Source organism: Mesorhizobium sp. WSM4887 (assembly GCF_029625865.1).
In the GTDB taxonomy this organism is placed as follows: domain Bacteria; phylum Pseudomonadota; class Alphaproteobacteria; order Rhizobiales; family Rhizobiaceae; genus Mesorhizobium.
Window position 1 is genome coordinate 592551 of the sequence record NZ_JARTVP010000003.1, and the last position, 56345, is coordinate 648895.

54 protein-coding genes and 1 tRNA gene (2 of these 55 cut by a window edge) are annotated in these 56345 nt (G+C 63.8%); 24 read left to right on the plus strand and 31 right to left on the minus strand.

Annotation, left to right across the window (positions count from 1 at the left end; translation table 11 throughout):
- The 7 genes from P9230_RS16475 to P9230_RS16505 form a co-directional block, all read right to left on the minus strand.
- Positions 1–423: the beginning of an ABC transporter permease gene (locus tag P9230_RS16475; protein WP_067003944.1), read on the minus strand. Its footprint begins 564 nt before the window's first position; 423 of the gene's 987 nt are visible here — the first part of the coding sequence; it begins with the start codon at positions 421–423; the stop codon falls past the left edge of the window.
- The gene (locus P9230_RS16480; RefSeq protein ID WP_127213968.1) at positions 420–1967 is read right to left on the minus strand and encodes a sugar ABC transporter ATP-binding protein; all 1548 of its coding nucleotides are present in this window, start codon (positions 1965–1967) and stop codon (positions 420–422) included. Before P9230_RS16480 ends, P9230_RS16475 begins: the two co-directional genes overlap by 4 nt.
- Before the next feature lie 152 nt (positions 1968–2119).
- Positions 2120–3154, minus strand: a complete 1035-nt coding sequence (locus P9230_RS16485) for an ABC transporter substrate-binding protein (RefSeq protein WP_067003942.1) — start codon at positions 3152–3154, stop codon at positions 2120–2122.
- A gap of 69 nt (positions 3155–3223) precedes the next feature.
- On the minus strand, positions 3224–4138 hold the full coding sequence (locus P9230_RS16490) for a sugar phosphate isomerase/epimerase (protein WP_278119942.1): 915 nt from the start codon (positions 4136–4138) through the stop codon (positions 3224–3226).
- 18 nt (positions 4139–4156) lie between these two features.
- Positions 4157–5692, minus strand: a complete 1536-nt coding sequence (locus P9230_RS16495) for a mannitol dehydrogenase family protein (protein WP_278119944.1) — start codon at positions 5690–5692, stop codon at positions 4157–4159.
- Entirely contained in the window at positions 5689–6471 is a 783-nt protein-coding gene (locus P9230_RS16500) for an SDR family oxidoreductase (RefSeq protein WP_278119947.1), read from the minus strand. The genes P9230_RS16495 and P9230_RS16500 overlap by 4 nt, the downstream gene beginning before the upstream one ends.
- A 71-nt stretch (positions 6472–6542) precedes the next feature.
- Positions 6543–7430, minus strand: coding sequence for a MurR/RpiR family transcriptional regulator (locus tag P9230_RS16505; RefSeq protein ID WP_127213970.1), 888 nt, complete (start codon positions 7428–7430; stop codon positions 6543–6545).
- A gap of 304 nt (positions 7431–7734) precedes the next feature.
- On the opposite strand from P9230_RS16505, the gene P9230_RS16510 reads away from it, so the two are divergent.
- Entirely contained in the window at positions 7735–8919 is a 1185-nt protein-coding gene (locus P9230_RS16510) for a Gfo/Idh/MocA family oxidoreductase (protein ID WP_127213971.1), read from the plus strand.
- A gap of 627 nt (positions 8920–9546) precedes the next feature.
- Complete coding sequence (locus P9230_RS16515) at positions 9547–9981, plus strand: hypothetical protein (protein WP_067003930.1); 435 nt, start codon at positions 9547–9549, stop codon at positions 9979–9981.
- Between the two features lie 225 nt (positions 9982–10206).
- On the opposite strand, the gene P9230_RS16520 is transcribed toward P9230_RS16515, so the two are convergent.
- From P9230_RS16520 to P9230_RS16550, 7 genes are all read right to left on the minus strand, one after another.
- Positions 10207–11397 (minus strand): NADH-quinone oxidoreductase subunit D, encoded by a 1191-nt coding sequence (locus P9230_RS16520; protein ID WP_278119950.1) that lies wholly within the window; start codon positions 11395–11397, stop codon positions 10207–10209.
- Between the two features lie 70 nt (positions 11398–11467).
- Positions 11468–11863: a hypothetical protein gene (locus P9230_RS16525; RefSeq protein ID WP_127247019.1), complete on the minus strand. Its 396-nt coding sequence runs from the start codon at positions 11861–11863 to the stop codon at positions 11468–11470.
- A 111-nt stretch (positions 11864–11974) separates the two neighbouring features.
- Entirely contained in the window at positions 11975–13582 is a 1608-nt protein-coding gene (locus tag P9230_RS16530; RefSeq protein WP_278119952.1) for an FGGY-family carbohydrate kinase, read from the minus strand.
- A 199-nt stretch (positions 13583–13781) separates the two neighbouring features.
- Positions 13782–14666, minus strand: a complete 885-nt coding sequence (locus P9230_RS16535) for an AraC family transcriptional regulator (RefSeq protein WP_067003926.1) — start codon at positions 14664–14666, stop codon at positions 13782–13784.
- Positions 14667–14837: 171 nt separating this feature from the next.
- Complete coding sequence (locus P9230_RS16540) at positions 14838–15788, minus strand: ABC transporter permease (RefSeq protein WP_164747628.1); 951 nt, start codon at positions 15786–15788, stop codon at positions 14838–14840.
- 17 nt (positions 15789–15805) lie between these two features.
- Positions 15806–17326: a sugar ABC transporter ATP-binding protein gene (locus P9230_RS16545; RefSeq protein ID WP_278119955.1), complete on the minus strand. Its 1521-nt coding sequence runs from the start codon at positions 17324–17326 to the stop codon at positions 15806–15808.
- Between the two features lie 74 nt (positions 17327–17400).
- On the minus strand, positions 17401–18513 hold the full coding sequence (locus tag P9230_RS16550) for a substrate-binding domain-containing protein (protein WP_278119957.1): 1113 nt from the start codon (positions 18511–18513) through the stop codon (positions 17401–17403).
- Between the two features lie 358 nt (positions 18514–18871).
- On the opposite strand from P9230_RS16550, the gene P9230_RS16555 reads away from it, so the two are divergent.
- From P9230_RS16555 to P9230_RS16570, 4 genes are all read left to right on the plus strand, one after another.
- Entirely contained in the window at positions 18872–20053 is a 1182-nt protein-coding gene (locus tag P9230_RS16555; RefSeq protein WP_278119959.1) for an SGNH/GDSL hydrolase family protein, read from the plus strand.
- Positions 20054–20598: 545 nt separating this feature from the next.
- Positions 20599–21075, plus strand: coding sequence for a hypothetical protein (locus P9230_RS16560; protein WP_127247014.1), 477 nt, complete (start codon positions 20599–20601; stop codon positions 21073–21075).
- Between the two features lie 73 nt (positions 21076–21148).
- The gene (locus P9230_RS16565) at positions 21149–22432 is read left to right on the plus strand and encodes an SDR family oxidoreductase (RefSeq protein ID WP_278119962.1); all 1284 of its coding nucleotides are present in this window, start codon (positions 21149–21151) and stop codon (positions 22430–22432) included.
- Entirely contained in the window at positions 22432–22917 is a 486-nt protein-coding gene (locus P9230_RS16570) for a DUF2269 family protein (protein WP_095823461.1), read from the plus strand. The genes P9230_RS16565 and P9230_RS16570 overlap by 1 nt, the downstream gene beginning before the upstream one ends.
- 83 nt (positions 22918–23000) lie before the next feature.
- On the opposite strand, the gene P9230_RS16575 is transcribed toward P9230_RS16570, so the two are convergent.
- The 4 genes from P9230_RS16575 to P9230_RS16590 form a co-directional block, all read right to left on the minus strand.
- Entirely contained in the window at positions 23001–23306 is a 306-nt protein-coding gene (locus P9230_RS16575) for a hypothetical protein (RefSeq protein ID WP_067318770.1), read from the minus strand.
- Between the two features lie 19 nt (positions 23307–23325).
- Positions 23326–24249, minus strand: coding sequence for an NAD(P)/FAD-dependent oxidoreductase (locus P9230_RS16580; RefSeq protein WP_278119965.1), 924 nt, complete (start codon positions 24247–24249; stop codon positions 23326–23328).
- Positions 24250–24891: 642 nt separating this feature from the next.
- Complete coding sequence (locus P9230_RS16585; protein ID WP_278053919.1) at positions 24892–25248, minus strand: hypothetical protein; 357 nt, start codon at positions 25246–25248, stop codon at positions 24892–24894.
- Positions 25249–25345: 97 nt separating this feature from the next.
- Positions 25346–25825, minus strand: a complete 480-nt coding sequence (locus tag P9230_RS16590) for an MgtC/SapB family protein (protein WP_067004189.1) — start codon at positions 25823–25825, stop codon at positions 25346–25348.
- A gap of 143 nt (positions 25826–25968) precedes the next feature.
- Between P9230_RS16590 and P9230_RS16595 the strand changes: the two genes are divergently transcribed.
- The gene (locus tag P9230_RS16595; RefSeq protein ID WP_164746634.1) at positions 25969–26136 is read left to right on the plus strand and encodes a hypothetical protein; all 168 of its coding nucleotides are present in this window, start codon (positions 25969–25971) and stop codon (positions 26134–26136) included.
- Positions 26137–26508: 372 nt separating this feature from the next.
- Here the strand turns inward: P9230_RS16595 and P9230_RS16600 are convergent, their stop codons facing one another.
- Complete coding sequence (locus P9230_RS16600) at positions 26509–31296, minus strand: winged helix-turn-helix domain-containing protein (protein WP_278119967.1); 4788 nt, start codon at positions 31294–31296, stop codon at positions 26509–26511.
- 193 nt (positions 31297–31489) lie between these two features.
- Here P9230_RS16600 and P9230_RS16605 point away from each other — a divergent pair, with 193 nt between their 5' ends.
- On the plus strand, positions 31490–32350 hold the full coding sequence (locus tag P9230_RS16605; RefSeq protein WP_127324211.1) for a DUF1194 domain-containing protein: 861 nt from the start codon (positions 31490–31492) through the stop codon (positions 32348–32350).
- Between the two features lie 144 nt (positions 32351–32494).
- Here the strand turns inward: P9230_RS16605 and P9230_RS16610 are convergent.
- Positions 32495–32584: transfer RNA gene (locus tag P9230_RS16610), tRNA-Ser, on the minus strand.
- Between the two features lie 403 nt (positions 32585–32987).
- On the opposite strand from P9230_RS16610, the gene P9230_RS16615 reads away from it, so the two are divergent.
- The 4 genes from P9230_RS16615 to P9230_RS16630 all read left to right on the plus strand — a co-directional run bounded on the left by P9230_RS16615 (position 32988) and on the right by P9230_RS16630 (position 35813).
- A complete protein-coding gene (locus P9230_RS16615; RefSeq protein ID WP_067325731.1) occupies positions 32988–33689 on the plus strand; it encodes a hypothetical protein in 702 nt (233 codons plus the stop codon).
- Between the two features lie 91 nt (positions 33690–33780).
- Entirely contained in the window at positions 33781–34101 is a 321-nt protein-coding gene (locus tag P9230_RS16620; RefSeq protein ID WP_067002648.1) for a hypothetical protein, read from the plus strand.
- A gap of 196 nt (positions 34102–34297) precedes the next feature.
- Positions 34298–35287: a BMP family ABC transporter substrate-binding protein gene (locus P9230_RS16625; RefSeq protein WP_067325733.1), complete on the plus strand. Its 990-nt coding sequence runs from the start codon at positions 34298–34300 to the stop codon at positions 35285–35287.
- Positions 35288–35357: 70 nt separating this feature from the next.
- Complete coding sequence (locus tag P9230_RS16630) at positions 35358–35813, plus strand: GNAT family N-acetyltransferase (protein ID WP_278119970.1); 456 nt, start codon at positions 35358–35360, stop codon at positions 35811–35813.
- Here the strand turns inward: P9230_RS16630 and P9230_RS16635 are convergent.
- Together P9230_RS16635 and P9230_RS16640 are read right to left on the minus strand one after the other, a co-directional pair.
- Positions 35808–36215 carry a hypothetical protein gene (locus P9230_RS16635; protein ID WP_278119972.1) on the minus strand — a complete coding sequence of 136 codons (408 nt, stop codon included), beginning with the start codon at positions 36213–36215 and terminating at the stop codon, positions 35808–35810. The two genes, P9230_RS16630 and P9230_RS16635, sit on opposite strands and share 6 nt — an antisense overlap.
- 38 nt (positions 36216–36253) lie before the next feature.
- Entirely contained in the window at positions 36254–36463 is a 210-nt protein-coding gene (locus P9230_RS16640) for a SlyX family protein (protein WP_067002641.1), read from the minus strand.
- A 163-nt stretch (positions 36464–36626) separates the two neighbouring features.
- Here P9230_RS16640 and P9230_RS16645 point away from each other — a divergent pair, with 163 nt between their 5' ends.
- From P9230_RS16645 to deoA, 6 genes are read left to right on the plus strand one after another with little or no spacing between them, the layout of a single operon-like run.
- Complete coding sequence (locus tag P9230_RS16645) at positions 36627–38159, plus strand: ABC transporter ATP-binding protein (RefSeq protein WP_278119974.1); 1533 nt, start codon at positions 36627–36629, stop codon at positions 38157–38159.
- Complete coding sequence (locus P9230_RS16650) at positions 38156–39295, plus strand: ABC transporter permease (RefSeq protein ID WP_278119976.1); 1140 nt, start codon at positions 38156–38158, stop codon at positions 39293–39295. Before P9230_RS16645 ends, P9230_RS16650 begins: the two co-directional genes overlap by 4 nt.
- A gap of 1 nt (position 39296) precedes the next feature.
- Positions 39297–40268, plus strand: a complete 972-nt coding sequence (locus P9230_RS16655; RefSeq protein WP_095778796.1) for an ABC transporter permease — start codon at positions 39297–39299, stop codon at positions 40266–40268.
- Positions 40269–40326: 58 nt separating this feature from the next.
- Positions 40327–40719: a cytidine deaminase gene (gene cdd, locus P9230_RS16660; protein WP_278119978.1), complete on the plus strand. Its 393-nt coding sequence runs from the start codon at positions 40327–40329 to the stop codon at positions 40717–40719.
- Positions 40716–41522, plus strand: coding sequence for a purine-nucleoside phosphorylase (locus tag P9230_RS16665; protein WP_095830797.1), 807 nt, complete (start codon positions 40716–40718; stop codon positions 41520–41522). The genes cdd and P9230_RS16665 overlap by 4 nt, the downstream gene beginning before the upstream one ends.
- Positions 41522–42838 (plus strand): thymidine phosphorylase, encoded by a 1317-nt coding sequence (gene deoA, locus P9230_RS16670; protein ID WP_278119980.1) that lies wholly within the window; start codon positions 41522–41524, stop codon positions 42836–42838. The genes P9230_RS16665 and deoA overlap by 1 nt, the downstream gene beginning before the upstream one ends.
- An 8-nt stretch (positions 42839–42846) precedes the next feature.
- On the opposite strand, the gene P9230_RS16675 is transcribed toward deoA, so the two are convergent.
- The 3 genes from P9230_RS16675 to P9230_RS16685 form a co-directional block, all read right to left on the minus strand.
- On the minus strand, positions 42847–43413 hold the full coding sequence (locus tag P9230_RS16675; RefSeq protein WP_095800516.1) for a TIGR02281 family clan AA aspartic protease: 567 nt from the start codon (positions 43411–43413) through the stop codon (positions 42847–42849).
- Between the two features lie 105 nt (positions 43414–43518).
- Complete coding sequence (upp, locus tag P9230_RS16680; RefSeq protein ID WP_278119982.1) at positions 43519–44148, minus strand: uracil phosphoribosyltransferase; 630 nt, start codon at positions 44146–44148, stop codon at positions 43519–43521.
- 107 nt (positions 44149–44255) lie between these two features.
- A complete protein-coding gene (locus P9230_RS16685) occupies positions 44256–45230 on the minus strand; it encodes an adenosine deaminase (protein ID WP_278119984.1) in 975 nt (324 codons plus the stop codon).
- Between the two features lie 171 nt (positions 45231–45401).
- On the opposite strand from P9230_RS16685, the gene ubiE reads away from it, so the two are divergent.
- From ubiE to coaBC, 3 genes are all read left to right on the plus strand, one after another.
- Positions 45402–46178, plus strand: a complete 777-nt coding sequence (gene ubiE, locus P9230_RS16690; protein ID WP_278119986.1) for a bifunctional demethylmenaquinone methyltransferase/2-methoxy-6-polyprenyl-1,4-benzoquinol methylase UbiE — start codon at positions 45402–45404, stop codon at positions 46176–46178.
- 13 nt (positions 46179–46191) lie between these two features.
- Complete coding sequence (ubiB, locus tag P9230_RS16695; protein ID WP_278119988.1) at positions 46192–47766, plus strand: 2-polyprenylphenol 6-hydroxylase; 1575 nt, start codon at positions 46192–46194, stop codon at positions 47764–47766.
- Positions 47767–47839: 73 nt separating this feature from the next.
- Positions 47840–49312 carry a bifunctional phosphopantothenoylcysteine decarboxylase/phosphopantothenate--cysteine ligase CoaBC gene (coaBC, locus tag P9230_RS16700; RefSeq protein WP_206522069.1) on the plus strand — a complete coding sequence of 491 codons (1473 nt, stop codon included), beginning with the start codon at positions 47840–47842 and terminating at the stop codon, positions 49310–49312.
- On the opposite strand, the gene P9230_RS16705 is transcribed toward coaBC, so the two are convergent.
- The 6 genes from P9230_RS16705 to P9230_RS16730 all read right to left on the minus strand — a co-directional run bounded on the left by P9230_RS16705 (position 49309) and on the right by P9230_RS16730 (position 54303).
- On the minus strand, positions 49309–50736 hold the full coding sequence (locus P9230_RS16705) for an MFS transporter (protein ID WP_127239444.1): 1428 nt from the start codon (positions 50734–50736) through the stop codon (positions 49309–49311). The genes coaBC and P9230_RS16705 overlap by 4 nt on opposite strands.
- A gap of 218 nt (positions 50737–50954) precedes the next feature.
- Complete coding sequence (locus P9230_RS16710) at positions 50955–51431, minus strand: DUF992 domain-containing protein (protein WP_278119991.1); 477 nt, start codon at positions 51429–51431, stop codon at positions 50955–50957.
- Between the two features lie 189 nt (positions 51432–51620).
- The gene (locus P9230_RS16715; protein WP_095826741.1) at positions 51621–52472 is read right to left on the minus strand and encodes a tetratricopeptide repeat protein; all 852 of its coding nucleotides are present in this window, start codon (positions 52470–52472) and stop codon (positions 51621–51623) included.
- Positions 52473–52608: 136 nt separating this feature from the next.
- Complete coding sequence (gene rpsU, locus P9230_RS16720; protein WP_040969057.1) at positions 52609–52872, minus strand: 30S ribosomal protein S21; 264 nt, start codon at positions 52870–52872, stop codon at positions 52609–52611.
- Between the two features lie 177 nt (positions 52873–53049).
- The gene (locus P9230_RS16725) at positions 53050–53436 is read right to left on the minus strand and encodes an SET domain-containing protein-lysine N-methyltransferase (protein WP_095781084.1); all 387 of its coding nucleotides are present in this window, start codon (positions 53434–53436) and stop codon (positions 53050–53052) included.
- A gap of 108 nt (positions 53437–53544) precedes the next feature.
- On the minus strand, positions 53545–54303 hold the full coding sequence (locus P9230_RS16730; RefSeq protein ID WP_127216681.1) for an SDR family oxidoreductase: 759 nt from the start codon (positions 54301–54303) through the stop codon (positions 53545–53547).
- Between the two features lie 253 nt (positions 54304–54556).
- Here P9230_RS16730 and P9230_RS16735 point away from each other — a divergent pair, with 253 nt between their 5' ends.
- The 3 genes from P9230_RS16735 to P9230_RS16745 all read left to right on the plus strand — a co-directional run.
- Entirely contained in the window at positions 54557–55810 is a 1254-nt protein-coding gene (locus P9230_RS16735; RefSeq protein WP_127239431.1) for a sarcosine oxidase subunit beta, read from the plus strand.
- A gap of 85 nt (positions 55811–55895) precedes the next feature.
- Complete coding sequence (locus tag P9230_RS16740) at positions 55896–56192, plus strand: sarcosine oxidase subunit delta (RefSeq protein ID WP_067325793.1); 297 nt, start codon at positions 55896–55898, stop codon at positions 56190–56192.
- Positions 56189–56345, plus strand: partial view of a sarcosine oxidase subunit alpha gene (locus P9230_RS16745; protein WP_278119995.1) — the beginning only. The gene runs 2852 nt beyond the window's last position; 157 of the gene's 3009 nt are visible here — the first part of the coding sequence; it begins with the start codon at positions 56189–56191; its stop codon lies off the right edge, out of view. The genes P9230_RS16740 and P9230_RS16745 overlap by 4 nt, the downstream gene beginning before the upstream one ends.

Sequence of the window (56345 nt, forward strand, 5' to 3'; positions counted from 1 at the left end):
GGGCGCGTCAAGCACCAGGAGCGCCGCGCCTTGCAGGACGAATAGCGTGGCCAAAGTAACCACGATATCCGGCACTCGGGTCACGACGATCAGGAGGCCGTTCAGCGCGCCGAGCACAAGGCCCATGGCCAGCACGAAGGGCACGACGAAGTACGCATATTCCTCGCTGGCGCCGTTCATCATCGAGGCGGCGGTGACGCTGGTCAGCGCCATCATGGCGGCAACCGAGAGGTCGATGCCGCCGGCGATGACCACCACAGTCTGCGCCGCGACGGCGAAGGCGTAGGGCAGAACCGCCCGCGCCAGCGAGCCGAAGTCGCCGCTGCCGTAGCCCGGCTGGATCAGCTTGGTGACGACGAACAGGAATACGAGCAGGGCGAGCAGGCCGGCGACCCAGCCCTGGCGGCGCAGAAAGCGCATCATGGCGTGGTCTCCGCGTCGGACGTTGGCCTGACATCGGCAAGGATGCCGACATCCGCCCTGGCGCCGCGCGGCAGGCCGTAGGCGGCCCGCATCAGAGCCGGCTCGTCGGCGAGCTCGACCGGGAAGGTGTCGACGACACGGCCGCCGAAGATGACGATGACGCGGTCGCAGACACGCTGCACTTCCTCCAGCTCGGATGTGTAGAAGAGGACCGATTTGCCGAGGCCGGCGAGCTCGCGCAGCAATTTGTAGATTTCCTGCTTGGTGCCGACATCGATGCCGCGCGTCGGGTCGAAGCAGAGGATGGTGCGGGCATCTGCCGCGATCCAGCGGGCAATCGTCACCTTCTGCTGGTTGCCGCCGGAAAGGCGCTGGACCTCGCCCTGCGCGCGGGTGTCGATCTGCAGCCGGGCGATAGCGCTTGAAACCACCATATGCTCCCGGCGCACCTTGATCGGTCCCCATTTGCGCAGCGCAGCGCTGAAAGGCAGCGCGATGTTCTCGCGCACGGAACGCTGCATGGCTAAAGCCTCCGTGCGGTCACCCGGCACGTAGGCGAGGCCGGCCTGGATGGCATCGCTCGGATGGAAGAACTTCACCGGCGCGCCATCGACGGCGATCGTGCCGCCGGCCGGGCGGATCGAGCCGGCAAGGGCGGCGAAGAGTTCGTCCTGGCCCTGACCCTCGAGCGCGACGACGCCGGCCACCTCGCCATTGGCGAGATCGAAAGAGACGTCATGCAGCTTGGTGCCGAGCTGCAGGTTGCGGACCGAAAGCCGAGGGTGGCTGTCCTTCACCACCGGCGCTTCGCTTGCCGTGCGCGCCGCGGCGACGCTGGTCTTCTCGATACGGGCGCCAAGCATCATCTCGACGATCTTTTCCTCGACGCCGGGCTCGATGTCGACCACGCCGACGGTTGCGCCGTCGCGCAGCACTGTGGCTCGGTCGCACAGCGCCGAGATCTCGACGAAACGGTGCGAGATGAAGATGACCGAGCGGCCGCTGTCGCCCTGGCGGCGCACGACTTCCAGCACTTTTTCGGCAAGGTTGGCGGGCAGCGCGGCCGTCATCTCGTCGAGCAGCAGAACGTCGGGCTCGGCGGCGAGCGCGCGCGCTAGGTCGAGCACACGCAGGACGGCCAGCGGAATGTCGCGCGCGGTCTCGCGCATGTCGAGGTTCGGAATGCCGAGCTCGCGCACCCAGGCGCGGAACGGCTCGACCGGCGTGCCGGTGAGCCTGAGATTGGAAAGCACATCGAGGTCAGGGATCAGCGCCGGTTCCTGGTAGACCGGCAGCAGGCCGGCGCGACGCGCGGCGGCCGGAGAGCGGACATCGCGAGCTTCGCCGCGGATCAGGATGCGGCCGGCATCCGCCGGGATCGCACCGGTCAGGATCTTAACAAGGGTCGACTTGCCGGCGCCGTTGGCGCCCATCAGCGCATGCACTTCGCCCGGCAGCACCGATAATGATGCGTCACGCAGCGCCGAAACCGCGCCGTAATTCTTCGCCACGCCGGTGGCGTCCAGCAATGTATTGTTCGGCAATTCGTTCGTCGTCAAAACCAGCGTTCTCGCATCAAGCACCGAGGACGGCAGGTTCGCACCTGCCGTCCCGGCGACCCTATCTGCCGCAGCTCCTTATCGCAAAACCGTAGGATGCTTTTGCGACATCTGCGGAGTTGAAGTCGCTCAGGCGACTATTCGCCCGGACCCTTGCAGGCGACGATCTGCTCCTTGGTGTAGGTGGTCCAGTCCGGAATCGAGATCGAGACCGGCCATTCGGGGCTGAGCGACGGGTCGGCGGCCGCCTTCAGCTTGGCCTTGCCCTCCTCCGTGACATTTTCCCAGAGCTGCGGCTCGACCAGAACGGTTTGCTGCGCCGGCTTCTTGCCGTCGAGGATCTGCAGTGCGAGCGTAACGCCGGCGCCGCCGATCGAGCCGGGATTGGTGACGGCAGCGCCGACCAGACCCTTAACCGTGTTCAACTGACCGACGAAGCCGGCATTGTCGGCGCCGACAACCGGCACCATCGGCGCCTGCTGCTCGACCAGAGCGTCGACGATGACGTTGTCGATGCCGGAGGTCCAAATGCCGTTGATCGGCGTTCCGGTGGCGAGGAAGGACAGGATCTGCTGCTTGGCCTGATCCTGCTGCCAGCCGGTGAAGACTTCCTGCGCGACCTTCACGTCGGGGAATTCGGCCAGCGCCTTCTTGAAGCCCTTGTCGCGGTCGCTGTCGGCGGAAGCACCGGCGGCGCCGCGCATGTACAGCACCTCGCCCTTGCCGCCCATCTGCTGGAACAGCCACTTGGCGCCGAGATAGGCATACTGTTCCTGGTTGTTGGAGATGATGTATGCGGACGGCTCGGTCACCGCCTGGTCGACAGCGACGACGACGATACCGGCCTTGGTGGCTTCCTCCAGACCGGCCTTGATGCCGGCCGGATCGGCCGGGTTGACGACGATGGCGTTTACCTTGGCGCTGATCAGATTGCGGATGTCCTCGAGCTGGCCGGCGGCGTCGGTGTTGCGGTGGGCGATGTTGAGCTTCGCCACTTCGCCGGAGGCGAGCGCCTGGGCCTTCATGGCGCAGATCATTTCCTCACGCCAGCCATTGCCCTGCACGGTGTTGGAGATGCCGATCGTGTATTTGCCTTCGGCGGACGACACGCCCACCGAGGCAAGCAAGGCAGCGCCGGCAAGCAGTGGGGCCATGGTCAAGTATTTCTTCATTTCAGTTCTCCTCCACATTGATTTCAGTTCCTGGGCTCCGAAGCGATCGAAGCCTAGCCGTTTGTCCCCTCATTTGACGAAGGGGCGCAGCACGTCGCGAGCCAGCAGAAAACCGCGCTTGACCTTCTCGTCGCTTCCCTCGAACCGGCGGTCCTCATGCTCGATGACCACCGGCCCGTCATATCCAGCCCGGTAAAGGCCCGAAAAGATGCTGCTCCAGTTGATGTCGCCAAGCCCCGGCATGCGTGGCACCTGCCAGCCTATGCCTGCGGAAAGGATCCCGCGCTCATACAAACCATCATGATCGATCATCAGGTCCTTGGCATGCACATGCAGCATGTGCGGGCCGAACTCGCGGATGAAGCGTTCCTTGTCGATCATCTGCCAGACGAGATGCGAGGGGTCGAAATTCATGCCGACGTCGCCGCCCCAGGCCTCGAGAATCCGGCGCCAGACATAGGGCGAATAGGCGATGTTGTGTCCGCCCGGCCATTCGTCATAGCTGAAGATCATCGGGCAGTTCTCGAAGGCGAGCTTGACGCCGTGCTCGCGCGCGTGGGCGATGATCGCGGGCCAGATTTTCTGCGCGGCCTGCCAGTTGTCGTCGACAGTCTTCGAGGCGTCGCCGCCGCAGAAGGTGTTGACGAGCGAGACACCCATTCGGCTTGCCAGCACGATCACCTTCTTCAGGTGATCGATCACCGCATCGCGATGCGCCTGATCGGGATGCAACGGATTGGGATAGAAACCGAGACCGGAGATCGTCAGGCCCTTGCCGGCGAGCTCGGCGGCAATGTCCTTGGCTTGCGCGGGGGAGGTGCCGGCGGCGTCGATATGGCTGGTGCCGGCATAGCGGCGGCTGTCGCCCGAAGTCTTCGGCCAGCAGGCGATCTCGAGCGCTTCGAAGCCGGCCGAGTTCGCCCAGTCGGCGACATCGCCGAGGGCAGTATCCGGAAATGGTGCCGTGAGCAGTCCAAGCTTCATGATGCCTCCTGCTTCGTACTATGCAGATCGTGCTGGTTGCTTCAACCGTGCATCTGTTGGATCAGCGCACACATGTCTGACAAAGGCCATCGGATCATCTGACAGCAAACCATCGAGGCTGGTGACGACATTTGCATGGAACATGTCGCTGGCGGCAAGTGACGGATGGAAGATGGCTTCGACGGCAAGGATTGCATTGGCAAGGGCCCTGCTGTCCGAACCAACGCGATCGGCGATGGCCCCAATCTTTTCGGCAAAAGGATCGGACACCTGCCAGGCGCGGCCGAAGCGCGACGATGCCTTGATCAGATAGGCCATCCAGCCCGCGACCGGAACCGACAGCAGCGCGATGCTTTGGCCCTTAGCCAGGCGATCACTGACCGGGTTGAGCAGGCGCTGGACGATCTTCTGCGAGCCGTCGGTAGCAATCTGGTGATTGCGGTGGCGGATCGCGGTGTTGGCGAGGCGCGAAAGGCTTTGCTCGACATAGGCCGACGGCGAGATGCCGGGCACGGGCATCAGCGTCGGCAGCGTCTCTTCCGTCAGCATGCGGCGGACGAAGGTGGCAAGCAACGGGTCGGCCATGGCGTCCGATGTGTGCTCGAAGCCGCCCAAAACGCCAAGATAGCTGAGCGTCGTCTGGGCGCCGTTCAGCACCCGCATCTTGAGATGCTCGAACGGCGTGACGTCGTCTACGAAAGCGGCGCCGATGCGGTCCCAGCGCGGCACGCGGCCGGCGAAGCGGTTCTCGATCACCCATTGCCGAAAGCGCTCGCCGACGACGACGGCGCTGTCGCGATAGCCGAAGCGCTGCTCGACCGTCTCGATATCGGCCTCGGTCGTTGCCGGCGCGATGCGGTCGACCATGGCCGAGGGGAAGGCGACATTGGCGGCGATCCAGTCCGCCAAGCCGTTGCCGCGCCGCTCGGCGAATGTCCCCACGACATTGCCGAGGATAGCGCCGTTGGCCGGGATGTTGTCGCAGGAAAGCAGCGTCACCGGGCGGCCATGCGAGCCCATGCGCAGCTCAAGCGCTCGTGCCAGGATGCCGGGCACGCTGCGCGGGGCCTCAGGGTTGGCGAGGTCGTGGACAATGTCGGGATGGTCTAGGTCGAGCGCGCCGCTCGACGGGATGTGGCAATAGCCCTTTTCGGTCACCGTCATCGTGATCATCTCGATTTCGGGTGAGGCGAGCACCTCGAGTGCGGGCGCGGCGCTGTGCTGGCTGTCGACCACACCGACGATGCTGCCGATGACGCGGGCCTCGACCTCGTTGTTCTGACGGATGAGCCGCGTATAGAGGCCGTCCTGCCGGCCGAGCGTCGCGGCGAGCACGGGAGGCCGTATGTTGATGCCGACGAGCCCCCAGCGATCGAAATCATCCGCCAGGAGGTCATCGGTGTATTCGGCCTGGTGGCAGCGGTGAAAGGCGCCGACGCCGATATGGGCAATGCCCGGCTGCAGCGCCGAGCGAGCGTAAGCCGGTTTGCGGACTTCAGGCGGCAGGCCGCCGAGCAGGGCGGGGCCGAGACTGGCGGAGGGTGAGATGCTCACCGGTTCGCTCCGATCACCCATTGCTCCTGGTCGATCAGCGCGCCGGTCATCGGCCCGGCCGCGTCGGAAAGCAGGAAGACGGCGAGGTTCGCTACGTCGGCAACGGAGAGTAGCCGGCCGAAGGGCTGCGCGGCATTGGCCGCGTCTAGCCAGCCCGGGCCGTGGCCGAGCGTTTCGGCCTGCATGACGCGTTCGGCGGGCGTGTCGGTCCAGCCGACATTGATTCCGTTGACGCGGATGCGATCGAAGCGGTGCGCGTTGGCGGCATTCTTGGTCAGCGTCGCCAGGGCGCCCTTGGTGGCGGAATAGACGGCGAGATCCGGCGCGCCGCAATGCGCATTGATCGACAGGATGTTGACGACGGCGCCGCCTTGTCCGCGCTTTTTCATGTCGGCGATCGCCGCCTGCATCAGGAAGAAAGGCGCACGCGCATTGACGGCGAACAATGATGTCCAGTCGTCGAGGCCGGCATCGACGAAGGAGGCCCGGTCGGTCAGAGCCCCTGCATTGACCAGCCCGTCGATGCGGCCGAAGCGCTCGGTGCACGCGGCGGCGAGCAGGGCCGGAGTCTCCGGGTCGCCGAGATCGGCTGCCAGGAAAGCGGACGGCGCCCCGATCGCCGACAGTTCCGCCGCGACTGCGTCGCCGCGCTGCCGGTTGCGGCCGGTGATCAGCAAACCTTCGGCGCCGGAACGGGCGGCCGTCCAGGCAATCGCGCGGCCGATGCCTTGGGTCGAACCGGTGATCAACAAGACCTTGCCGTCGAGCCGAACCTCCATTCCTCCTCCCGGAACAAAGTTTCTATTTTCTCGAATATGGAACGACAGTTCCTTGCAGTCAACTGCGCCGATCAACCTGTCCGCCGCGCGACGACGCCGTGGACCAAAGCCATGCCGACGGCGAGCGAAGCGGCGAGCGAGCGGAAGCCTGCGAAGTCCTGTTCCACCACTTCCAGCCAGGTGTCGGAGAGTTTCACCAGCGGTGAGAAGGTGCTGTCGGTGATGGCGACGATGCGTGCTCCGCGATCATGGGCGAGGGCGACCAGGTCTGGCGTAATCGAGTTGTAAGGGCTGAAGGAAACGGCGAGCACCGCGTCGCGCTGGCTTATGCAGCCGACCTGATCGAGCGCGGTCGAGCCGACATTGTCGACCAACACGTTGCGCACGCCCTGTTGCGACAGCGTCAGCGACAGATAGGTGGTGACCGGGAAAGCGCGCTTGCTGCCGATGACATAGATCAGCTCGGCTCCCGCCAGCAAGTCGGCCATCTTGTCGAGCCTGTCGGTGTCGAAGCCATTGCCGATGCGGTTGAGCGAAGCCTGCGAGGCGCCGACCATGCCGTTGAGGAAATGCAAGTCGGCGTGGGGTTCGGCTGCTGCCGGTCCCTTGTTGTCGCGCGTGCGTCCTTCCGGCCAGGAGCCTTTCATGTGGTCCTTGAACAGGCCTTGGAAGTCGGAAAAGCCGGCATAGCCGAAGATCTGCGCGAAGCGTACCAGCGTCGAGGGCTGCACGCCTGCCTGCGCCGCCACCTGGGCGATGGTGCCAAGCGCAACGTCGCTCGGATGCTGCCATAGGAAGATGGCGACCTGGCGCATCCTTTTCGGGAAATGCACGGTGCCGGAGGAGAGCACCGCGCGCAGCTCCTCATAGGTTTGTGGTTTCGTGTGGCCAAGTGCCGCCAGCGAACGGCCGCGTTTCCGGGTAACGCTCTCGCCGGGTGAGGTTCGTGCGCCGCTCATCAGATGGGCCGGATTCGAGCTGTTGTACCTGAGGCGCCCCGAACTTGCGATGAAGATCGCCAATTGTCGACGTTTGGAGAAAGGGGAGAATTCAAAACCTGAAGCGATTGTCTTGCTTCCATCGCCTGGACAAGCCGGCAGGTAGCCATGCGACGCTTCACCATTCGAACCCTCCTCCACCGGTCTCGCATAAGGCTAGTGCGGCACGATCGTTTTACAAAACAAAATTTGGAAAGGCTGTTCGAAATTGGCGAGGCGCCTCCTATAGTCCCTGTGCTGGACGGCATCCGGGAGGACTCGAACCATGGTCTACGCAACCGCTGACGGAACCTTCCGCAGGCGCCTGACGGTCGGCATGGTCGGCGGCGGTCGCAACGCCTTCATCGGCGCGGTTCATCGGTTGGCCATGCGGCTCGACGACCAGATCCTGCTGGTGGCGGGTGCGCTGTCCTCGGATGCCGAGAACGCTGCGGCATCCGCCGCTGAGATCGGCATCGCGCCGGAGCGCAGCTATGACGACTACCATGCGATGGCAAAGGCCGAAGCGGCGCGGACGGACGGCATCGAGGCGGTGGTCATCGTCACGCCCAACCATCTGCATGCGCCGATCGCCACTGCTTTCCTAGAAGCCGGCATCGACGTCATCTGCGACAAGCCGCTGTCGACAACGCTTGCCGAGGCTGAGGCGTTGGTGGCGCTGACGAAAGCCAAGAAGCGCCGCTTCCTCGTCACATTGAACAACACCGGTTACGCCATGGCGCGGCAGGCGCGCGAAATGGTGGCAGCGGGCGAACTCGGCCGCATCCTGTCCGTGCACGGTGCCTACATCCAGGACTGGCTGACGCAGCCGATCGACGCGCAAGGCCAGAAGCAGGCCGAATGGCGCACCGACCCTGCGCGCGCCGGGCAATCGGCGGTGCTTGCCGACATCGGCGTGCACGCCTTCAACCTGGCGAGCTTCATCTCCGGCTTCGAGGCTGACGCCGTATCGGCGGACCTTTTCACCGCCGTGCCAGGTCGTCGCCTCGACGACAACGCGCATGTCCTGGTGCGCTGGACCGGCGGGGCGCGCGGCACCATCCTCGCCAGCCAGACTTCGCCCGGCCACTACAACGATCTCTCGGTGCGCATCTATGGCGACCGGGCCGGGCTCGAATGGTCGGGCACGCGGCCGGAGGAACTGCGCTTCGCGCCGTATGGCGAGGAGGCACGCACGCTGGTGCGCGGCGGCCACGGCTCGACGACGGAAGCCCGGCGCGTCTCGCGCATGCCGGCGGCGCATCCCGAGGGCTATATCGAGGCCTTCGCCAATTTCTACCGCGATGCCGCCGACATCATCCGCGCGCATCGAGCGGGCGCTGCGGTCGATGTTGCGCGCGCGGCGCAGGTGCCGGACGTCGTCGACGGCGCTCGTGGTGTGAAGTTCCTGGCGGCGGCAGTGGAGTCGAACGCGGCCGGAGGAGCCTGGACGCCGGCGCGGTTTGAATAGACGCCGGCTTGGTGCTTTGAATCGTTCAATCCGCTTTACAATGCGGGGCGGCGCGACCGGCCGACGTGTGGCCAATCAGCCGAGCGGCCGAGGTCGGCCTCATCGATGATGTCCCGCACCGATATGGCCTCGTGGCCCTGCACCGAGCGCACCCGAGTGCTTGGGAGGCACGTCGTTCTCATCCGGATTGGGAACGGGTTCCTCGTCCGGCAGCCTCTCCGGATCCGGTTCGCGCATCGGTTTTGGGTCGGGAAACGGCGGCGGCGTGGGGACCGGCGTTGGCGTGGGGTCGGGAGTGGGGAGAATAGCCATAAGGTGGTCCCTCGTTGCGCTGGCGGAGCAGTCCGCGAGATGCGGTTTGGGCAACCGGTATCTGCCCGACCAGAACATGATGGGTAGAGCCGCCTCATCCGACGCTTCATCGACACCTGATCACCGGCGGCTGACGCATGGCAGAACGGCCTCGACCGGGGATGGTTCCACAGCGATCCCGCCGCGCTTCGGCGGGGTCGGACACGAATGACGATCAAATGATTTCCCGTCGCCCATTTCGCCCTTGCCGGCGCCATGCAGCGCCTTAGTTCCGTTTGCGGGGCGGGTGATCATCTGCCGACATAGGAGGCGGCCTTGAAGCACCAAACCGTAGACCAACTCAATGCCGTTGCCGACGTTCATGCTGAAGCAGCGGTTCTCATCGCCAGTCGTGGCCAACGCCTCGAACGCTGGGCGCAACTTCTGGAGCAGGATCCCGGCCGGCGCCTTATGGCGCTTGCGGGCACCGAATACGCCACACCCGACGTGCGCGAAAAGATGCGTTCCACCGGATCGCCGATTACTGTCGCCTTCGAAGACCCGATCTTTCGTGCTCAGGGCCTGAAGGACGACACCTACGGCGAAGCAAAGCGCTTCTTCGAACTCAGCGACTGGCAACTGCACGAGGTCGTCTGCCATTGCCATGTCGGCGCCAATCTGCCGGCACGCTGGGCGGCGTCCCGCGTTCGCGCGGCCATCTCTCCAGGCTCGGGAATTCTTGCCTGGCTGAGATCGGTGTTCATGCACTAAGACGACTGCCGCGGTTCGAAGAACCGCGGCAAGTTCAATCCTTATCGGAGACGGAGGGGAGTTGTCCCCAGCCGTCGGTAGCTAGAGCGATTCACCGTTTTGCGAGAACGTCGAACCGCTCTATCTTTTTGCTTTCGCTCATTCTGCTGTTGATGCAATTCCCCGCGCGAAGTTTGGGACTATGTCTGGAATTTGCTCTTAGGGCTGCCCGCGCCGCACCTCTACTCAGCGATCGATCTCTCCGAACACGATATCCAGCGATCCGATGATGGCCGCGACATCGGCGATCATGTGCCCGCGCGACAGGAAGTCCATCGCCTGAAGGTGGGCGAAAGACGGCGCACGTATCTTGCAGCGGTACGGAACATTGCTGCCGTCAGAGACAAGATAGACGCCGAATTCGCCTTTGGGCGCCTCCACCGCGGCGTAGACCTCGCCCTGCGGCACATGATGGCCTTCGGTGTAGAGCTTGAAATGGTGGATCGTCGCCTCCATGGAACGCTTCATGGTGGCGCGCGGCGGCGGCGTGATCTTCTGGTTCGGTACGGCGACCGGGCCGTGCCCGTCGGGCAAGCGCAGCTTCTCCAGACATTGCCTCATGATCCTAACCGACTGCCGCATCTCCTCCATGCGCACGAGATAGCGGTCGTAGCAGTCGCCGTGCTTGCCGACCGGAATGTCGAAATCCATTTCGGGATAGCATTCATAGGGTTGCGCCTTGCGCAAATCCCAGGCCGCGCCCGAGCCGCGCACCATCGGGCCGGAGAAACCCCAGGCCCAGGCATCGTCCTGTCCGATCACGCCGACGTCGACATTGCGCTGCTTGAATATACGGTTTTCGGTCAGGAGTTCATCGAGATTGCTCAATGTTCCCAGGAAGGGATCACAGAAATTCCAGATGTCGTCGAGCAACTCTCCCGGCAGATCCTGATGCACGCCGCCGATCCTGAAATAGTTGGCATGCATGCGCGCGCCCGACGCGCGCTCATAAAAAACCATCAGCTTCTCCCGCTCGGCGAAGCCCCAGAGCGGCGGCGTCAGCGCGCCAATATCCATCGCCTGCGTGGTGACGTTGAGCAGGTGCGACAACAGCCGGCCGATCTCGCAAAACAGGACGCGGATAAGCTGTCCGCGCCGGGGAACCGATATTTCGAGCAGCTTCTCGGCGGCGAGGCAGAAGGCATGCTCCTGGTTCATCGGCGCCACATAGTCGAGCCGGTCGAAATAGGGCAGGGCCTGCAGATAGTTCTTGTATTCGATCAGCTTCTCGGTGCCGCGGTGGAGTAGGCCGATATGCGGATCGGCGCGGTCGACGATCTCGCCGTCGAGTTCCAGCACCAGCCTGAGCACACCATGCGCCGACGGGTGCTGCGGTCCGAAGTTGAGCGTGAAGTTGCGAATTGCGGTTTCGGCCATGGCGGCCTCTTCGCGGACTCTCATTTTGTTTGGCCGCTGCAGTCGGGTCAACCGCCCGCGGCGCCGCTGATCATGTCGTGGTCTGGATGATCAGCGTCAGCGTGCCGTCGCCATCGATGTTGGCCGCGACGACCTGCGAGGAATTCAGCCCGTTCGCATGCAGCACCGATACCGCCTCGGGCGAGGCATCGATCGATTTCTGCAGCTTGGCCAGGTCCGTGGCGGTTGTCCTGGTGACCACGGCTTCGGCCTGGACCTTGATCTCCGCGGGCAGGTCCTCCATCGCCACCACCACGACGTTGGTAACGGTCTGGCCGGAACTTGGCGGATCGGGTTGCACCTGGTCGAGCCGAGGTTGTTCAGCCGGGGGCAGAACCTGGGGCGGTTGCGGATCGGCGTGTTGAGCCGAGACCGACTGCGCCAGGGCAAGGGTCGAAAGAGCGAGCATCATCGTCAATGTCCGCATCGTCTTTCCTTCCATGTATCGAAGTCTGACGACACAACCCCTCCGCCCGGCGATGGTTCCGGCCCAAGAGGGCAAGTGACGGTGAATGTTGGCGGGCGACGGCTGGATATCTCACACAGCCAAAACTGACAGCGCAGCAGCCTGCAGGCGTTCGAACGCGGCAAAGCGCCTGTCGTGACAGTCAGCGAGCGCGGCGTTCGGCGAATAGACCTCGCCCACCTCCGACATCGCCGCCATGGCCGCGCGAAGGTCGGAGTGGCGCCCGGCGGCCACCGCGCCGAGCATCGCTGAGCCGAGCAGCACCGGCTCGGGGGACGTTGGCGCGTAGACCACCTTGCCGGTGGAGTCGGCGATGAGCTGCCGCACGAGCGGGCTCTGCCCTGCGCCGCCGCTGATGGCGATCGTATCGATGTTGATGCCGCGGCCATGCATGGCGGCCAGGATCTGGCGGGCGCCATAGCCGAGGCCGCAGAGGCCGGCGACATAGAGCGCGACGAGACTGTCGGCCCCGGTCGCCATGTCCAAGCCGGCGACCAGTCCGCGCGCGTCGGGATTGGCCAAGGGGGCACGATTGCCTAGAAATTCGGGAACGACATGCAAGCCGCCGACCAGGCTGTCCGCCTTCGCCGCACCGCCATGCCGCTCCGCCTCCTGCGCCAGCCACTGGCTGAGGTTCTGGCCGCCTCGCGCCGCGATCCCGGCCAGCTCGACGGCGGCGGGGTGCATGCCGACCAGGCGATCGATGGCGGCGCCCGCGGCCGACTGGCCGCCTTCGTTCAGCCACAGCCCCGGCACCATCGCGGAGAAATAGGGCCCCCACACGCCCGGCACGAAAGCCGCCTGCTCGGTCGTCGTCATGGTGCAGGCCGAAGTGCCGAAGACATAGGCCATGCGCGTGGTCACATCGCCGGCGCCGCCGCGCGCGCCGACCGAGCCGATGCCGCCGGCATGCGCATCGATCATGCCGGCGGCGACCGGCGTTCCGGGCAAAAGGCCAAGCTCGGCCGCCGCCTTGCTCCTCAAGCCGTTGGGCAGCGCGCTCCCCGGCGCCACGACCTCGGTGCCGATCCGGGCAAATTCCTCATCCGCGAGCGCGCCGAGCCCGACCTTGCGAAAATAGCCATCATCCCAGCGTGCCTCGTGCGCGAGATAGGTCCATTTGCAAGTCACCGTGCAGGTCGAGCGCGCCAGGCTGCCGGTGGCGCGCCAGGTGAGGAAATCGGCGAGATCCATGAACTGCCATGCCGCGGCGAAGGTCCGCGGCATGTTCTCGGCGAGCCATAAGAGCTTCGGGGTTTCCATCTCGGGCGAGATTGTGCCGCCGACATAGCGCAGCACGTCCTCGCCGGTGCCGTTGATCCTGCGCGCCTGCTCGGTAGCGCGGTGGTCCATCCAGACGATGATGTTGCGCTCGGGATCCCCTGACGGGCTGACCGTCAGCGGCTCGCCACCCGGCCCCAGAACGACAAGCGAGCAGGTGGCGTCGAAGCCGACGCCATGCACCGACTGCGCCGGGATGCCGGCAAGCGACACCGCCTCGCGAACGGTCGTAGAAACGGCGCGCCAGATGTCATTGCTCGATTGCTCGACGATATGGCCTTCGGCATGCCAGGTGGCGATGTCGGCCTTGGCGGACGCAAGCATGGCGCCCGCTTCGTCGAAGACGCCCGCGCGGGCACTGCCGGTGCCGATGTCGATGCCGATGAAATGACTGCTCATGACTTCAGATCCTTCGCCCGATCCCGTTCGGTTGCTATAGGTCATTGCTTTGCGGCAGGATGACAAGGGTCGCGGATGGTGATGTCACCTTCGTTTCCTATCGGTGTTGCCGTTTCGGCCAGCGGCGCAGGCAAAGCTTTGCCTTGCCGGGCACGTTTGCCCATGCCAACTCGATGCCGCTGTTTGTCGAGCCGGCTGGCTAGGCCGCTTTCGCAAGGTTGATGTTGTGCAGTGTCAGCCGCCGGAAATGCGAGGGCGTCATGCCCTTTTCGGCGAGAAACTGCCGGTTGAAGTTGGAAAGGGTGTTGTAGCCGACCTCGAAGCAGATGCTGGTGATCGAAGCCTGCTCGTCGCTCATCAGCATCTGGCAGGCCAGGTTGATGCGCAGCCGCTTCACATACTGAACCAGCGTCATACCGGTGTGCTGGCGGAAGGAGCGGGAGAACACACTGGGCGACTGGCCGGCGATGGCGGCTAGGTCCGTCTCGCTGAAGGGCTGGGTCAGGTTCTCGCGCAGATAGGCAAGCGCCTTGTTGATGCCGGCCGACATATACCCCGACGGATCGGGCAGGTAGCTCGCGCTGGCCAGCATGCGCGCGCCTTCGGCGCGGCTGAGCAGACCCATTATCATCATGAACAGCTCGATGCGGCGCACGCCTTGCGAATTCATGATCTCTTCCATCAGCGGGCCAAGCTGCTTGCTGGTCTGGCGGCTGAACAGCACGCCGCGGCGCGAGGCTTCGAGCACCGGCGTCAGCGCCGCGAGCTCGGGGAAGGTATTGATGGCGCCGTCGATAAAGCCTTCATTGAACTGGATGATGCGGCAGCGCAGCGGCACCGTCGCGTCCTTCGGCACATCGCTCACCCAGTTGTGCGGCAGGTTGGGGCCGGTCAGCACCAGATTGCCCGGCTCGAACTCGCCGATGAAGTCGCCGACGAAATAGCGGCCGCGGGTGGCGACGATGAGATGCAGTTCGTATTCCGGATGGAAATGCCAGCGCACCGTGCGGAACGGGTAACCGTGCGACCAGGCAGTGAAAGACTCGCCCGGCCTGATCTGCACAACTTCAAGATCGGGTTTCATCGCTGCTCCTCCCGTATTGAAGCCAAGGCGCGTCCCCTCTACGACGCGCCGTCCGGTTTCGGCCTCATGTCAGCCAAGCTACCGAGCCGACAAGATCTTCGCCACCATGTTCGCGTCACTCCATTGGTACTTTTTTGACTATTCTGAGCCTCCACGCCGCTGAGCGGCGCCTCAAACGACGCCGCGTTCCTCGCTCCTTATGCGGAAGGCATCGACGGCGATCGCAAGCAGGATCATCGCGCCGCCGATCATCTGAATGTAATAGGCCGAGACGTTGATGAGCTGCAGGCCGGTCTGGATGACGGTGATGAGCAGCGTGCCGCCGAGCATGCCGATGACGCGGCCGCGGCCGCCGAACAGCGAAACGCCGCCGATGACGGGTGCTGCCACGGCATAGAGCAGCGTCGTGCTGCCGACGGTCACGCTGACGCCGCCGAGATAGGAGGTGTAGAGGAAGCCGGCCACTCCAGCGAGGAAGCCGGAAGCGCTGAAGGCGCCAAGCCTCGCGCGCTTGACGTTGATGCCTGCGGCATTCGCCGCCCGGCGGTTGCCGCCGGTGGCATAGAGGTTGCGACCCCAGGCCGAATAAGCAAGCACGACATGCGCCAGGAGATAGGCGACGAAGAGGGCGATCGGCATTACCGGCCAACTGCCGATGGTGGCGCTGCCTATGTAGCTGTAGCCTTCATCGGTCACCACCATGGTGCGGGCCTGGGTGGCGCCGAGCACCGCGCCTTGCAGAAAAAGCCCCATGGCCAGCGTCGCGATCAGCGAATTCATGCGCAAATAGGCGACGAAGTAGCCGTTGAGCAGACCGACGAGCACCCCGGCAACGATGGTGATGAGTACGGCCAGCGTCCAGTGGACGCCGAACTGCTGCATGGCATAGGCGCCGACCATGCTCGAGAAGACCAGATTGCCGACCACCGAGAGATCGATCTCGCCGATCAGAAGCGTGAAGGAGACCGCCAGCACCAGCACGCCCAGCGTGGTCGCCTGCACCAGCACGTTCTGCAGATTGCCTTCCGAAAGGAAGAAGGGATTGAGGAAGCCGGCGAGGATGCTGAACACGATGATCAGGATCCAGACCACATTGTCGAGAAGGAATTTCTTGCTGGTCATGTCTGATACTGCCCCTGTCATCGCGCCGCTCTCGCTTCGGCGATCGCATCGATGGTGATCTCGGCGCCGCGCAGCATTCGCGCGATTCGACCCTTGGAGAAGATCACCACACGGTCGACGAGGCGCTGCATCTCTTCCGGGTCCTGCGCGAGCAGAAGCACGCTAACGCCCTCCTTCGTCGCATCGTCGATCAGGCGGTGGATCTGCTCCTTGGCGGCGACATCGACGCCGACGGTCGGTTCGTCGAGCAGAAGCAATCTCGGCTTGCGTTCCAGCAGCCGGCCAAGCAGCACCTTCTGCTGGTTGCCGCCAGACAACTCGCCGATCTCCTGGGCGCCGCTGCCCATGACGATCTCCATGGCGCCGCGCGCCTCGCGCATGCGGCGGTTCATGCCGGCGCCGCTCACCAGCCAGCCGAGCGATAGCGGCCAATTGCCGAGGTTGAGGTTCTCGGTCACCGACATCGAGCCGACCAGGCCTTCGCCGATGCGGTCATGGGTGAGGTAGGCAATGCCCGAGCCGAGGCTCTGCCCCGGCGAGCCGAGACGCGCTTCCCGGCCATCGATCAGGACGGCACCGGCCTCGATGGGCCCCAGGCCGCCCAGCGCCCGCATCAATTCCTGCGGCCCTTCGCCGAGCAGGCCGACGAGGCCGACGATCTCGCCGTGGCCGATCGCAAGATCGACCGGGCCGCCGCCGGAAAAGGATAGCCCGCTGAGCTCGATGGCCGCGCCATGATCCTTGCGGGCGCGGTGGAATTCGGCGACGTCGGCGCCGGTGATGACGCGCGCCATGGCCTCGGCCGAAAGCTCCGCCGCTTTGCCGCTGGCGGTCACCTTGCCGTCGCGCAGCACCGTGTATTCCGAACAGAGCTGGCGCACCTCGTCGTTGTGGTGCGAGATGTAGATGAAAGACGTGCCGCGTTGGGTGAGGCTCTCGACCCATTCCAGCAGATGCAGCCGCTCGGCCGCCGCAAGGCCTGCGGTCGGCTCGTCGAGGATGATCAGCGAGGCTTCGGCCGCGACCGCCTTGATGATGGCGAGCCTGCGCCTGTCGCTGGCGCCGAGGTCGCCGGCGCGCCGCCTCGGATCGACCGGCATGCCGTGGCTTTCGAGCTGGCGCACCGCCAGGCGACGGAGCGCGGACCAGTCGGTCAGGCCGTAGCGTCTCGGCAGATCCGGCAGCAGAAGATTTTCGCCGATCGAGAGGTCTTCGAAGATCTCCGAATGCTGCGACAGAAGGTGGAGCCCGCGCTTCTTGCGCGCCGTCAACGGCAGAGCCGACACGTCCTCCCCATTCAACAGGATGGTGCCACTGTCGAGACGCAACAGCCCGGCGATGATGTTGGACAGCGTCGATTTGCCAGCGCCGTTCTTGCCGAGCAGGCCATGGATCGCGCCCCGCGACACGCTCAGCGAGACGCCGTCCAACACCGCAAGCGGGCCGAAGCGCTTGAAGACATTGTCGACGGTCAGAACAGCGTTGGCACCGTCCTGCGCAAGGCTAGCGGGCACGATTGTGCCGTCGGCGTTGACCATTGGGATAACCGGCAATCTCGAAATGAGGTGAGAACGCGATGGGCGCGTTCTCACCCGCCTCGTCGGCTGCGATCTCAGCCGGCGTTCTGCTGCATCTTCCACACCTGGGTCACGACATTGGCCCAGTGGCGCGGGTCGTCGGCATTTTCCTTGGTGAGGAAGTAGGGCGGGATGGTGAGCAGCGGGCCGGACGGGCTGTCGGCGATCGTGCCCTTCTCCCAAAAATACTTCTTGTTTTCGTAAGATCCGATCGGAACCGGCTTCCCTTTCAGCGTGTACTCTTCCAGCAGGTCGACGACGATCTCGACATAGGCGATCGGGTCCTGCGCGATGTCGGCGTCGATCTCACCCGCCTTCACCCATTCCAGCGCATTCGGCGAGGCATCGATGCTGGTCAGGATGATGTGCTTCTCATGGCCGACCGGGAACAGCCGTTTCTGCGTTTCGAGTGCCTTGCGGGCATCAACGACGAAGATGTCGGTCGGCATGTGGATGGCGTCGAGGTCCGGCCGCTCGCGCAGCGTCGCCGAGACCACGGCGAGCGCCTGCTCATGCTGGTTGTTCTGCGGCCGCGAGATGATCTCGATGTCGGGATATTTGCTCTTAAGCGTGTCCTCGAAACCGTCTTTGCGATCGCGCAGCGCCACGGCAGTCAGCGAGCCGTAATTGTTGAGCACGCTGCCCTTCGGCGAGCCGTGCTTCTTGGTGAGCAGCTCGGCGGTCTTCTCCGCCGCCATGACGCCCGACTGCTTGTTGTCGAAGGTCACCGAAGCGGCTACCTCTCCGCCGGTAAGCACGGTGTCGACCATGCCGAGCGGCACGCCGAGCGACTTCGCCTTCTTGCTCAGTGGGATGAGCAGCTCCGAATCCAGCGCGTCGGAAATGAGGTAGCGCGGCTTCTGCAAGAGCAGGCTGTTCCAGTCGTTGACCTGCGCGTTGGCATCGCCATTGGCGTCCTTGCCGACGAATTCCAGGCCGAGGCCTTCGACCTTGCGCTTCAGCGCCTCCTGCAGCACGACGAAGAAGAAGAAGCCGAGATAGCCGGTCTCCCAAGCCACAACCTTGGAGGTCGTGCCTTGCGCCGCGGCGCGCTCGCCGCCCGCCAGCAACAGGCCGCCGGCAGTGGCTGCCGCGCCCTGCAAAAGCGCGCGGCGGTTCAATGTTAAGCTCTTGGTCTCGCAACCCATGTCTCGCTCCCTGAAATGGTTAGAATCTTTGCCGGTAGAGCTTTCCACCAAGCCCGCCCGGCGGGGCACTCGGCCCCAAACATCCCCCGGAACATTTCCTCCCCCGGACGATCTGATCAGGCTAGGCGCGCGCTATCCGGCCAGCCACCACGTTCCGGGACGGGTGTTAGTACTTTTTTGATTCCGCTAGTGAAAGCCGAGGCCGCGATTACGACTGCGCTACAACATGCTCGACCTCCGGCGCGTTGCATTCGGAGTCAAAAATCTATGTGTCGCGGAAAGCGCAACCGGTAGCTCGCGCCGCAAGCCGCGGCTATCTGTGTGAGGGCCGCGGGCCGAAACCGAAGGGATGGAGAGAATGGAGCACTGGATCGGAACCTGGAGCGCAAGCCCGATGAACGTCTGGCCGGGAGACGCCGTGCTCTATGGCTTCCACCGGCAGACGGTACGCCAAGTCGTGCGCGTCAGCACCGGCGGTGAGAGGTTGCGATTGAGGCTGTCCAACGAATATGGCGGCTCGCCGATTCGGATAGGCGCCGCGACCGTCGCGCTTGCCGCGAAAGACGGCGCGGTCGACGCCGGCAGCATCCGGCAGGTGACGTTCGGCGGCGAACGGCAGACCGATCTAGCGCCCGGCGCGCCGCTGCTCAGCGATGTTGTGGACCTAGCGGTTCCCGATCTCGGGCAGATCGCGATCAGCCTCTATTTCCCCGATTTCGCTCCGATCGAGACCTATCACTACGAGGCGCAGCAGACCGCCTACATCTCCGAAATCGGCGACTTCGCCGGCGCAGCCGAACTGCCGGTGCAGCAGACCTCGACCAGCCGCTATTTCCTCAGCGCCGTGCTGGTCGAGAGCGGGCCGGACAGCGGCTCTCTGGTTTGTCTCGGCGATTCCATTACCGACGGCTTCGGCTCGACCGTCGACGGCAATGCGCGCTGGCCGGACCGGCTGGCGGAGCGGTTTGCGAAAAGCGGCCGGCTGTCATGCATCGGCGTCCTCAACCAGGGGATCGGCGGCAACCGCGTGCTTGCCAGCCGCGCCCGCGGCGCCAACGCGCTCGCCCGCTTCGACCGCGACGTTCTGGGCTTTCCCAACGTCCGATGGGTCTCGGTGCTGGAAGGCATCAACGACATCGGCTGGCCGGAAACCATGCTTGCCGGTCGCCAGGAGGCCGTCGCCGTCGAAAGCCTGATCGCGGCTTACCGGCAATTGATCGCACGCGCCCGCCTCAACGGCATCAAGGTGCTGCTTGGCACGCTGCCGCCCTTCAGCGGCGCCTTCGAAGGCCAGCCGCTCAGAACCTTCTACTCTCCGACCAAGGAGCGCGACCGTGAGGCGGTGAACGCCTGGATCAGGACATCGGGCGAAGCCGATGCCGTCGTCGATTTCGAGCGTGCGCTGGCCGATCCCGCCAACCCGTCGAGGCTGCTCGCCGCCTTCGATTGCGGCGACGGCCTGCATCCGTCCGACGACGGCTATGCCGAGATGGCCAGGCTGTTCGAGGAAGCTTTCGAGAGCTTGCTTCGCGGCCAATAGGATTACCTGGTTCTGCGAGTGGCGGCTGCTGCCCGCGCCGGCGCCTTCTGGATGTTGGCGGCGCCGCCCATGTCACCATTCTTGGTGCGACCCGCCCCGGTCGCGCTCCAATATCGGCGCCCGTCGTCGGGTGCAATTCGGCGAAAACACGGATGGCCAACCTCAGAACAGGACGACGAGCACTTAGCATGATGGACCTGACAGAAGAGCTCAGCTGTCCAGGAACAAACTGCAAGTCTTTCCGGTTTGGTGACCGAACCGATTGCGGTCACGAAAATGGTTGGACATAGAAGACATAATAATGAGCAGATTGCGCAGCTACTGAGGCGCCAGTTTTCCAGTGAGATAATGAGGCGCCATCTGCGTGCACTTCCGCTGTTTCGGACCGAGAGGTGGCTCCCTGACCGGCTTGCCGGGTTGATGGAGGTTTTAAAGCGAAGTGAGGGTCGAGGACGACGGCGTTGATTCTTGCTTCTGGCCTGAAGCGTCGACGTCAGGCTGGACGCAAAGGTCTTTCGATCCCAATGGAGAAGAGATGGTGAGCAATGCGGCCGCTCGATAAGGCGCTGCTTGGGGCTGTGGCAGGCGTCGCGGCGACCATGGCGATGACAGCAACGATGAGGCGCCTGCACGCAGTCCTGCCCGACGACGAGCGCTATCCGCTTCCGCCTCGCGGGATCGTCGACCGCACTTTTCCAGCTGTTGACGAGCGCGAAGCACGTTCAAGAACACTGCTTGCGCATTTCGGGTTTGGCGGTCTCACCGGTGCTTTGTTTGCCCTGCTGCCCACCACTCGAGGGAGCGGGATCGCCTATGGTTTATGCATCTGGGCGCTGAGCTATCTCGGTTGGATTCCCGCCGCACGCATTCTGACCCCGGCGCACCGTCACCCCATCAGGAGAAACATGCTGATGATTGCAGCTCATGTTGTTTGGGGCCTGACGCTTTCGAGATCACTGAGAGAAATGGAACGCGCCGCCATCGAGGCGTTCGACCAACAAGCCGAGAGGAGAAGCCGGTGACCGGGCGGCGCGTTCTGCGGAACGATCCGACCCTTCGGCCCGCCGCGCTGTCTTGTCCGGCGGGACATCGGCAATGAAGGTTCTCGTAACGGGATCGAACGGTCTCATCGGCACAGCCGTGTGCGCGCGTTTGGTCGCGTCAGGGCACGAGGTCGTGCGGGCCTCACGACGCCGATCAAGCCGGGCCGGGGAGGCGGGAACGGTCGCCATCGATATGGCGAAGGCGCTCGCCCCCGAGAACTGGGGCAGTGCTCTTCAAGGCGTTGACGTGGTGGTGAATTGTGCCGGTGTTCTGCAGGACAGCGCTAGCGAAGATACGACAGGGGTTCATGCATTGGGCGCAGCGGCGCTGTTTCGTGCCTGCCAGCAAGCCGGGGTGCGCCGGGTCATCCACTTTTCCGCCATCGGCGTCGATCGTGAGCAACCCTCGGCCTTCTCCGCCAGCAAATATGCCGGCGAGGAGGCCTTGATGACGCTCGACTTGGATTGGGTCGTGCTGAGACCCTCCGTCGTTCTGGGCCGCCCCGTTTTTGGAGCGAGCGCCCTGTTTCGCGGTCTTGCCGCGCTTCCTCTGCTGCCCTCCATGCCCGGCTCCGGCCGTCTGCAGGTGGTTCAACTTGAGGACGTGGTCGAAACGGTGGCGTTTTTCCTCAGCCCTGACAGCCCGTCACGGATCGCTCTCGACCTTGCTGGTCCGGACGCCTTCGCCATGGAGGAGGTAGTCGCGCATTACCGCAGGTGGCTTGGATGGGACGAGGCTCGCGTCCTGGCTCTCCCGAGATGGGCGGCGCGTCTACTTTATCGGCTGGGTGACGCCGTCAGTGTGCTGGGATGGCGCCCTCCCATGCGCACCAACGCCGCCCTTGAGATCAGCCGGGGAGCAACGGGTGATCCCGGACCCTGGAAGGCGACAACCGGGATCGAGCCGCGAGGTCTCCCGACAGCACTCGCCGCAAACCCAGCCACGGTGCAGGACAGATGGTTTGCCGGCCTTTACTTCATCAAACCCGCGATCTTCACGGTGCTGCCGTTCTTCTGGATCATCACCGGAATCATATCCCTGACAACCGGATGGCAGAGCGGTGTCCAACTCCTGATCGGTACCGCTGTGAGCGCGCTGGCGGCGCCGTTGGTCATCGCCGGCGCGCTGGCCGACCTGGTCATCGGCGTTCTCATCGCGCTTCGCAAAACCGCGCGCGTTGGGCTCTGGGGAGCGATCGGCGTATGCGTTTTTTATGCATTGGCCGGCACGCTCCTGCGGCCCGATCTGTGGAATGAACCGCTCGGCCCGCTGATGAAGATCCTGCCGATCGTTCTTCTGCACTTCGTCGCATTGGCGATCCTGGAGGAGCGCTGATGCTCTACTTCGGTCTCAAATATCTCCATATCGTGGGCGCGGCGGTTCTGCTGGGGACGGGCGCTGGCATCGCCTTCTTCATGCTGCTTGCACACCGGACCGGCAACCCGGCTACCGTGGCCGCGGTCGCGCGCATTGTCGTGATTGCCGATTTCCTGTTCACGGCAACGGCAGTTGTAGCGCAACCGATCACCGGCGTCGCGCTTGCCCGGCTCGTCGGCTATTCGCTCTGGGACGGCTGGATCGCGCTGTCGATCCTTCTCTACGTCGTGACCGGTGTTTTTTGGCTTCCCGTGGTCTGGATGCAGATGGAGATGCGCGATCTTGCCCTGGCGGCGGCGAAAGCCGGCCAGTTGCTTCCGCCGCGCTATCACCGGCTTTTCCGGCTCTGGTTCGTCTTCGGCTTTCCGGCCTTCGGCGCGGTCGCCGCTATCTTATGGCTGATGATCACCCGCCCGGCCATCGAATGGTTCGGGACCGGCTGATGCCGACGGGCCGAGCGAACTCATCTGAGCTACGCCGGGAGGAGAGGCGCCGGCTCTGATTTCCCGTGCATGGACAAGAACGACTACACCAGCGCGATCGGCATGTAGCGGATAACCACCTTCTCCTGTCGAAACCACCGCTCGAGTGCGATCCGGCGTTCACGCCAGTCGATGAGATCGACCTCGTTGGCCATGACTTCGAAGATCACAATCTTGTCGGCGTTGGACTCGGCACCCTTTTTCCACAAACCGTCGGCAGGCGCCTGAAGGTAAGCAGTAACGCCTTCGAAGCGACTCGCCAGTTCTTCCTTCACGCGGTCGAAATCTTCTTGAGCGAAAGGCTGGCCGTTGTTGTCCGAGCAGGGGAGCAGGATCTGAACAAGATGCATCACAATTCACCGGTGAAAACTAGCACTTGGTATCGTCAAGATAGTTATGCATGTCGGTGGCTGCGATCGAGGCGTGGCCGAATGCGACAGCAATCTGATTGATTTCGTTGACCACATCGCCAGCGGCATACAGGCCTGGCACGACCGTGCGCTGATGCGCATCCACGACAAGATTTCCAAGCTCGTTGCATGTCGCCCCGAGATCTAGGCCAAGTTGCGACCTTATCGTGCATCCCATGGCTGGATAGACGGTATCGAATGAGGATGCTGTTCCGTTGGAGAGTTGAATGGTGGCCTGCTCTCCCGAGGGTCGTAGCGAATGAGGGATGCAGGGCTCGAGCTGGATTCCAGCTTCGTGGATCAGTCGGCCGGCATCTGCATCAATTTCACTCGAAGCATCGGTCGTCAGCACGGTGACGTCGCGAGTGTAGGTCCGCATGAACAATGCCTTCTTCACCGCCTCTTCCGCCGGGCCCAGGACTGCGACGCGCTTATCGATCACCTCATAGCCGTCACAGATCGGACAGAGGCGCAAGGTGCCGGCTCTGATCATATCGTCTGCCGAAGGCGTCTCTGGAAGCTTATCGACAATGCCAGTAGCCAGGAGCGCCGCGCGGGAACGAATGGCTGTCGAACCGATCGCAATAAAATCCGTTCCGTCGCGGCCAATCTCGTGGATTATATCGTGCCTAAGATCGGCTCCGCTCTGCAAAGCCTGCTGCCGCAGCCGATTCAGCAGTTCGGCGCCGGCTATGCCGTCGGGGAAGCCGGGACAGTTGCGGGTAATCGGAATGAGCTTCGCGCGGCTTTGACCGCAATCGACAACGACGACCCGGCGGCGAAAGCGCCCGAGATACGTCGCTGCTGCCAGGCCGGCCGGACCGCCACCGATAACCAAGCAGTCAATTCGTTCCCACTGACAGACGCTATCGTCTTCGATCACCAAAGAACTCCCGGGAGGTGATGCAGAGCTATTGCAAGCGGCTCGTGCCCGGCAAACGAACTTGTCTGTTGGTGACTAAGACCAAGGGCGTGCGCGACTGCTTCCCGGTTCTCATAAGAATGAGGCCGACACAGATGTCGCTGGTGAGGATGGCCTCGTTTCCTTCCGAACAGACAGAAACGAGGGCGCAAAATCCGGCCTCGACCGCGTGCACCGGTAAGCGCGGGATCAGTTGTTTCGTTATAGGCGACCATCTGCCCCAACCGCGCCCTTGCCTATTGGTTCCGCCGTGCATTCGCGTTGCTCGCCGATCCGTTGTCTCGCGAGACGCTGACGACGTTCGGCTGCCTTCACGTGCCGCAGGCCGCCGTTCTCGCCACGCGGCGGACCGGACGGTGCAAAAGTTCGCTTTTGTGGATCAAAGTAGCCCGGCCTGCCGGGCGGGGTTGGGGGCTTGACATACAGGCCGGGCCCTTACCCCGCGCAGCGGGGCAGAGTTCCATTATGCGCCGCGCTTGCGGCAACCGACATTAACATTTTCTAAGACTTGAAAAGCCCGTCGCAGCTAATGAGCGTAAGCGACGGGGCTTTGTGCTGCCGAGACGGCTACGTCCCAACGGTAAACGACCGCTCCATAACAAGTCATGGCCGCGCAATCAGTTCCAATCTTGGACAGCCCACCCGAGGAACGTCACGACACCAGCGACGTTCCGGTAAATGGCAATCGACGATGATATCGAAAAGGCCAGGCGGCATGTTCACGAAGGCGAGCGGCACCTTCGCCTTCAGCACGAGTTGGTTGCCGACCTCAGCGATCAGGGATTGCCGACCGATGACGCCCTGCGCTTCCTCCAACTGCTTGAAGACATGCAGGCGATGCATCGGCAGCACTTGTCGCGGCTGCTGCGCAGAGCCGAAAATGGCTAGGAGGATTCCTGCCTTGTCGGGCCGGACCATGGGTGTCTGCACTTGATCTGGTGACAGGTCATGATCTGCCATGAGTGCGCCGGCCGAGACGATCGGAATCTGCAATTCAGCAAAACACTGTAACGCCGACAAGCGCAGGGACTGGACGCCCTGCCTCCAAATGCTCCGACTATTGCTTGTCCTTTGGGGCAACCTGCACCAGCTGCAAAAGCCCTAGCACGATCAGCGCCAAGACTGTGCCAAGAATTGCGATCTGCCAGAACCCGAGACCCACTGCCAATCCAATGGCACCGGCCAGCCACATTCCCGCGCCGGTCGTCAGCCCCTGAACTTCCCCTTTGGAGAAGAATATTAGCCCTGCAGCCAGGAATGCGACGCCGGCAGTTGTGGCTTCAATCAGGCGGATGGGGTCAATGGCTATCTCCTGGCCATCGAAGACGGGGAGATGGGTGATTTCGATGGCCAGGATGGCGATCAAGGCGGTTGCTAGACAGATCAGGATATGCGTCCTCAGCCCGGCCGGCCGGTTACGCCATTCACGCTCCATGCCGACGAGTGAGCCAAGAACCGCAGCCAGTAAAAGCCTGGCTGAAATTACGGAAAATGGCAGCCAGGTTTGCTGCCCGAAACGTTCAACAAGCTCATCCATGAGCGCCAGAACGTATCTGTGGGCTGCCCGGTTCCTTCCGCAGGACGCCGGGATGTCCTTGCAATGCATATCGCCGGCAAAGCGCCGGAACATTCGAGCTCAGCCCACGTTGGGTTCTGTTCGACTGACAGGGACACACCTCAATGGAACCCAAATCATCGCGCGATCTGCCCGGTCCTAAGCCCCGCAAGGACAAGGAACGGGAAAACCAAAAAGCTGCCGCGAAAACGCCTGACAAGACCAACGATTGGGACCGGAACCAGGTGCATGGCGAGGGCGAGAGCATCGGGATCGACAAGGACGAACCATAGGCCGATCCACACCCCAGAGCGCGCAATCTGAGCCGCCCACGATGCGGCTTGCCGCCATCCCGACCGTTGGAGTGCTGGCGAAGAGAGCGTCTTTCGAGTTCGCATCTAAATAATTGAAAAAATTTGGCTTTCGCGCCGGCTCGTTGCGCTGTTTGCTTCACGGTTGCCTTGGATGGCGACCGGCAAGCCTACCTGTCTGAGGTACAGACACGTCTCCATCCCAGTTTCTTATGAATTCGATCAGAATGCCCAACCCAGACCCGGAATGGCTGCTACGCACCCTCCACAGCGGACGAAGAAGATCGAAAACATGCTGCGGTATCGGCCTGGCATCGCAGATTGATCACAAGGGCTCTGACCCCGTTGTCGACCTCAGCCCGGACAAGTGCCAATTGCAGGGTCTTCAGGAAGGAAGAAGCTTCGCCGCTCGCAAGCGGTGAGTTCGCGAGGGACGGTGCGCCGGGCGAAGTCAATGAGGTCCCGGGACGTTTGGAAGACGCGAAGGATGCGGACATCTTTTTCGCCGGAAACAATTGCAACGCGGGTGCCGTCGGAACTGAAAGCTGCGCGTGTAAAGCCCAGTAGAATGGTTGCTTCGTCGTGGCTGCCAAGGACGGCAATCTGGCGTCCCGATTGCGTCGCCCAGAGCCGGACCGTGCGATCCTTCGAGGACGCGGTCACGACATACAAACCGTTGGGACTGAACTGGGCGCTGTCCACCGCGCCGCTGTGGCCCCTTAGAACGGCCCTTTCCAGTCCGCCAGCGACGCTCCAGATCCGGATGGTTCCATCGCGCGAGCCGGTCAGCAGCAACTGACCGTCGGGGCTGAAGGCGACGACCGTTACCGCGCCGGTGTGTCCCACTAGCGTTCTGACGTTTGCTCCGTCCGTGGTCGACCAAATGCGAGCCGTGTGGTCGAGTGAGCCCGTGGCGACGAGTTGACCGTCCGGGCTGAAGGCCGCTGCCGTGATGCGATCCTGATGCCCCACAAGAACCCTGAGCTCGGCTCCGCCCGTCGTCAAGAGGTGGCCCGCATTGTCTTCCCTGGCCGAGAGGATCAGATTTCCGTCAGGGCTAAGAATGGCCTGCGGTAGGTTGCTGCTCGTGTTGATGGCGGCTAGCTCGGTGCCGGTCGCCGCGTCCCACAGCTGCGCGGTGCCGTTCATCGATGCGCAGAGAAGCGATTTGCCGTCGCGACCAAACTGGATCTGGATCAGGCCGCGATGTGATCGGAACTGGGCGGTCTCGTGTCCCGTGGCCACATCCCAAACACGGACCTGCCCCCCAAGAGATGCCGTCGCGACGCGCCTTCCATCTGGGCTGAACGTCGCGCTTTGAACGATCTCATGTGTATCGAGCCGGATTGTCTCGCGCCCGCTCACGACATCCCACAAGTGCGCCGCGCTGTCGCCGCCGCCGGTCAGCAGGTGGACATTGTCGGGACTGAAGACCGCGAAAGTCGGCCGATATTCATGTGAGAGCGCAGTCGTCAGCGCGCCGTCGACATCCCACAGCCGAGCGGTGCCATCGTGTGAAGCAGTGAGAAGAATGTTGCTGTCGACCGGGCTGAATTCCATATGCTCGACCAAGGATTCATGACCGGCGATCGTCGTCACCAACGAGGCGCGTTCAGCGTCCCAGATGCGGATCGGCCCATTGACCGAGGCAGTCGCCAGGAAGCGGTCGTCCGGAGTGAAAGCACCGTTCATCTCCACATCGCGTTCATCCGTATCGATGTCTGCCTTCAACCCCGACACCTCTTGGCCTAGCACATCATCCAGCGTTCCCAACGCTCCATCCCAAATTCGGGCAGTGCCATCGATGGATACCGTGGCGATTCGCTGACCCCCATGACTGAAAATGACGCCGTTCAATTGCGTGTCGCTCTTGCTGCCGGCCAGCTTTGCGATCTCCGTTCCTTTCGACAAATCGAAAAGGCTGGAAGTGTCTCGGTGTGAATGCCAACCCCACGGGCCGGCCAGCATCCGGCTTCCGTCCGGGCTGAACGCCAGGCTGTAGGGCCAGGAGGTCACTCGCATTGACCGCGTCAGCGCGCCGTCTGCGCTATTCCAGATCGAAACAAAATGCTTGCCTGCCGTCGCGAAGCTGCGGCCGTCTGAACTGAAAACAGCACGCGTATATGCGTCGCTTTTTACACCTAGAACTTTCTTTCCGGTCCGAGCATCCCAGAGCGTTGCATCGCTGTTCTCCCCCGCCGTCAGCACCCGGGTGCCATCCGGGCTGAAGATTGCCGTCGGATAATTGCCTACCGGGCGCATGATAAAGAGCTGCTCTCCCGAGACAGCGTCCCAGAGACGTGCAGTGCCATCCCTCGCCGCCGTCAGGATACGGCTCCCGTCCGGGCTGAATTCAGCCCTCTCCAAGGCCGCTTCATGACCCATTAGAACTGCAGTTTCGGCACCGCTGGAGATGTCCCAGACGGCTGCAGTCTTGTCGTAGGATGCGGTGACGATGCGATCGCCGCTCGGATTGAATGCCGTATCCGTCACGCCGGCGCCATGCCGGAAGATTTTGATCTGGTGGTGCGCCAGCAGAGCCTTGTAGAGGGCTGCCTCCGCCTCGAACAGATATTGCCGCTCGGATTGGTCTTTTGAGGGCAGTGCTTCAAGCGCCAAGAGGATCGCAGCCTCGGTGCTGCCTGCCGCGGTGGACTGCTCCGAAAGGAACGAGAGCGAAAGGAACTGATTGCGCATCGCCTGGTCGCGTTGCGACCTCGCTTCCTCCTGCGCCCTGAAGGCGACCAGCGCGCCTGCGCCCGCGATGAGAGCGAGCATTATCGCCACAATCGCTGCGTTGCGGGTACGTCGGGAAAGCCGGTTTGCTGCGGCCGCCGCCAGGCTCCGGCGCTCGGCTTCGCGCTCCAGGCGCTCGTGTTTTGCCTCTTCGGCGGCCTCGATCAGCGCTAGCGCTGCGTGCCGGTCCTTCTCCTCTTTCTGCCGATGGGCACGCAAAGACTCCTCGATGTACTCAAGGACATAATCGTCGATCTCCTCCCGTCTCGACAACATTAGTTCTTCGCCCTCCGCCAGACGTTTGCCGGAGGGAAGGAGAAGCTCTCGATTCCTGCTTTCCAGGTGCCATCGGTGGGCATCAGCCCTGAGGCGTTCGCGCGTCTCGAGAAAATTCCGGTTTGCATTCACAATGTCACTTGCGCGCGGCCAGCGCCTCAACAGTGCTTCATGTGCAACGCGCACGAAGACACGCCCTGCGGCGTTCTCGTCGCTGACGAGGAGCCGCGCGTCGATCAGGGCCCTGACCAGCGCCGATCGCGCGGGAGTGCCTGCAACTTCGGTGAGCAGGGCTGGACGTGCCGTCACGGTGTCATCGCTCAGACTTGCAGTTGTGAGGGCGCCCAGTACCGTCGGTAAGGCCTCCTGGATCTCGGGCGCCAGTAAATCCACGACTTCATCGGCGCGGCGCGCGATTGCGCCTTCGAGCCCGCCGAGCGCGCGATAATCCGCAAAGGTGAGAACGCGGCGCTGGCGGCCGGCCTGGGACAACGCGTCGAGCACAAACTCCAGAAGCGGCAATGATCCGGGATCGGCAGCTGCTGCCTCCTGCAGCACGTCATCGAGTCGCCCCAACTCGGCATTCTCCTCAAAGCGGAGTCCGGCAACGCCCGCCGGCTCACGGATGATCTGACCGATCTCCGGGCCAGTCGGCGGCAGGAGTTCGTAGCTGGAGAGGCCATCCTTGAGCGCCGAGAACCCCGGGACCTCACCGCAACGGTGAAAAAAATCCGAACGGATCGCCGCGATCACCCAGGCCAGTCCGCTCGCGGCGAGCAGCGTCATGAGCCGCACGAGAGCCTCGCGCGTCGCCGGCTGCTTCTCCGTCGTGAACAGCTCCTCCAGCTGATCGATGGCGACAACCAATCTGATCTGCGAGCGGGCCGACCCAGCGGCTTTGCCAAGTGCCTGTCGAACCATCGCCAGCGCCCGATCCGGCGCGCTCCTGCAAAGCCGAGCGAGCTCCGCGGCTGTTACTTCGCAGGCCAGTTCCGGCACAGCAGCTTCGCTAAGCAGCGCCGCAGCCAGCACAGCGAATGCATCCGGTCCTTCGGAGAGGCGGATCAGGCAGCGGCGCCACAACGATATGCCCGCCACGGTTCCGGGCCGGATCAATGACGGCAGCAGGCCAGCGCGCAGGAGGGAAGACTTGCCGCAACCGCTCATGCCGTAGATTAGCAGGAATGCGGTGCCGCTTGCTGCCAGCTGCTCCAGTCTTGAAGTGCAGGCAGCAATCGCCCGCGCTCTGCCGAAGAAGAGATCGGCATCTTCGAATTCGAAGGCATCGAGACCGCGAAATGGCGACCTGACCGGTTCCTCTGAAGCAAGAGGTACGCGGTAGATGCGCAGGGCACGTGCGACGTCCTTCAGCTTCTGCTCGCCAAGCTCGATGAATTCCAGCGGGAGCCGGTCTCGAGCCTGGGCATGAACCGCTTCCGTGATGCAAATCCCGCCCGGTCGTGACAATGATTGAAGATGGGCTGCGACCTCGACCGCCTCGCCCCCGAGGTGGTCGCCCTCGTCGACGACATAACCGAGGTGAAGCCCGATGCGGAAGCGCACGCGCTTTGTCTTGGGAACTTGGCAATTCCGTCTATCGACCTCATGCTGGATGTCGCTCGCACACCGCAAGGCCTCGACAGGGCCTGCGAATTCGGCGACCACGCTCTCTTCGGCGCTCGAGAACACGCGACCGGCATGTTGCACCAGCAGCCGATCGATGATCTGCCTGTACGGCCCGATAGGTACAGCAGCGCCCCGCTCAGCCTCACCTGGCGGCCGACCGTCAGCAGCCAGTTCGGCAGCCAGGATAGTGGCCATTCTTGGGCCGGCGCTTGAAGGACGGACCAGCCTGTAACCGCGCCGAGGCACCGTCTCCACAACAGCCTGCCGACCGTCATTGAGCGCCGCACGGATCTCGTGAATGCATTGCACAAGGCTGTCGTCGGTGACCGCGATCCCGTTCCAGACCGCCCTCATCAGCTCGTCCTTGGTGACGACGCGATCAGCGTTCTCCAGAAGGTGACGAAGCACCGCGAAGGTTTGGTGACGAAGTGCGATTGTGCTGTTGGATTTGTCGCGCAAGGTCTCGCTGCTCACGTCGACGGTAACGCCGTTGAGCACGAACATCGTGGGCGGCGAGCTACTCAAGCCGTTTCCCTCAAGACGAAGCCGCAGTCCAATGTTTCGATCCTAGCACGGTTTCGCTTGCCATCATCATTCACATCGGGCGGGGAGCGCCGATTTCGGCAAATGATCGGAAGCCGTTCGTGACCCCGAGATGCCTCGGACCGACAATCGCAGCGTCAGCGAGAGGCTCACCATGGACGACGAAGTGCAGATTGCTCGAAGTGTGGGCGCAAGGCCGGTGCTCCGGCTCACAGGCGTGTGCCTGATGAGCCTGTTCTTGGCAATGGCGCCCCAGGCTCACTCAACCGACCGTTCCCAGGACGGCCTGGTCGACGTCGATCTGCAATTGATCCTTGCAGTGGACGTTTCGCCGTCGATGAGCAAAGTTGAGCAAAGAGTGCAGCGCGACGGCTACGTCGATGCTTTCCGCCACGCGGACATTGCGGGGGCAGTCAAGTCGGGAGAGCGTGGAAGAATTGCAGTGCTCTATCTGGAGTGGGCAGGGCCAAATCAGCAAACCGTCATCGTGCCGTGGACAATCGTCCAAAGTCGCGAGGACGCTCTCACTTTGGCAGACAGGCTCGCGGCTTTGTCGTTGACTGAAGGCCGCGGAACGTCGATTTCCGGCGCATTGTCTGCCGCGAATGATCTGTTCGCGAATAGTGGCTTGCGCAGCCCGCGCAGGGTTGTTGATATATCCGGCGACGGACCCAATAATGCGGGAGCACTCCTTGACCCCATCCGGCAGGTTCTTCTCGCGGAAGGCGTGACGATCAACGGGCTGCCTATCGCACTGCCCCGGATTGGCGGGGCCGACGGGTTCGCGAGGTATGGCCGTTCCAACCTGCAGTCCTATTTCGAGCGCTGCGTCATTGGCGGACCAGACGCGTTTGCGATCGGTGTCACAGAGCCCGCCATGTTCGCCACCGCAGTCCGTCGAAAGCTGGTGCGTGAAATCGCCATGAACACGGATCTGGTGATCTACGCCACCTATACGGCGCGTTCAGACAGCACGACCGATTGCAACCTGATCGGTCAGCTGCCAGGGCGATAACGATCGGCGATAGCATGAGGGCTTGTGGGCGGGCCGCACGAAACGTCTTTCCGGCCACCTGCCTAACAGCCAATTGCGGATGGCTTTGAGGTGTCTTCCCTCTTCGCTAACAGCTTGAAAATATCATAGTATTAGGAAAATTGATGGCGGAGAGAGCGGGATTCGAACCCGCGTTACGGTTTCCCGTAAACACACTTTCCAGGCGTGCGCCTTCAACCACTCGGCCACCTCTCCGTCTTGCATGTCGCGTCGGCCGGTTTCGCCGCACGGGTTGGGGAGATGCATCTCCCTCGGGAAGGCCTCTCGGCCTAAATTTGGGGTGCCTTCAACCGGCAGGCAACCCTTTCCCGGCACCTCTAGCCGTCTAGGCAAAACAGGCGCGGGGCTCATCTAGTCGATCCGAAAGCGAATGCCAAGTCATTCCGTGGCTTTTGCCGTGGATGACACGGAAGCTGCCTCGGTGGCCTGCCATGCAGCCGAATGCTGTGCACAGGCCGGCCGGCGGAGTTTCCCGCGCTTGACTTCGGCTCTGGCCGCCTGTCGACTGCCTGAGGCGTTTGTTTTGTGCACTTCCGGACGGAAAACCACGACGCAGTTCCCGGAACTGCTTGGGCTTTGCGAGGGGCATCGTCCTGACATGGCATCGATCAACCAGCAGCCCGCGGGCCGGCCCGACAGCGGGCTCTCCTTCATCCCGGTGGCGTGGCTGATCATCGTGATGGCGCTTTCGGCCTATGGCCTGATCTCGAGCTGGCGGCTGATCGGCGACTTCAATCTGCCGGAAAGCGTGCTCTTCCTGATCTACGGCGGGCTGACCGGCGGCGTCGTGACCATTCTGTGGGGGCTTTACCTGCTCGGCCTCGCCTTCAACCGGTCGGCGCGTTTCCCGCGTCACTATACGATCGGGCAGGTCGCCATCATCCTTTGGCTCGTCGTGCGTCAGGCCTACACGCTTCTTGTCCCCGATTTCGTCTTCTCGGCCGAAGGGCTGGGCTTCACGGTGGCCGAGATCGCCATCGGCCTGCTCTGCATCTACCTCCTGCGGCGCGGCGCCGGCGCCGACACGGTGTATGCCAATCCCGAGGCCGTACGCCCGCCGCTCCTGGTCTCGCTCGTCGCCGCGTTGCTCGGCATCATTCTTGGTGGCGCCATCGGCGCCTGCATCGGATTTTTCGCGGGGTCGCTAATCGCCGACGCCACCCATATGAGCTGCTTCGAGGGCGCCTGCGGGTTTTTTGCTGTCTTCATCGGCTTGGGCGGCCTGATCATCGGAGCCGTCGGCGGCGGGATTTTCGCCATCTGGCGCGTCAACCGGCGCAAAGCGGCGCGGAGGGCCTAACTCAAAATCACGTGTCGCGATTGCGTGGCGGTTGTGCACGCTCTATGTCGTTTGGCGGGGCAGACGGGAGTGTTCCCGGGGAGTGCGTTGGATGCTGCGTTTCATCTTTCGGCTGGCGGCCATGGTTGCGTTGTCGATTTCTGTCATCATGGCGGTGATCGACACCACGCGCTCTGTCGCGGCGTCGGCGCTGGTCATGACGCCGCTCAACGCAAGCTGGCTGGCGGTATCGCCCGACACGCGCGCCGCGTTCGAGACCTATGTGCGCGCCAAGGCCAGTCCGCTGGTCTGGGACGGGATCATCGCCTGGGTGCTCGGCCAGCCGGGATTCGCCGTGTTCGCGGTATTGGCGTTCCTGCTCTACGCCCTCGGCTACCGCCGGCGGCGCCACGAATTCGCCCCGACCAACTGACGCGGACTCCGCCCGAAACGGTCGGCCTTCACGCTTTTTCCAACAGGTCAAAATTCCACGTGAATTTTGTTTCGGGCCGTGCCAGATTGGCCGCGAGCGGGAGGGGCATACACTTCCTGCCTGACGTCGCATGCCTGCCGGAGAACCGGGCAGGGTGTGCGGTGCAACGGAAAATAACCGACAGGGTGTGGATCACATGAAACGTATCGTTCTCGGCCTCCTGGCCGCAACCGCAATGGTTCTCCCGGCCTTCGCCGCGGATGTCCAGCCGGCCATCCTCTACGATCTCGGCGGCAAGTTCGACAAATCCTTCAACGAGGCTGCCTATAACGGCGCCGAGAAATTCAAGAAGGAAACCGGCGTCGCTTATGTCGAATTCGAAGTCTCCAACGCTTCGCAGCGCGAGCAGGCGCTGCGCCGCTTCGCCGAGGACGGCCGCAACCCGATCGTGATGGCCGGCTTTGCCTGGGAAGATGCGCTGAAGAAGGTCGCGGCCGAATATACCGACCTCAACTTCGCCATCATCGACGATGCCGTCGACCTGCCCAATGTCCGCTCGCTGGTGTTCAAGGAGAACGAAGGCTCCTACCTCGTCGGCATTCTGGCTGCGATGGCGTCAAAGTCGAAGAAGGTCGGCTTCGTCGGCGGCATGGACATCCCGCTGATCCGCAAGTTCGAATGTGGTTATGTCGGCGGCGCCAAGTCTGCCGGGGCCACCGAGGTCATCCAGAACATGACCGGCGATACCCCGGCCGCCTGGAACGACCCCGCCAAGGGCGGCGAGATCGCCAAGACCCAGATCGATCAGGGCGCGGACGTCGTCTATGCCGCGGCCGGCGGCACCGGCGTCGGCGTGCTGCAGGCGGCCGCGGATGCCGGCAAGCTCGGCATCGGCGTCGACTCCAACCAGAACGGCCTGCAGCCCGGCAAGGTGCTGACCTCGATGCTGAAGCGCGTGGACGTTGCCGTCTACACGGCTTTCATGGACGGCAAGAACGGGACCTTCAAGGGCGGCGTCGAAAATCTCGGCCTGAAGGAAGGCGGTGTCGACTACGCCATGGACGACAACAACAAGGCGCTGGTGACGGACGAGATGAAGGCGGCGGTCGAAAAGGCCAAGGCCGACATTATCGCCGGCAAGGTCCAGGTGCACGATTACACCACCGACAACAACTGCCCATATTGATCGGCAACTGAACGAGGCTTCTTAGACCGCCGGGCTTTTTGCCCGGCGGTTTGTTTTTGGGACCAGCATCATGCAACCGATTATCGAAGCCATGAGGGAGCGCGATGTCGAGACGATCGCCAAGCTGCGCCTGGCCGCCTTCTTTGAAGGCACCGGGCGGACGCTCGCAGAGGATATGGCGGGACTTCGCGGGCTGATCGCAGGCGACGGGTTCGAGGCGGCTGTCGTCGCCCGCCTCGGCGGCTCGCCGATCGGAAGTTGCCTCTTCGTCCGCAACGAGATCGACCCGGCGCATGATCTGACGCCGTGGCTCGCCGGGCTTGTTGTTGACGAGGCGTATCGAGGGCAGGGCGTTGGCACGGCGCTGGTCAGGGCCATAGAAGGCCACGCCGCGTCGGCCGGCGTTAACCGGCTCTATCTCTACACCTGGCAGGCACGATCTTTCTACGAAGCGCTTGGCTGGACTGCCACGGAAGCTTTCGAGCAGGAGGGCGAGCCGATGCTTTTGATGTTGTGCGCCCTATAGCGTGCCGGCGAGATAGCCCAGCGCGAAGGCGGCCGCCAGGGCGAGCGCGATAGCTAGGCCGAGCCGGCCGCCAAGGGAATGCAGGCCGACGCCATAAGGCTTGCGCTCGATCTTGTTGATCACGATCGGCTGCGGCTTCGCATCGCCCTTGTCCAGCCCGGCAAACCGCATTTGCGGCAATTCGCCAAGCCGGCGCTGCACAAGCTGCCAGCGCTCATCCGAAGCCGTGGCCGACGCTCCCTGCAGCTCCAAAGCACGCATGCGCTCGGCAAGCCGCAGCACCGCGTCGCGAAAGGCGGGATCGATCTCTAGGTCGCGCTCGGCGCGAGCACGCTCCCGTTCGTCCATCAGGCCGAAGACATAGTCGCCGGCCCTTGCGATGCGGTCTCCTTCACCGGCCATGACCGTTCTCCTCGAACTCGCTCGCTCCCCCTGCAGGCTCAGTAGTGCGGCGGCTTGGTCACCGGCACGTCGGGAGCGGCCTGCTCCTCCAGTGCCAGGAATCGGTCGGCAAGGGCGGCCAGCTTGCGTTCCATGCGCTCGATCACCGTCCACTGCTCGGCGATCTGGCCGGACAGTTCCTCGATCGTCTTTTCCTGCTCGGCGGCGCGGATTTCCAGCGTCGTCAGCCGATCGTCAGGCATCGTCATCATCTCGGTCTCTGTGAATGTGAAGCTCCCGGCCACCTTCGAAATTGACAAGCGCGGGGGGATTTGTCGAGAGTGAATGGCGTTCCGGCCAATTGGCACGGGCGGGGCATCATGCTAGGCATTTTGACCAAGTGATAAAAAAATAACGAGTGGGACAGGCTGCATGGCGCAAGCCGCAATCGAGCTCATAGGCATCAACAAGAGTTTTGGCGCCGTGCGCGCCAACCGCGACATCAACCTGGAAGTCACGCGCGGCACCATCCATGGCATTGTCGGGGAGAACGGCGCAGGCAAATCGACGCTGATGTCGATCCTCTATGGCTTCTACCAGGCCGACAGCGGCGAAATCCGCGTGGCGGGCAAGACGGTGTCGATCAACACCCCAAACGACGCGATAGCGCTCGGCATCGGCATGGTGCACCAACATTTCATGCTGGTCGACAATTTCACGGTGCTGGAGAACGTCATCCTCGGCGCCGAGACCGACGCGCTGTTGAAGAGCAGCATCGCCAAGGCGCGCTCCGAACTCGAACGACTGGAGCGCGAATACGGCCTCGAGGTCGATCCCGACGCCATCATCGAGGAACTGCCGGTCGGCCTGCAGCAGCGCGTCGAAATCCTCAAGGCGCTCTATCGCGGCGCCGAGATCCTCATCCTCGACGAGCCGACCGGGGTTTTGACGCCGGCGGAGGCCGACCATCTGTTCCGCATCCTCAAGCAGCTGAAGGAACAGGGAAAAACGGTGGTGCTGATCACCCACAAGCTGCGCGAGATCATGGCCGTTACCGACACGGTCTCGGTCATGCGCCAGGGAACCATGGTGGCGACCAGGGTGACCAAGGAAACGACGGTCGGCGAGTTGGCCGAACTGATGGTCGGCCGGCGCGTGCTGTTGCGGGTGCAGAAGGGCCAGTCGGAGGCCGGTGCGACAAAACTCTCGGTCAAGAACCTGACGGTCAAGGATTCACGCGGCGTCACCATGGTCGACGACGTCTCCTTCGACGTGCGCGGCGGCGAGATCGTCGGCATCGCCGGCGTGGCCGGGAACGGCCAGTCGGAGCTGCTCGAGGCGATCTCCGGCATCCGGCACGCCGTCTCGGGCGAGGTCATGCTCGAAGGCAAGCCAATCGACCTGACCGGCAAGGCCGATCCCGGCGAATTGCGCGACCGCGGTCTCGCCCATGTGCCGGAAGACCGCCACCATGTCGGGCTGGTGCTCGCCTTTGAGGAGAACGAGAATTCGATCCTCGGCTATCACGACGACGAGCGCTATCTCAAGGGACCGTTCCTGAACGTCGATGCCATCATGGCCGACGCGAAGGACAAGATCGAGAAATACGACATCCGTCCCGGCAATCCGCGGCTGAAGACCGCAAATTTCTCCGGCGGCAACCAGCAGAAGATCGTGCTGGCCAGGGAGATGGAGCAGGATCCCGGCGTGCTGATCGTCGGCCAGCCGACGCGCGGCGTCGACGTCGGCGCCATCGAATTCATCCACAAGCGGCTGATCGCCATGCGCGATCAGGGCAAGGCGGTGCTGGTCGTGTCGGTCGAGCTCGACGAGATCCGCTCGCTGTCCGACCGCATCCTGGTGATGTTCGCCGGCCGCATCGTCGGCGAACGCGGACCGGAAGCGACGGAAGGCGAGCTTGGCCTCTTGATGGCCGGTGTCGAGCACCAGGAGGCCGCCGAATGAGCACGCCTTACGCCAAGTTGCCGGCCTGGGCCGATTATGGGTTGATTCCGTTGATCAACCTGTCGGTTGCCTTCATCGTCGCGGGCTTCGTCGTCATGCTGGTCGGCGAAAATCCGTTCCGCGCCGCCGTTATCCTGGTCGAAGGCGCTTTCGGCAAGGGCACAGGCATCGCCTTCACCTTGTTCTATGCCACGACCTTCATCTTCACCGGGCTGTCGGTGGCGGTGGCGGCGCATTGCAGCCTGTTCAACATCGGCACCGAAGGCCAGGCCTATATCGGCGGCCTCGGCATCGCGCTCGTCTGCCTGAGATTCGACAGCGTCCTGCCCTGGTGGCTGATATTTCCGATGGCGATCGTCGCCGCGGCGGCGTTCGGCGCGCTCTGGGGTTTCATCCCAGCCTACCTGCAGGCCAAGCGTGGCTCGCACATCGTCATCACCACCATCATGTTCAACTTCATTGCCGCCTCGGTGATGGTGTATCTACTGGTCGGTCCGCTGAAGCCGGTCGGATCGCAGGCCCCGCAGACACGCAATTTCCTGGCCGGCGCGGAATTGCCGAAGCTCAACTGGATGATCGAATTGTTCGGCGCCAAGATCCGCTCGGCGCCGCTCAACATCTGCTTCCTGCTGGCGCTGGCGATGGCGTTCCTGGTCTGGCTGCTGATCTGGCGCACCAAGCTCGGCTACGAGATGCGCACCTACGGCCATAGTCCGAAAGCGGCGCGCTATGCCGGCATTTCGGAAACCCGCATCATCCTCACCGCGATGATGATCTCGGGTGCGTTGGCCGGCATGATGGCGCTCAACCCCGTGATGGGCGACCAGCACAATGTGGCGATCGATTTCGTCTCGGGCGCAGGCTATGTCGGCATCGCGGTCGCGCTGATGGGCAGGCTGCATCCGGTCGGCATCGTGCTGGCGGCGATCTTGTTCGGCATGCTCTACCAGGGCGGCGCCGAGCTAGCCTTCGAGATGCCGGCGATCAGCCGCGACATGATCGTCATCATTCAAGGGTTGGTCATCCTCTTCGCCGGCGCGCTGGAGCATATGTTCAGGCCCTATATCCAGGCGCTGTTCGCATCGGTCAGCCCGAAATCGGTCGGCATGCAGGCGGTCAAGGGGAAGGGGGCCTGAGATGGACAGTTTCAACGCGATCGTCCAGGTCCTGGATTCCACCATCCGCCTGTCGGTGCCGCTGCTGCTTGCCTGTCTTGCCGGCCTCTATTCAGAGCGGGCCGGCATCTTCGATATCGGTCTCGAAGGCAAGATGCTGGTCGGCGCCTTCGCCGGCGCTGCAGCGGCATCGGTCTTCCATTCGGCCTTTATCGGTCTCGGCACCGCCGTCCTGATCTCGGTCGCCTTCGCCATGGTGCATGGTTTCGCCTCGATCACGCATCGCGGCAACCAGATCGTCTCCGGCGTCGCCATCAACTTCGTCGCCGCCGGCTCGACCATCATCCTCGGCCAGGCCTGGTTCGAGCAGGGCGGCCGCACGCCGGCGCTGCAGCCGGGCGAGCGCTTCGAGGCGATCGTGTGGCCCGGCGCCGAAGCCGTTCGCAACGTGCCGATCCTCGGGCCCGTTTATGCCGAGCTGATCTCCGGCCATTCGATCCTGGTCTACTTCGCCTTCGCGATGGTGCCGTTCACCTGGTGGGTGCTGTTCCGCACCCGCTTCGGTCTCAGGATGCGCGCCGTGGGCGAAAACCCGGCCGCCGTCGACACCGCCGGCATTTCGGTCGCCTGGCTGCGCTACCGGGCGCTGATCTGCACCGGTATCCTTACCGGCGTCGCCGGCGCGTATCTCTCCATGGTCCAGAATGGCGGCTTCGTGAAGGACATGACCGCGGGCAAGGGCTATATCGCGCTTGCCGCGCTGATCTTCGCCAAATGGAAGCCGGTCAACGCGATGTTCGCCTGCCTGCTGTTCGGCTTCCTCGACGCGGCATCGATCCGCTTGCAGGGCTCGCCGCTGCCGATCCTCGGGAAAGTGCCAGTGCAGTTCATGCAGGCGCTGCCCTATGTACTCACCGTCATCCTGCTCGCCGGCTTCATCGGCAAGGCGATCCCGCCGCGCGCCGGCGGCGTGCCCTATGTCAAGGAACGCTGAGGCTCGGGCAGTCTTGGCAACCGGCAATTTGAACAAGATCGTGGGAGAGAAAAAGGAAATGTCGCATGATCTGTTCGAAGCGGCCAGGACGGCGATGGCCAAGGCCTATGCGCCCTATTCCAAGTTTCCCGTAGGCGCCGCGCTGCGCACCGAGGACGGACGCGTCTTCACCGGCGCCAACATCGAGGTGGCGTCCTATCCGGAGGGCTGGTGTGCGGAGACCACCGCGCTCGGCCACTACATCATGGGCGGCGGCTGCAAGATCACCGAGATCGCTGTGATCGCCGAGCGCATGGCCAAATGCTCGCCCTGCGGCGGCTGCCGGCAGCGGCTGGCGGAATTCTGCCGGCCGGAGACGAAGCTCTATCTCTGCGACAATACCGGCGTGGTCGAGACGGTCACCATGGGCGACATGCTGCCATACGGATTTAGGGGCGATATCCTGAAATGAAGGAAGCGCTGGATCATCTGGTCGAGAAACTGGACGGGCTGGCCCCGACCGCGGCGCTTGTGCTGGGCTCCGGCCTCGGTGGGCTGGTCGACCAGGTGGAGGACGCAAGGCGCATCCCCTATGCCGAACTGCCGGGCTTCCCGCGCAGCGGCGTCTCCGGCCACGCCGGCGAGGTGGTGGCAGGGCGTTTCGCCGGCACGCCGGTGCTGATGCTTTCCGGGCGCGCGCACTATTACGAGCACGGCAATGCCGCCGCGATGCGCCCGGCGCTCGAGGTGCTTGCCGGCATCGGCATCTCGCATCTCATCCTCACCAACGCCGCCGGCTCGGTCGATTCCGAGATGGGACCGGGCTCGGTGATGATGATCACCGATCACATCAACTTTTCCGGCTCCAATCCGCTGATCGGCGAGCCGAGCGACCGCCGCTTCGTCGGCCTTACCGAGGCCTATGATGCGGGGTTGCGCAAGGCGATCGAGACGGCGGCCAAGGAGACCGGCACCGCGCTCCACCAGGGCGTCTACATGTGGTTTTCCGGACCATGTTTCGAGACGCCGGCCGAAATCCGCATGGCGCGCGTCATGGGCGCCAACGCGGTCGGCATGTCGACCGTGCCCGAAGTGATCCTGGCCCGCTTCCTCGGCCTCAAGGTCGCCGCCTGCTCGGTCATCACCAACCTTGCGGCAGGCATGACCGGGGCGGAACTCTCGCACCAGGAAACCAAGGACATGGCGCCGGTCGGCGGCGCGCGGCTGGCGACGATCCTGCGGCGCGTCTTCGAGGAAGATTTGCCGGAAAGCTGATGCTGCCCCAGGAAATCATTCGGCGCAAGCGTGACGGCCACAAGCTCTCGATGCCCGAGATTGCGACCTTCATCGAGGGGATCACGGCCGGCACGCTCTCGGAAGGCCAGATCGGCGCCTTTGCCATGGCGGTGTTCCTCAAAGGCATGAGTCGCGAGGAAGCAGTGGCGCTGACGCTCGCGATGCGCGATTCCGGTGACGTGCTCGACTGGTCCGATTTGCCGGGCCCGGTCACCGACAAACATTCCACCGGGGGCGTCGGCGACAATGTCTCGCTGATGCTGGCGCCGATCGTCGCGGCCTGCGGCGCTTATGTGCCGATGATCTCCGGCCGCGGGCTTGGCCATACCGGCGGCACACTGGACAAGATGGATGCCATTCCCGGTTACGTCAGCCAGCCGGATTTGGCGCGGTTCCGCAGGACGGTGCTCGAGACGGGCTGCGCCATCATCGGCCAGACCGCCGACCTGGCGCCGGCCGATCGCCGGCTCTACGCGATCCGCGACGTGACGGGCACAGTGGAATCGGTGCCGCTGATAACGGCTTCGATCCTGTCAAAGAAGCTTGCCGCCGGGCTCGGCTCGCTTGTGCTCGACGTCAAGGTCGGCAACGGCGCCTTCATGGAGAAGTCGCGCGATGCGGCCGCACTTGCGAACAGCCTGGTCGAGGTCGCCAATGGCGCCGGTCTGAAGGCTTCGGCACTGGTGACCGGCATGAACGAGCCGCTGGCCTCGGCAGCGGGCAATGCGGTCGAGGTGAAGAACGCGGTAGACTTTCTCACCGGCCGCTTCCGCGACCGCCGGCTGGAGGACGTCACGCTGGCGCTTGCCGCCGAGATGCTGCAATCGGCGGGAATTGTCTCGTCCAACCAGGACGGGATCAGGCGCGCGGCCGAGACGCTTGCCGGCGGCCGCGCGGCGGCGGTGTTCGCACGCATGGTGACGGCGCTCGGCGGCCCCGCCGACTTCGTCGAGAATCCGGAGAAATATCTGCCGAAGGCGGCAGTGGAATCGGCGGTCAAAGCGGCCGAGGACGGCTTCGTCACCGGGATCGCGACGCGCGAAATCGGGCTCGCCGTCGTTGCGCTGGGCGGCGGGCGCGTCCGTCCGGATGACAAGATCGATCATTCCGTCGGCCTCACCCGGCTGCTGCCTGTGGGCGCGGAGGTGCATGCGGGCGAGGCGCTGGCGCTAATCCATGCGCGGAACGAGGCCGACGCCGAGGCTGCCGCCGTCGCGGTGCGCGCCGCCTATACGGTCGGTCACTCGAAGCCGACCGCAGAAAAGACGGTGCTCAGGCGGATACTGCCTCTGTAAAATCGCGCCTATTGAACGAGCAACAGCGCGCCGTCCTGCACTTCGTATTTCTGCAGCCGCTGCAGGAAGCTCATGCCGATCAGGTTGGTTTGCAGCGCTCGATCGTCGAGCACCACCGCCTGGACGTTGTCGAGGGAAATCTTGCCGATCTGCAGCCGGTCGACGGTGACCACGGCGGCCTTGATGGCGCCGTTCGCCGTGTTCACCTGTTGAGTGAAATCCGACTGGTTGAGCGAGATGCCGATCCGGCGCGCCGTCGATATGTTGATCGCGACCAGCGTCGCGCCGGTGTCGATCATGCCGTCTATCTGACGGCCGTTGAACTTGAAGGCGGAAGTGAAATGGCCGCGCTGGTCGGCATTGACCAGCACCTGGCGGCCGAGCGGCATCGGCGTCGCCGGCCTGGCTGGAACCGAAGCGAGATTGACGTCCGGCTGAGCCTCAGGCGGCGCCGGCTTCGAAGCAAACGCCGATCTCAGCAGGGTTTCCACCATCTGCGGGTTCGACTGATAGACGATCGGAATCGATGCCGAGCTTCCGACAAAGACGCCAAGGAGAAGAAGCTTGCGCAGCATGGATCGACCTTCGTGAAGGGTCGATCCTTAAGCCGACATGGTGTTTTCGGCTTTAACGCGCGCCGGAACCACGGCGTTTCGTAAACGAGCGGTTAAGAAAAGATCTCACTTGGTTCCGTACATGCGGTCGCCGGCGTCGCCGAGGCCAGGCATGATGTAACCCTTGTCGTTCAACTGGCGGTCGATCGAAGCGGTGAAGATCGGGACATCCGGATGCGCTTTGGTGAAGCGCCCGATGCCTTCGGGTGCCGCCAGCAGGCAAAGGAAGCGGATGTTGGTGGCGCCGCGCCCCTTCAGCTTGTCGATCGCCGCGATCGCGGAATTGGCGGTCGCAAGCATCGGATCGACCACGATCACCAGACGGTCGGCAAGGTCGCTCGGCGCCTTGAAGAAATATTCGATCGCCTCGAGCGTCTCATGGTCGCGGTAAAGGCCGATATGGGCAACGCGCGCCGCCGGCACCAGATCGAGCAGGCCTTCGAGCAGGCCATTGCCGGCCCGCAGCACGGAGGCGAAAACCAGCTTCTTGCCCTCCAGCGTCGGCGCTTCCATCTCCTCGATCGGGGTCTCGATCGTGGTGGTCGTCAGTTCGAGGTTGCGGGTCACCTCGTAGCCGAGAAGCAGGGAGATCTCGCGCAGCAGCCGCCTGAAGCCTGCCGTCGAGGTCTCCTTCTTGCGCATGATGGTCAACTTGTGCTGGACAAGGGGGTGGTCGACGACGGTGACGCCCTGCATGGTCTTCTCCAGTGAATGGTGAGTAGTGAATAGTGAATAGTGAGCCGGTTTGCGAGTCCTGATGGGCCGATGATTGCGGTTGACAGGCCGAAGGGCCCGCGAACCATTCACCGGCCTTTGGGGTCGAGCCGGCTCATCAGCATCGCCTTGGTCTTCCGGTCGACGAAGGCCGCCTCGATGGCCGTCCTGGTGACGGCGGTAAGCGCCTTGTCGTCCATCGCGAAATGCTCGGCGGCGATGTCGTATTCGCGCTTCAGCGAGGTCCAGAAATAGGGCGGGTCGTCGGAATTGAGCGTCACCTTGCAGCCGGCCGCGCGCAACGCCGGAAAAGGATGCGTGGCGAAACTATCGAACACCTTGAGCGCGATGTTGGAGCCGGGGCAGCATTCCAGCACCACGCCCTCGGCGGCGATGCGGCGAACAAGGTCCGGGTTCTCGATGGCGCGCACGCCATGGCCGATCCGCGATGGGCGGATATGGTCGAGCGCTGCCGCCACGCTTTCCCAGCCCATCAATTCTCCGGCGTGGATGGTGATGCCGAGGCCGGCCTCGCGCGCGATCTCGAAAGCCCGCACATAGTCCTCGAAATCGCCGATGCGCTCGTCGCCGGCGACGCCGAAGCCGGTGACCAGCGGATGGCCGCAGCGCGCCGCAAAGCGCGCCGCCTGCTCGATCGCCTCGACGCCGACGTGGCGTACGCCGGTGACGATCATGCGCCCCTCGATGCCGGTCCTCGCCTTGGCGCGGGCCATGCCTTCGCCCAGCGCGTCCGTATAGGCCTTGGGCGAAAGCCCGGCCCTTTTTGCGTGATCCGGCGAGGTGAAGACCTCGGAATAGATGGCGCCGTCGCGGGCGAGGCTGGTGAGATAATGATCGGTTAGACGGGCGTAATCCTCCTCGGTGCGGAACAGGTCGGAAGCAAAATCATAGGCGGCGAGGAAAGACGTGAAATCGTGCCAGACGAAGGAGCCGTTCTGGATGTAGGGCGAAGGGTCCTTGCCGTATTTGCGGCCCTGGCTGACGACGAGGTCGGGCGCCGCTGCCCCTTCGATGTGGCAGTGCAATTCGGCTTTCAAGATCATGCGGCCATCCCGTGCGGTATTCTTCTGTCGTGGCGCCGATTCCGGGTGGAAAATCGTGGCAAACTCTTCCCCGACCCGTTCTGAAAGCGCGGCCGAAAACCGCGCCTTGGACAATAGCGCCCGCCCCATCGATCGGCTATGGTCCCGCCGGTTTTATGGCGGATCGAAATAATGTCAGTTGAGAGAACCACGGCCGCGGGCGGCATGGAAACCTCCTATGGTTTCAGGAAGGTTGGCGCGGGCGACAAGCAGTCGCTCGTCAATGACGTCTTTCACAAGGTGGCCAATCGATACGACCTGATGAACGATCTGATGTCGGGTGGGTTGCACCGGCTGTGGAAGGACGCGATGGTCGCGTGGCTCAACCCCCCGAAGCGGCCGGGCTGGAAGGTGCTCGACGTCGCCGGCGGCACCGGCGACATCGCCTTTCGCATCATCGAGGCAAGCCAGCGCCATGCGCATGCCACGGTGCTCGACATCAACGGCTCAATGCTCGACGTCGGCCGCGACAGGGCCGAAAAGAAAGGCCTCTCGGAAAAGACCGATTTCGTCGAGGCCAATGCCGAAGCGCTGCCGTTCGAGGACGGCACGTTCGATGCGTATACGATCGCGTTCGGCATCCGCAACGTGCCGCGCATCGATGTGGCGCTGAGCGAAGCTTTTCGTGTGCTGAAGCGCGGCGGGCGCTTCCTATGCCTGGAGTTTTCCGAGGTCGACATGCCGCTGCTCGACAAGGCCTACGAGGCTTGGTCGTTCAACGCTATCCCCAAAATCGGCAGGGCGGTGACCGGCGAGGACGAGCCCTATTCCTATCTGGTCGAATCGATCCGCAAGTTCCCCAACCAGCAGAACTTCGCCGCGATGATTGGTCGGGCCGGCTTCGATCGGGTTACTTTCCGCAACTATTCGGGGGGCATCGCGGCGCTCCATTCGGGCTGGAAGCTTTGAGGCAGGGCGTCCGATGACCAGCGTTGGCGCCGGCTTCCGGCTCGCCAGGGCCGGCTGGGTGCTGGTCCGCGAGGGCGTCGTCGCGGCGCTGCCCGGCGAAGAGCTTTCCGGTATGCCGAAGCTCGGCTGGCGGCTGGCGTGCGTGCTCACTCGCCGCCGCGCCCGAAGCCATCTGCGCGGCGACCGGCTGGCGCAGGCGGTGGTGCGGCTGGGGCCATCCTATGTGAAGCTCGGCCAGTTCCTCGCCACGCGGCCCGACGTCGTCGGCAACGACATGGCGGTCGACCTTGCGCTGCTGCAGGACAAGATGCACACCTTTCCGAGGGCGGAAGCGGTCGCGGCGATCGAAGCCTCGCTCGGGCGCAGGATCGAGGATCTCTACGCAACCTTCGGCGAGCCGGTCGCGGCGGCATCGATCGCCCAGGTGCACGGCGCCGAAGTCGTTCGCGACGGAAAGGCTTCACGGGTCGCGGTGAAGGTCATCCGCCCCGGCGTGCGCCATCGCTTCTTCCAGGATCTCGAGAGCTACTTCCTCGCCGCCCGCCTGCAGGAGAAGTACATCCCCTCCTCGCGCCGCTTGCGGCCGATCGAGGTGACGCAGACGCTGGCGCAGACCACCAAGGTCGAGATGGACATGCGGCTCGAAGCGGCCGCGTTTTCCGAGCTCGCTGAGAACACCAAGGATGATCCGGGCTTCCGCGTGCCGGCGGTCGATTGGGAGCGGACCGGCCGCGACGTGATCACCATGGAGTGGATCGACGGCGTCAAGATGAACGATCTGACCGGCCTTGCCGCCGCCGGACACGACCTCAAGGCGATCGCAGCCAATCTCGTCCAGTCCTTCCTCAGGCACACGCTGCGCGACGGCTTCTTCCATGCCGACATGCATCCGGGCAACCTGTTCGTCGAACCGGACGGCACCATCGTTGCCGTCGATCTCGGCATCGCCGGCAGGCTCGGCAAGAAGGAGCGGCGTTTTCTGGCCGAGATCCTCTACGGCTTCATCGTGCGCGACTACCGGCGCGTCGCCGAGGTGCATTTCGAGGCCGGCTATGTGCCGCGCCAGCACAATGTCTCGGCCTTCGCGCAGGCGATCCGCGCCATCGGCGAGCCGATCCACGGCCAGTCGGCCGACACGATCTCGATGGCCAAGCTTCTGACGCTGCTGTTCGAGGTCACCGACCTCTTCGACATGGCGACGCGGACCGAGCTGGTGCTTTTGCAAAAGACCATGGTGGTGGTCGAAGGCGTCGCCCGCACGCTCGATCCGGCGTTCAACATGTGGAAGACTTCGGAGCCGGTGGTCAGCGACTGGATCGCGGGCAATCTCGGCCCGCGCGGCGTGCTCTCGGACGCGCGGGACGCCGGCAAGGCCTTGATCTCGCTGGCGAGGCAGGCGCCGGACATTGCGGTTCGCACCGAGCGGCTGTCGCGTGAGATCGACCTGATGGCGGAGCACGGCCTGCGCTTCGACGAGGCGACCGCGCGCGCGATCGGCAAGGCGGAGGCGCGCCACACCCGCTCCGGCCGCGTGGCGCTGTGGACCATTGCGCTGACGCTGATTTACATCGCGTGGCGGATTTTCTGACCGCCCGCCGCCTTGCTGCGTTTTGATTGCATTGCTATCATTGCCGGCGCTAGTTTGAGGCGGGTGCAATCAGATGGCCAGCATCACGATCCGCAACCTTGACGATGGAGTTAAGGACCTGCTGCGCCAATTGGCTGCCGAAAATGGCTGCTCGATGGAGGAGCAGGCCCGGGCGATGATCAGGGCGGCGGTTGAGGGCCGGGCAGGGCAGGCCGACCGCATCGACCAGATCGAGAAGACGCTGCGTGCGCTGACCGGCCCCGGCCAGCAAGCACCGCCTATCGCCGACATGCCCGGCAGGCCATCAGTTCGCGGAACGCTCTCCGGCAAACGCGTCCTTCTCGTCATCGGCGGCGGCATCGCCGCCTATAAATCGCTCGATTTGATCCGGCGCCTGCGCGAGCGCGGCGCTTCTGTCCGGGTGGTAATGACATCAGCCGCGCAGGAATTCGTCACCACGCTGTCCGTCGGCGCGCTTTCGGCCGACCATGTTTTCACCGAACTCTTCGACCGCAATGACGAGCACGATGTCGGCCACATAAGGCTGTCGCGCGAGGCCGATCTGCTGGTCGTGGCGCCGGCCACCGCCGACCTGATGGCGAAGCTCGCCAACGGCCATGCCAATGATCTTGCCTCGACGGTGCTGCTTGCGACCGACAAGAAAGTGCTGATGGCGCCGGCGATGAATCCGAAGATGTGGTCGCATCCGGCAACGCGGCGCAACCGGGCGACCCTGCAGAAGGATGGCATCGCCTTTGTCGGGCCGGCCAAGGGCGAGATGGCGGAAAGCAACGAGGCGGGCGAAGGCCGCATGGCCGAGCCGCTGGAAATCGTGGCCGCGATCGAGGCGATGCTCGGCGAGAAGCCGAAGCCGCTTGCGGGCCGCAAGATCATCGTCACCTCGGGGCCGACGCATGAGCCGATCGATCCGGTGCGCTACATCGCCAACCGTTCGTCCGGCAAGCAGGGCCATGCTATCGCGGCGGCACTGGCGAAGCTCGGCGCCGATGTCCGGCTCGTGTCCGGTCCGGTCAACATCGCCGATCCGGCCGGGGTGAAGACCACTCATGTGGAAACAGCGGCCGAGATGAAGGAAGCGGTCGAGAGCCTTTTGCCGGCGGACGCGGCTGTTTTCGTCGCGGCCGTCGCCGACTGGCGCACCGCGAATGCCGCCGGTGAAAAGATCAAGAAGGTGGCGGGGAAGGGCCCGCCGTCGCTCAAGATGGTCGAGAATCCCGACATCCTCGCGGGCGTCGGCCATCATGCGCAGAGGCCCGGTCTTGTCGTCGGCTTTGCCGCCGAGACGCAGGACCTCATCGGCAACGCCGAGGCCAAGCTCAGGAAGAAGGGCGCCGATCTCATCGTCGCGAACGACGTCTCGCATGGCAGCGGCATCGGCCCTTCCGGCGTTATGGGCGGCGATCGCAACAAGGTGCGCATCGTCTCGCGCACGGGCGTCGAGGAGTGGCCGGAGATGGGCAAGGACGAGGTGGCGACACGGCTCGCCGCATCGATTGCCGAGCGGCTGAAAACGACAGTGGTTTAGCTGGCCGCTGCCTGCGGTCGCATTGGCGGCAGCGCGATCCGCAGCGCGGCGATGCAGCCAAGGATCCCAAGCGGCACGAAGGCGAGGAAGAGCCAGCCGGCCACGCCTGCAGCCGCGTCACGATTGAGGCCTTGCGAGAAGCCGCTGGCGTTGGCGACGATGCCGGCAAGGGCCGCGCCCACCGCGTAGCCGATCCGCTGCATGGTCGGCACGGCGGCGGAAGCGATCGTCTGCTCGCCGTCGCGGGCCGAAGCGACGATGACGCGCGTCAAGAACGGCCAGCAGACGCCGAAGCCGCCGCCCTGCAGCAGAGCGCAGAGCAGGATCAGCGGGATCGAACCTGCGGGGATGGCGTAGGCGAAACTGGCAAGACCGGAGGCGATCATCAGCGCGCCGACGACGATGATCAGTCTTTCGCGTTCCAGCGGCGCATTGGCGATGAGGATCGACAGGATCGACCAGGCGATGGATTCGGCGGCGATGATATAGCCGGTGGTCAGGATCGGAATGCCGTGCAGCGTGGTGAGCAGCAGCGGCCCGTAAATGGTGAACGTGCAGGTCGCTACCGAGAAGGCCGCAACCATGGTCATGCCTGAGCCAAGCGGCGAGCGCCATGAGAACAAAGGTGCCGGAAACAGGCGCGAGCGCGGCCTGAGGGCATCGATGCGGAAGAAAAGCGCCAGGCCGATCAGCCCGACGGCCAGCAGCAGCGACGAGCGCAGCAGGGCGATGTCAATGCCGGCGGCAGCGATCAGCACGACGGCGATGGCGAGACAGGCAAGCGCCGGATAGGGAAAGGGCGGCGCCGTGCCGCTGCCCGCCTGCGGCCTCGTCGCCTCCGGCGTGTCCAGCACGATAAAGCTCGCCAGCGCCATCGCCGCGCCGCCGAAAGTGAAGACGCCAAAGGCCCAGCGCCATGACAGGAACTCGGTCATAACAGCGCCGAGCATCGGTCCGCTGAAGGCGGCGACGCCCCAGATCGCCGACATGATGCCGAAGAGCTGCGGCCAGATGTTGCGCGGAAAGAGACGCTCGACCGAAACGAAGGCGAGCGACACCAGCGCGCCGCCGCCAAGTCCCTCGACCAGCCGCCCGGCGAGGAAGAACGGCATGGAGGGTGCCGTGGCGCAGATCAGCGCGCCTGCCGCGTAGAGCAGGGCGGCGACCATCATGTTGGAGCGCAGCGCGACATAGCTCACCAGCCGCCCGGCGGCCGCACCCGCGACGATGGCGCCGAGCTCATAGATCGCCAGCGACCAGCCAACCAGCTGCACGCCGGCCAGCTCGCCGACCATGGCCGGCATCACCGTCGCCACCATAGTCTCATTGGTGGCATGCAGCAGGATGCCGAGACTGACGAAGCAGAAACGCGCCAGGTCGCCGCTTGCCCACAGCGCTCGCCAGTCCACCTTGTTGCCGGCCACCTTGCCGCCGCCTGCTGCCGTCACGTCGATCTCCCGCTTGTTTTCCGCAACCTCATCCGCATTGCGAACGAAGCGCCAGATCCAGTTCGGCAGGGCTTGTAGAACCTCAAGCGCAGTTGAGCTCAAGAGGCTTTTCGGGGATATCGGCGAGCAGCGCGCTAAAAATTCGGCCCGGAGCGAGAGTCCCGGGCCGTATCGGTGCTAACTGATTTGAAATTTCACTTATAGGAGTGGACGAGGTCCAGCGAAGCCACGGCAACAGCGAGGTTGACGCCGGTCTGCGCCTGGACGCTCAGCGGCTCGAGCATGAAGGCGCCGTCGAGGCCGCCGACCAAAAGATTAGCGCCGCCACCGGTCACGACGCTCGCCTCCGCGTTGACGCCGTAATAGCTGCCGGCGAGATCGCCCGAGTCATGGTGGCGGGTGGCGGCGAGAACCGCCCAGACAAGCTGACCTTGATGCGTCCGGCCGATATCGACGCCGAGCTTGGAGATCATGCCCGTGTATAGCTCGGCCGGGCCGCGATGATAGGGGCGGAAGACGCAGGACACGCCCTTGTTGGAGGTGATGACGTAACCGGTGCCCCCGTCGATGGTGCAATCGAGCGTGCCGAGCCGGAGCGTGCCGGCGCTGACCGGAGAAGCGAGGACCGTGGCGGCAAGCGCGGCGGCGGCACAGGCAAGTGTCTTGATCATCGGAAAGGTCCTTTCGCAACAAACGGCCCCGGTTAAACGGTCGAGGTGCGAGGAGCGTTCCGCCCAAAACTTGGCGCGAGCATGGCGAGCCAACACATCGCCGTTGGCGACTAACGGCCACATCGGCGTGTCAGCGCCGCAATAGACCCATCGCGGGCGACCGGACCCCCGGGCGGCCTTAGCTTCCGATCAGCTGGCGCCGGCCGAGGTGCGCGACAGGCCGTCCTTGGCGGGTTGGTAGTTCGGGTCGAGGTGGACAGCTTCGCGGTAGGACTTGGCCGCCCTTTCCTTGTCGCCGCGTCGCTCGTAGATCAGCGCCTGGTTGGCCCAGGCCTCGGCGTTCTTGCCGTCGAGCTTGATGGCCATGTTGAAGTCGGCGAAGGCGTTGTCCTCGTCATTCATGGCCAGATAGGACAGGCCGCGGCCGTTGTAGGGCTCGGCTGCGTCCGGCGCCAGCGAGATGGCGGTCGAGAAATCCTCGATGGCGAACTTATGCTGGCCCTGGCTCTGATAGATCAGGCCGCGATTGTGGTAGGCGCGGGCGTCGGTCGTGTCGAGTTGGATCGCCTTCTGGAAATCGTTGAAGGCGTCGTTGACGCGGCCGGCCTTGCGATAGAGATTGCCGCGGCCGATATAGGCGGCGTCGTAATTGGCGTTGATCTGGATCGAGCGGTTATAGTCGGCAAGCGCTGCTTGCTGGTTGCCCAGGAAACGCTGGATGAGCGCCCGGTTCGAATAGGCCTGATAGAAGTTCGGATTGAGCTGGATGGCGGTGTCGAAATCCTTGAGCGCCGCCTGGTACTGGCCGCCGCGGCCATAGGCCGAGCCGCGCACATTGTAACCCTCGGGATCCTGAGGATTGCGCTGGATGACAGCCGACAGCGAGGAGATGTTCTCGGTCGAGCCTTGCGCCTTGTCGATACTGTTGAACTCCCCCGTCGGGGCCGTCTGGCATGCTGCAAGGGTCAGGCCCGAAAGCAGGGCCGCCGTCAGGGCGAAGCCGCGAAAAGCGGTTCTGCGCTCCACGGTAATTGCGTTCATCTCAGTCCTCACTGGCGCCGCGCCGTCAAGTCCGTTCCCTCTCCGAACCGGCTCGAACACATAAACAAAAAGGTGGCGGCGATTCCGCATCGCGCCACCCTCGGTATCCTTCGAAAAGGACGAAAAATTGACGGTATCAGCGCGGCGAACGCGATGCGCCGGCAGCACCAGCCGGAGCCGGGCGCGGGGTCATCGGCAGCAGGCCTTCGCGCTGGGCGCGCTTGCGGGCCAGCTTGCGGGCGCGGCGGACGGCTTCCGCCTTCTCGCGGGCACGCTTCTCGGACGGCTTTTCGTAGTGACCGCGCATCTTCATTTCGCGGAAAATACCTTCGCGCTGCATCTTCTTCTTCAGCGCGCGAAGCGCCTGATCAACGTTGTTGTCGCGGACGAGTACCTGCACGTGCAATCCTGTCTTCGGGTTTGAAATCTCAGGCAAGCAGCCCATAGCCGCATGCCTCCGCAGTGACCTGCACCGCGAATTGTGCCGGCTGATAGCAGAATCAGGCCGTGCTGTCCACCGTTGATTGCAGGAAACCGCGATCGGAAGCCCGAGCGCCGTGCCTTGCCGGTCTGAGCCTTAGGCGGTCGCCAGATGCAGACGGGCGAAATCCTCAAAGAATTCGCCATAGTCGCAAGTGATTTCCTCGCCGGCCGCGATATCCCGGGTCGCTGTGGCGCCACCATATTGGGAGAAATCCGTGTTCGGCCGCTCGGAATGGTTCATGAAGCGGCCATTGTCGACCTCATATACCATGAAACCCGGCTTGTCCGGGCTCGGATAGGCGTAGCGGTCGAGCAATTCCTTGAGATGCGGCGGCGCCTTCTCGTATTTCTCCATGGGGATCAGCCGGTCGAAATCGGGATCGAGCCGCCAGATGGAGGCGCCTTTCCTGACCGGCTCGGCGGCGAAAACGCCGACGCCTTCGATGGCGCTCTGGGCGACATAGGTTCTGATCAGCAGCATCGTTCCGATCCGTTTTCGACGGGAAACCAAATCGTCAAAACGGACCGGAATGCAAGGCCCCGTCGCGCGATTTCAGCGGATGAGCATGGCTGCCGACCGTCAGATGATTCACGTCCGATTGATCGAGACGCCACCATCGGCAAACAGCGCCGCGCCGGTGGTGAAGCTTGAGGCGTCCGAGGCAAGGTAGAGCGCTGAGCGGGCGATCTCCTCGGGCCGGGCCACACGCTTCAAGGCATGCAGGTTTTCGACGAATGTCCGCGACTCCGGCGTCTTGAACGTCGCTGCGGGCGTGTCGGTGCCGCCGGGCAGCAGCGCGTTGACGCGCAGCCCTTTCGGGCCGTATTCGGCGGCCAGCACCTGCGTCAGCCCGATCAGCCCCGCCTTGGCGGCGGCATAGGCGGCCATGCCCGGCATGCCGGCGGTATAGCCGACGAAGCTCGAGGTGAAGATCAGCGAGCCGCCGCCGCGCTCCAGCATCGCCGGGATCTGGTGCCTGGCGGCGAGGAAGGCGCTGGTCAAATTGGTGTCGATCGTGTCGTGCCAAGTCGCCGGCGCCATCTCCGGAACCTGCGCCATCAAGCCGACGGCGCCGGCATTGTTGAAGGCAATGTCGAGGCCGCCGAAGCTTTCGACTGCAAGCTCGACCAGAGCCCTGGCATAGGCTTCGTCTCGGACATCGCCGGCGAGTGCAATTGCGGTTCCACCGGCCGTCTCGATTTCGCCGACGAGTGCATCGAGTTCGGCCCGGCGGCGCGCCGCGACGACGAGACTGGCGCCCTGCTCGGCGAACAGACTGGCCGTAGCGCGGCCGATGCCGGAACTGGCGCCGGTGACGATGGCGACCTTTTCGGTGAGTGCGAACATTTCACATCCTTTCTCTATGCCGGTCCAGCCGGTGGTGGGATGATTGGTCGCAAATCGGCATTTCGGCAGCCACCCGAAAGCTGACTTGCCGATCGGAATGCAAGTTGTCGGGCATGCGCCGCGCAGCCGCGGCGCAAAACGGCAAGCGCCGTCGCAAACAGCGCAAGGGTGACTGCACGCTTTCGCTAGTGATACACCACGCGCGCCGGGGAATGCCCGGCCGAGATCCGCGATTTTTGGCGCGAGGCTGAACGTGAAGAAATACTCCGTATTCGCCATTGCCCGCGAGGCGATGCGCGGCCACAAGGGCTGGGAAGAGCAATGGACCTCACCCGAGCCGAAGAAGGAATACGACGTCATCATCGTCGGCGCCGGCGGCCACGGCCTGGCCACCGCCTATTATCTGGCGACCGAGCACGGCATCACCAATGTCGCGGTGCTGGAAAAGGGCTGGCTCGGCGGCGGCAACACCGGCCGCAACACCACCATCATCCGCTCCAACTATCTCTATGACGAAAGCGCCAGCATCTACGACCATGCGCTGAAGTTGTGGGACGGACTGAGCCAGGAGCTCAACTACAACGTCATGTATTCGGCGCGCGGCGTCATGATGCTCGCGCACAATGTGCATGACGTTCAGGTGTTCAAGCGCCACATCCATGCCAACCGCCTCAACGGCATCGACAATGAGTGGCTGACGCCGGAACAGGCGAAGGAGTTCTGTCCGCCGCTCAACATTTCCAAGGAGGCGCGCTATCCGGTCATGGGTGCCGCGCTGCAGCGCCGCGGCGGCACGGCCCGCCACGATGCGGTCGCCTGGGGTTATGCGCGCGGCGCCTCGGCGCGCGGCGTGCACATCATCCAGAACTGCGAGGTCACCGGCGTCAAGCGTGCGGCCAACGGCGCGGTCACCGGCGTCGAGACGACGCGCGGCTTCATCGGCGCCAAGAAGGTCGGCGTCGTCGCTGCCGGCCATTCGTCGGTCATCATGGATATGGCCGGCGTGCGCATGCCGTTGGAGAGTTATCCGTTGCAGGCGCTGGTCTCGGAGCCGGTCAAGCCGGTGGTGCCATGCGTCATCATGTCGAACACGGTGCACGCCTATATCTCGCAGTCGGACAAGGGCGAGCTGGTCATCGGCGCCGGCACCGACCAGTATATCTCCTATTCGCAAACCGGCGGCCTGCACATCCTGCAGCACACGCTCGACGCCATCTGCGAGATGTTCCCGATCTTCACCCGCATGAAGATGCTGCGCTCCTGGGGCGGCATCGTCGACGTGACCCCCGACCGCTCGCCGATCCTGGCTAAGACGCCGGTCAAGGGCCTCTATGTCAATTGCGGCTGGGGCACCGGCGGCTTCAAGGCGACGCCAGGTTCGGGCAACGTCTTTGCCCACACCATCGCCAGGGACGACCCGCACCCGATCAACGCGCCCTTCACGCTCGAGCGCTTCCGCACCGGCCGTCTCATCGACGAAGCGGCGGCGGCGGCGGTGGCGCATTGATGATGGCCGAGATGGCCTGCCAGAAGCTTTGCGATCAACCGGCCGGCGCCCGCGTCAGCCATGGCGAATTGTAGGATCAACCTAGATGCTTCTCATCCGCTGTCCCTATTGCGAGGAAGAGCGCCCGGAACTCGAGTTCCGCAATGCTGGCGAGGCGCATATTGCGCGCCCGACCAACATTGCCGCCGAGAGCGACGACGATTTCGAGAAATTCTTCTTCATCCGCTCGAACCCCAAGGGCGTGATCTATGAGCGCTGGCGGCACATCCATGGCTGCGCGCGCTTTTTCAACGCCGTGCGCGACACCGTGACCGACAAGTTCGTCATGACCTACAAGGCCGGCGAGCCGAAGCCTGCGAAGCTGCCTGGAGCCTCGAAATGAACGCCGCCTTCCGCATTCCCGGCGCCGGGCGTCTCAGCCAGGCGAAGACCGCCTCGTTCAGCTTCGACGGCAAGCAGTATATCGGGATCGAGGGCGACACGCTGGCCTCGGCGCTGCTCGCCAACGGCGTGCATCTCGTCGGCCGCTCCTTCA

What these genes read in the sequence shown, in the direction of transcription:
- P9230_RS16485 (WP_067003942.1), bottom strand. Translation starts at nt 3,154, where the DNA reads ATGAAGAAATACTTGACCATGGCCCCACTGCTTGCCGGCGCTGCCTTG.
- P9230_RS16490 (WP_278119942.1), bottom strand. Translation starts at nt 4,138, where the DNA reads ATGAAGCTTGGACTGCTCACGGCACCATTTCCGGATACTGCCCTCGGC.
- P9230_RS16500 (WP_278119947.1), bottom strand. Translation starts at nt 6,471, where the DNA reads ATGGAGGTTCGGCTCGACGGCAAGGTCTTGTTGATCACCGGTTCGACC.
- P9230_RS16505 (WP_127213970.1), bottom strand. Translation starts at nt 7,430, where the DNA reads ATGAGCGGCGCACGAACCTCACCCGGCGAGAGCGTTACCCGGAAACGC.
- P9230_RS16510 (WP_127213971.1), top strand. Translation starts at nt 7,735, where the DNA reads ATGGTCTACGCAACCGCTGACGGAACCTTCCGCAGGCGCCTGACGGTC.
- P9230_RS16520 (WP_278119950.1), bottom strand. Translation starts at nt 11,397, where the DNA reads ATGGCCGAAACCGCAATTCGCAACTTCACGCTCAACTTCGGACCGCAG.
- P9230_RS16525 (WP_127247019.1), bottom strand. Translation starts at nt 11,863, where the DNA reads ATGCGGACATTGACGATGATGCTCGCTCTTTCGACCCTTGCCCTGGCG.
- P9230_RS16530 (WP_278119952.1), bottom strand. Translation starts at nt 13,582, where the DNA reads ATGAGCAGTCATTTCATCGGCATCGACATCGGCACCGGCAGTGCCCGC.
- P9230_RS16535 (WP_067003926.1), bottom strand. Translation starts at nt 14,666, where the DNA reads ATGAAACCCGATCTTGAAGTTGTGCAGATCAGGCCGGGCGAGTCTTTC.
- P9230_RS16540 (WP_164747628.1), bottom strand. Translation starts at nt 15,788, where the DNA reads ATGACCAGCAAGAAATTCCTTCTCGACAATGTGGTCTGGATCCTGATC.
- P9230_RS16545 (WP_278119955.1), bottom strand. Translation starts at nt 17,326, where the DNA reads ATGGTCAACGCCGACGGCACAATCGTGCCCGCTAGCCTTGCGCAGGAC.
- P9230_RS16550 (WP_278119957.1), bottom strand. Translation starts at nt 18,513, where the DNA reads ATGGGTTGCGAGACCAAGAGCTTAACATTGAACCGCCGCGCGCTTTTG.
- P9230_RS16555 (WP_278119959.1), top strand. Translation starts at nt 18,872, where the DNA reads ATGGAGCACTGGATCGGAACCTGGAGCGCAAGCCCGATGAACGTCTGG.
- P9230_RS16560 (WP_127247014.1), top strand. Translation starts at nt 20,599, where the DNA reads ATGCGGCCGCTCGATAAGGCGCTGCTTGGGGCTGTGGCAGGCGTCGCG.
- P9230_RS16565 (WP_278119962.1), top strand. Translation starts at nt 21,149, where the DNA reads ATGAAGGTTCTCGTAACGGGATCGAACGGTCTCATCGGCACAGCCGTG.
- P9230_RS16570 (WP_095823461.1), top strand. Translation starts at nt 22,432, where the DNA reads ATGCTCTACTTCGGTCTCAAATATCTCCATATCGTGGGCGCGGCGGTT.
- P9230_RS16575 (WP_067318770.1), bottom strand. Translation starts at nt 23,306, where the DNA reads ATGCATCTTGTTCAGATCCTGCTCCCCTGCTCGGACAACAACGGCCAG.
- P9230_RS16585 (WP_278053919.1), bottom strand. Translation starts at nt 25,248, where the DNA reads ATGGCAGATCATGACCTGTCACCAGATCAAGTGCAGACACCCATGGTC.
- P9230_RS16590 (WP_067004189.1), bottom strand. Translation starts at nt 25,825, where the DNA reads ATGGATGAGCTTGTTGAACGTTTCGGGCAGCAAACCTGGCTGCCATTT.
- P9230_RS16595 (WP_164746634.1), top strand. Translation starts at nt 25,969, where the DNA reads ATGGAACCCAAATCATCGCGCGATCTGCCCGGTCCTAAGCCCCGCAAG.
- P9230_RS16600 (WP_278119967.1), bottom strand. Translation starts at nt 31,296, where the DNA reads ATGTTCGTGCTCAACGGCGTTACCGTCGACGTGAGCAGCGAGACCTTG.
- P9230_RS16605 (WP_127324211.1), top strand. Translation starts at nt 31,490, where the DNA reads ATGGACGACGAAGTGCAGATTGCTCGAAGTGTGGGCGCAAGGCCGGTG.
- P9230_RS16615 (WP_067325731.1), top strand. Translation starts at nt 32,988, where the DNA reads ATGGCATCGATCAACCAGCAGCCCGCGGGCCGGCCCGACAGCGGGCTC.
- P9230_RS16620 (WP_067002648.1), top strand. Translation starts at nt 33,781, where the DNA reads ATGCTGCGTTTCATCTTTCGGCTGGCGGCCATGGTTGCGTTGTCGATT.
- P9230_RS16625 (WP_067325733.1), top strand. Translation starts at nt 34,298, where the DNA reads ATGAAACGTATCGTTCTCGGCCTCCTGGCCGCAACCGCAATGGTTCTC.
- P9230_RS16630 (WP_278119970.1), top strand. Translation starts at nt 35,358, where the DNA reads ATGCAACCGATTATCGAAGCCATGAGGGAGCGCGATGTCGAGACGATC.
- P9230_RS16635 (WP_278119972.1), bottom strand. Translation starts at nt 36,215, where the DNA reads ATGGCCGGTGAAGGAGACCGCATCGCAAGGGCCGGCGACTATGTCTTC.
- P9230_RS16640 (WP_067002641.1), bottom strand. Translation starts at nt 36,463, where the DNA reads ATGACGATGCCTGACGATCGGCTGACGACGCTGGAAATCCGCGCCGCC.
- P9230_RS16645 (WP_278119974.1), top strand. Translation starts at nt 36,627, where the DNA reads ATGGCGCAAGCCGCAATCGAGCTCATAGGCATCAACAAGAGTTTTGGC.
- P9230_RS16650 (WP_278119976.1), top strand. Translation starts at nt 38,156, where the DNA reads ATGAGCACGCCTTACGCCAAGTTGCCGGCCTGGGCCGATTATGGGTTG.
- P9230_RS16655 (WP_095778796.1), top strand. Translation starts at nt 39,297, where the DNA reads ATGGACAGTTTCAACGCGATCGTCCAGGTCCTGGATTCCACCATCCGC.
- cdd (WP_278119978.1), top strand. Translation starts at nt 40,327, where the DNA reads ATGTCGCATGATCTGTTCGAAGCGGCCAGGACGGCGATGGCCAAGGCC.
- P9230_RS16665 (WP_095830797.1), top strand. Translation starts at nt 40,716, where the DNA reads ATGAAGGAAGCGCTGGATCATCTGGTCGAGAAACTGGACGGGCTGGCC.
- deoA (WP_278119980.1), top strand. Translation starts at nt 41,522, where the DNA reads ATGCTGCCCCAGGAAATCATTCGGCGCAAGCGTGACGGCCACAAGCTC.
- P9230_RS16675 (WP_095800516.1), bottom strand. Translation starts at nt 43,413, where the DNA reads ATGCTGCGCAAGCTTCTTCTCCTTGGCGTCTTTGTCGGAAGCTCGGCA.
- upp (WP_278119982.1), bottom strand. Translation starts at nt 44,148, where the DNA reads ATGCAGGGCGTCACCGTCGTCGACCACCCCCTTGTCCAGCACAAGTTG.
- P9230_RS16685 (WP_278119984.1), bottom strand. Translation starts at nt 45,230, where the DNA reads ATGATCTTGAAAGCCGAATTGCACTGCCACATCGAAGGGGCAGCGGCG.
- ubiE (WP_278119986.1), top strand. Translation starts at nt 45,402, where the DNA reads ATGTCAGTTGAGAGAACCACGGCCGCGGGCGGCATGGAAACCTCCTAT.
- ubiB (WP_278119988.1), top strand. Translation starts at nt 46,192, where the DNA reads ATGACCAGCGTTGGCGCCGGCTTCCGGCTCGCCAGGGCCGGCTGGGTG.
- coaBC (WP_206522069.1), top strand. Translation starts at nt 47,840, where the DNA reads ATGGCCAGCATCACGATCCGCAACCTTGACGATGGAGTTAAGGACCTG.
- P9230_RS16710 (WP_278119991.1), bottom strand. Translation starts at nt 51,431, where the DNA reads ATGATCAAGACACTTGCCTGTGCCGCCGCCGCGCTTGCCGCCACGGTC.
- P9230_RS16715 (WP_095826741.1), bottom strand. Translation starts at nt 52,472, where the DNA reads ATGAACGCAATTACCGTGGAGCGCAGAACCGCTTTTCGCGGCTTCGCC.
- P9230_RS16725 (WP_095781084.1), bottom strand. Translation starts at nt 53,436, where the DNA reads ATGCTGCTGATCAGAACCTATGTCGCCCAGAGCGCCATCGAAGGCGTC.
- P9230_RS16730 (WP_127216681.1), bottom strand. Translation starts at nt 54,303, where the DNA reads ATGTTCGCACTCACCGAAAAGGTCGCCATCGTCACCGGCGCCAGTTCC.
- P9230_RS16740 (WP_067325793.1), top strand. Translation starts at nt 55,896, where the DNA reads ATGCTTCTCATCCGCTGTCCCTATTGCGAGGAAGAGCGCCCGGAACTC.